Annotated in this window: 52 protein-coding genes and 3 tRNA genes (2 of these 55 only partly in view); 35 read left to right on the forward strand and 20 right to left on the reverse strand. The window is 73.0% G+C overall.

Features of this window, described 5'->3' with window-relative positions:
- Positions 1 to 565 carry the 3' portion of a phosphotransferase gene (locus tag ABZ881_RS03320; RefSeq protein WP_358481439.1) on the forward strand. It extends 368 nt beyond the left edge of the window, so only the last 565 of its 933 coding nucleotides appear in the window; its start codon lies beyond the left edge, outside the window; its stop codon occupies positions 563 to 565.
- Between the two features lie 9 nt (positions 566 to 574).
- On the opposite strand, the gene ABZ881_RS03325 is transcribed toward ABZ881_RS03320, so the two are convergent.
- From ABZ881_RS03325 to ABZ881_RS03340, 4 genes are all read right to left on the reverse strand, one after another.
- Positions 575 to 1,558, reverse strand: a complete 984-nt coding sequence (locus ABZ881_RS03325) for an aldo/keto reductase (protein WP_358481441.1) — start codon at positions 1,556 to 1,558, stop codon at positions 575 to 577.
- 8 nt (positions 1,559 to 1,566) lie between these two features.
- Positions 1,567 to 3,408, reverse strand: a complete 1,842-nt coding sequence (gene ilvD / locus ABZ881_RS03330; RefSeq protein ID WP_358481442.1) for a dihydroxy-acid dehydratase — start codon at positions 3,406 to 3,408, stop codon at positions 1,567 to 1,569.
- Positions 3,409 to 3,606: 198 nt separating this feature from the next.
- Positions 3,607 to 3,927: a hypothetical protein gene (locus ABZ881_RS03335; RefSeq protein ID WP_358481444.1), complete on the reverse strand. Its 321-nt coding sequence runs from the start codon at positions 3,925 to 3,927 to the stop codon at positions 3,607 to 3,609.
- A gap of 55 nt (positions 3,928 to 3,982) precedes the next feature.
- Positions 3,983 to 4,501, reverse strand: coding sequence for a PH domain-containing protein (locus ABZ881_RS03340; RefSeq protein WP_358481445.1), 519 nt, complete (start codon positions 4,499 to 4,501; stop codon positions 3,983 to 3,985).
- Between the two features lie 264 nt (positions 4,502 to 4,765).
- Here ABZ881_RS03340 and ABZ881_RS03345 point away from each other — a divergent pair, with 264 nt between their 5' ends.
- The 5 genes from ABZ881_RS03345 (at position 4,766) to ABZ881_RS03365 (ending at position 10,597) form a co-directional block, all read left to right on the forward strand.
- Positions 4,766 to 6,760 carry an acetolactate synthase large subunit gene (locus ABZ881_RS03345; RefSeq protein ID WP_358481446.1) on the forward strand — a complete coding sequence of 665 codons (1,995 nt, stop codon included), beginning with the start codon at positions 4,766 to 4,768 and terminating at the stop codon, positions 6,758 to 6,760.
- Positions 6,757 to 7,266, forward strand: coding sequence for an acetolactate synthase small subunit (gene ilvN, locus ABZ881_RS03350; RefSeq protein WP_344027366.1), 510 nt, complete (start codon positions 6,757 to 6,759; stop codon positions 7,264 to 7,266). The genes ABZ881_RS03345 and ilvN overlap by 4 nt, the downstream gene beginning before the upstream one ends.
- A gap of 42 nt (positions 7,267 to 7,308) precedes the next feature.
- Complete coding sequence (gene ilvC, locus ABZ881_RS03355; protein WP_358481448.1) at positions 7,309 to 8,313, forward strand: ketol-acid reductoisomerase; 1,005 nt, start codon at positions 7,309 to 7,311, stop codon at positions 8,311 to 8,313.
- Positions 8,314 to 8,603: 290 nt separating this feature from the next.
- Entirely contained in the window at positions 8,604 to 10,214 is a 1,611-nt protein-coding gene (serA, locus tag ABZ881_RS03360) for a phosphoglycerate dehydrogenase (RefSeq protein ID WP_358481450.1), read from the forward strand.
- A gap of 95 nt (positions 10,215 to 10,309) precedes the next feature.
- Positions 10,310 to 10,597 (forward strand): hypothetical protein, encoded by a 288-nt coding sequence (locus ABZ881_RS03365; protein ID WP_358481452.1) that lies wholly within the window; start codon positions 10,310 to 10,312, stop codon positions 10,595 to 10,597.
- A gap of 16 nt (positions 10,598 to 10,613) precedes the next feature.
- Here the strand turns inward: ABZ881_RS03365 and ABZ881_RS03370 are convergent, their stop codons facing one another.
- Genes ABZ881_RS03370 through ABZ881_RS03380 form a run of 3 tightly spaced genes read right to left on the reverse strand, consistent with a single transcriptional unit; the run spans position 10,614 to position 13,475 of the window.
- Positions 10,614 to 11,630 carry an LLM class flavin-dependent oxidoreductase gene (locus tag ABZ881_RS03370; RefSeq protein WP_358481453.1) on the reverse strand — a complete coding sequence of 339 codons (1,017 nt, stop codon included), beginning with the start codon at positions 11,628 to 11,630 and terminating at the stop codon, positions 10,614 to 10,616.
- 16 nt (positions 11,631 to 11,646) lie between these two features.
- Complete coding sequence (locus ABZ881_RS03375; protein ID WP_358481583.1) at positions 11,647 to 12,249, reverse strand: response regulator transcription factor; 603 nt, start codon at positions 12,247 to 12,249, stop codon at positions 11,647 to 11,649.
- 14 nt (positions 12,250 to 12,263) lie between these two features.
- Positions 12,264 to 13,475, reverse strand: coding sequence for a histidine kinase (locus tag ABZ881_RS03380; RefSeq protein WP_358481455.1), 1,212 nt, complete (start codon positions 13,473 to 13,475; stop codon positions 12,264 to 12,266).
- A gap of 210 nt (positions 13,476 to 13,685) precedes the next feature.
- On the opposite strand from ABZ881_RS03380, the gene ABZ881_RS03385 reads away from it, so the two are divergent.
- The 3 genes from ABZ881_RS03385 (at position 13,686) to ABZ881_RS03395 (ending at position 16,676) form a co-directional block, all read left to right on the forward strand.
- Complete coding sequence (locus tag ABZ881_RS03385) at positions 13,686 to 14,636, forward strand: ABC transporter ATP-binding protein (RefSeq protein ID WP_358481456.1); 951 nt, start codon at positions 13,686 to 13,688, stop codon at positions 14,634 to 14,636.
- Positions 14,633 to 15,397, forward strand: a complete 765-nt coding sequence (locus tag ABZ881_RS03390) for an ABC transporter permease (RefSeq protein ID WP_358481457.1) — start codon at positions 14,633 to 14,635, stop codon at positions 15,395 to 15,397. The genes ABZ881_RS03385 and ABZ881_RS03390 overlap by 4 nt, the downstream gene beginning before the upstream one ends.
- A gap of 238 nt (positions 15,398 to 15,635) precedes the next feature.
- The gene (locus ABZ881_RS03395; protein WP_344027378.1) at positions 15,636 to 16,676 is read left to right on the forward strand and encodes a 3-isopropylmalate dehydrogenase; all 1,041 of its coding nucleotides are present in this window, start codon (positions 15,636 to 15,638) and stop codon (positions 16,674 to 16,676) included.
- 41 nt (positions 16,677 to 16,717) lie between these two features.
- Here the strand turns inward: ABZ881_RS03395 and ABZ881_RS03400 are convergent, their stop codons facing one another.
- Entirely contained in the window at positions 16,718 to 17,026 is a 309-nt protein-coding gene (locus tag ABZ881_RS03400) for an EthD family reductase (protein ID WP_344027380.1), read from the reverse strand.
- Between the two features lie 157 nt (positions 17,027 to 17,183).
- On the opposite strand from ABZ881_RS03400, the gene ABZ881_RS03405 reads away from it, so the two are divergent.
- Entirely contained in the window at positions 17,184 to 18,170 is a 987-nt protein-coding gene (locus ABZ881_RS03405) for an ABC transporter substrate-binding protein (protein WP_358481459.1), read from the forward strand.
- Here the strand turns inward: ABZ881_RS03405 and ABZ881_RS03410 are convergent.
- Positions 18,122 to 19,147, reverse strand: coding sequence for a LacI family DNA-binding transcriptional regulator (locus ABZ881_RS03410; protein WP_358481460.1), 1,026 nt, complete (start codon positions 19,145 to 19,147; stop codon positions 18,122 to 18,124). The two genes, ABZ881_RS03405 and ABZ881_RS03410, sit on opposite strands and share 49 nt — an antisense overlap.
- A 94-nt stretch (positions 19,148 to 19,241) precedes the next feature.
- Between ABZ881_RS03410 and gltX the strand changes: the two genes are divergently transcribed.
- The 4 genes from gltX to ABZ881_RS03430 all read left to right on the forward strand — a co-directional run bounded on the left by gltX (position 19,242) and on the right by ABZ881_RS03430 (position 21,141).
- Positions 19,242 to 20,726, forward strand: a complete 1,485-nt coding sequence (gltX, locus tag ABZ881_RS03415) for a glutamate--tRNA ligase (RefSeq protein WP_358481461.1) — start codon at positions 19,242 to 19,244, stop codon at positions 20,724 to 20,726.
- Between the two features lie 54 nt (positions 20,727 to 20,780).
- Positions 20,781 to 20,852: transfer RNA gene (locus tag ABZ881_RS03420), tRNA-Gln, on the forward strand.
- A gap of 66 nt (positions 20,853 to 20,918) precedes the next feature.
- A tRNA-Glu gene (locus ABZ881_RS03425) sits at positions 20,919 to 20,994 on the forward strand.
- A 71-nt stretch (positions 20,995 to 21,065) separates the two neighbouring features.
- Positions 21,066 to 21,141: transfer RNA gene (locus ABZ881_RS03430), tRNA-Glu, on the forward strand.
- 374 nt (positions 21,142 to 21,515) lie between these two features.
- On the opposite strand, the gene ABZ881_RS03435 is transcribed toward ABZ881_RS03430, so the two are convergent.
- Positions 21,516 to 23,315: an Hsp70 family protein gene (locus ABZ881_RS03435; RefSeq protein ID WP_358481462.1), complete on the reverse strand. Its 1,800-nt coding sequence runs from the start codon at positions 23,313 to 23,315 to the stop codon at positions 21,516 to 21,518.
- Positions 23,316 to 23,451: 136 nt separating this feature from the next.
- Positions 23,452 to 24,156, reverse strand: a complete 705-nt coding sequence (locus ABZ881_RS03440) for an IclR family transcriptional regulator (protein ID WP_344027386.1) — start codon at positions 24,154 to 24,156, stop codon at positions 23,452 to 23,454.
- A gap of 66 nt (positions 24,157 to 24,222) precedes the next feature.
- Between ABZ881_RS03440 and leuC the strand changes: the two genes are divergently transcribed.
- The 3 genes from leuC (at position 24,223) to ABZ881_RS03455 (ending at position 26,983) form a co-directional block, all read left to right on the forward strand.
- Positions 24,223 to 25,650, forward strand: coding sequence for a 3-isopropylmalate dehydratase large subunit (gene leuC / locus ABZ881_RS03445; RefSeq protein WP_358481465.1), 1,428 nt, complete (start codon positions 24,223 to 24,225; stop codon positions 25,648 to 25,650).
- Entirely contained in the window at positions 25,650 to 26,240 is a 591-nt protein-coding gene (gene leuD, locus ABZ881_RS03450) for a 3-isopropylmalate dehydratase small subunit (protein ID WP_358481467.1), read from the forward strand. Before leuC ends, leuD begins: the two co-directional genes overlap by 1 nt.
- Positions 26,241 to 26,377: 137 nt before the next feature.
- Positions 26,378 to 26,983: an HU family DNA-binding protein gene (locus ABZ881_RS03455; RefSeq protein WP_358481469.1), complete on the forward strand. Its 606-nt coding sequence runs from the start codon at positions 26,378 to 26,380 to the stop codon at positions 26,981 to 26,983.
- A 63-nt stretch (positions 26,984 to 27,046) separates the two neighbouring features.
- Here ABZ881_RS03455 and ABZ881_RS03460 read toward each other — a convergent pair whose 3' ends face one another.
- The 3 genes from ABZ881_RS03460 to cofC all read right to left on the reverse strand — a co-directional run bounded on the left by ABZ881_RS03460 (position 27,047) and on the right by cofC (position 31,203).
- Positions 27,047 to 28,006 carry an NUDIX hydrolase gene (locus ABZ881_RS03460; RefSeq protein ID WP_358481470.1) on the reverse strand — a complete coding sequence of 320 codons (960 nt, stop codon included), beginning with the start codon at positions 28,004 to 28,006 and terminating at the stop codon, positions 27,047 to 27,049.
- A 7-nt stretch (positions 28,007 to 28,013) separates the two neighbouring features.
- Entirely contained in the window at positions 28,014 to 30,269 is a 2,256-nt protein-coding gene (locus ABZ881_RS03465) for an RNA degradosome polyphosphate kinase (protein ID WP_358481585.1), read from the reverse strand.
- Positions 30,270 to 30,474: 205 nt separating this feature from the next.
- Positions 30,475 to 31,203 (reverse strand): 2-phospho-L-lactate guanylyltransferase, encoded by a 729-nt coding sequence (cofC, locus tag ABZ881_RS03470; RefSeq protein ID WP_358481472.1) that lies wholly within the window; start codon positions 31,201 to 31,203, stop codon positions 30,475 to 30,477.
- A gap of 188 nt (positions 31,204 to 31,391) precedes the next feature.
- On the opposite strand from cofC, the gene ABZ881_RS03475 reads away from it, so the two are divergent.
- From ABZ881_RS03475 to ABZ881_RS03485, 3 genes are all read left to right on the forward strand, one after another.
- Complete coding sequence (locus tag ABZ881_RS03475; protein WP_344027398.1) at positions 31,392 to 32,111, forward strand: lysophospholipid acyltransferase family protein; 720 nt, start codon at positions 31,392 to 31,394, stop codon at positions 32,109 to 32,111.
- Positions 32,108 to 33,142 (forward strand): NAD(P)H-dependent glycerol-3-phosphate dehydrogenase, encoded by a 1,035-nt coding sequence (locus ABZ881_RS03480; protein ID WP_344027400.1) that lies wholly within the window; start codon positions 32,108 to 32,110, stop codon positions 33,140 to 33,142. Before ABZ881_RS03475 ends, ABZ881_RS03480 begins: the two co-directional genes overlap by 4 nt.
- Positions 33,143 to 33,324: 182 nt before the next feature.
- Positions 33,325 to 34,437, forward strand: a complete 1,113-nt coding sequence (locus ABZ881_RS03485; RefSeq protein ID WP_358481474.1) for a cystathionine gamma-lyase — start codon at positions 33,325 to 33,327, stop codon at positions 34,435 to 34,437.
- Between the two features lie 9 nt (positions 34,438 to 34,446).
- On the opposite strand, the gene ABZ881_RS03490 is transcribed toward ABZ881_RS03485, so the two are convergent.
- A complete protein-coding gene (locus tag ABZ881_RS03490; RefSeq protein ID WP_344027406.1) occupies positions 34,447 to 34,638 on the reverse strand; it encodes a hypothetical protein in 192 nt (63 codons plus the stop codon).
- 364 nt (positions 34,639 to 35,002) lie between these two features.
- Here ABZ881_RS03490 and ABZ881_RS03495 point away from each other — a divergent pair, with 364 nt between their 5' ends.
- On the forward strand, positions 35,003 to 35,515 hold the full coding sequence (locus ABZ881_RS03495; RefSeq protein ID WP_358481475.1) for an HNH endonuclease: 513 nt from the start codon (positions 35,003 to 35,005) through the stop codon (positions 35,513 to 35,515).
- Positions 35,516 to 35,609: 94 nt separating this feature from the next.
- Here the strand turns inward: ABZ881_RS03495 and ABZ881_RS03500 are convergent, their stop codons facing one another.
- Positions 35,610 to 35,900, reverse strand: a complete 291-nt coding sequence (locus ABZ881_RS03500; RefSeq protein WP_358481476.1) for a hypothetical protein — start codon at positions 35,898 to 35,900, stop codon at positions 35,610 to 35,612.
- A 272-nt stretch (positions 35,901 to 36,172) separates the two neighbouring features.
- Here ABZ881_RS03500 and ABZ881_RS03505 point away from each other — a divergent pair, with 272 nt between their 5' ends.
- On the forward strand, positions 36,173 to 37,210 hold the full coding sequence (locus ABZ881_RS03505; protein ID WP_358481477.1) for an LCP family protein: 1,038 nt from the start codon (positions 36,173 to 36,175) through the stop codon (positions 37,208 to 37,210).
- Between the two features lie 13 nt (positions 37,211 to 37,223).
- Here the strand turns inward: ABZ881_RS03505 and ABZ881_RS03510 are convergent, their stop codons facing one another.
- Both ABZ881_RS03510 and ABZ881_RS03515 read right to left on the reverse strand, forming a co-directional pair.
- On the reverse strand, positions 37,224 to 38,255 hold the full coding sequence (locus ABZ881_RS03510) for a glycosyl hydrolase 53 family protein (RefSeq protein ID WP_358481479.1): 1,032 nt from the start codon (positions 38,253 to 38,255) through the stop codon (positions 37,224 to 37,226).
- Between the two features lie 196 nt (positions 38,256 to 38,451).
- Complete coding sequence (locus tag ABZ881_RS03515) at positions 38,452 to 39,882, reverse strand: glycosyl hydrolase 53 family protein (protein ID WP_358481587.1); 1,431 nt, start codon at positions 39,880 to 39,882, stop codon at positions 38,452 to 38,454.
- Between ABZ881_RS03515 and ABZ881_RS03520 the strand changes: the two genes are divergently transcribed.
- The 4 genes from ABZ881_RS03520 (at position 39,869) to ABZ881_RS03535 (ending at position 45,475) form a co-directional block, all read left to right on the forward strand.
- On the forward strand, positions 39,869 to 40,903 hold the full coding sequence (locus ABZ881_RS03520) for a UDP-glucuronic acid decarboxylase family protein (protein WP_358481481.1): 1,035 nt from the start codon (positions 39,869 to 39,871) through the stop codon (positions 40,901 to 40,903). The genes ABZ881_RS03515 and ABZ881_RS03520 overlap by 14 nt on opposite strands.
- Before the next feature lie 217 nt (positions 40,904 to 41,120).
- Positions 41,121 to 43,070: a glycosyltransferase family 2 protein gene (locus tag ABZ881_RS03525; protein ID WP_358481483.1), complete on the forward strand. Its 1,950-nt coding sequence runs from the start codon at positions 41,121 to 41,123 to the stop codon at positions 43,068 to 43,070.
- Between the two features lie 26 nt (positions 43,071 to 43,096).
- Complete coding sequence (gene galE, locus ABZ881_RS03530; protein ID WP_358481484.1) at positions 43,097 to 44,119, forward strand: UDP-glucose 4-epimerase GalE; 1,023 nt, start codon at positions 43,097 to 43,099, stop codon at positions 44,117 to 44,119.
- Between the two features lie 39 nt (positions 44,120 to 44,158).
- Complete coding sequence (locus ABZ881_RS03535; RefSeq protein WP_358481486.1) at positions 44,159 to 45,475, forward strand: UDP-glucose/GDP-mannose dehydrogenase family protein; 1,317 nt, start codon at positions 44,159 to 44,161, stop codon at positions 45,473 to 45,475.
- Between the two features lie 79 nt (positions 45,476 to 45,554).
- Here the strand turns inward: ABZ881_RS03535 and ABZ881_RS03540 are convergent, their stop codons facing one another.
- Positions 45,555 to 46,352, reverse strand: a complete 798-nt coding sequence (locus ABZ881_RS03540) for a glucose-1-phosphate cytidylyltransferase (protein ID WP_358481487.1) — start codon at positions 46,350 to 46,352, stop codon at positions 45,555 to 45,557.
- 598 nt (positions 46,353 to 46,950) lie between these two features.
- Here ABZ881_RS03540 and ABZ881_RS03545 point away from each other — a divergent pair.
- From ABZ881_RS03545 to ABZ881_RS03560, 4 genes are all read left to right on the forward strand, one after another.
- Positions 46,951 to 47,499, forward strand: coding sequence for a DUF6879 family protein (locus tag ABZ881_RS03545; RefSeq protein ID WP_358481588.1), 549 nt, complete (start codon positions 46,951 to 46,953; stop codon positions 47,497 to 47,499).
- Positions 47,474 to 48,256, forward strand: coding sequence for a DUF5753 domain-containing protein (locus ABZ881_RS03550; protein ID WP_358481489.1), 783 nt, complete (start codon positions 47,474 to 47,476; stop codon positions 48,254 to 48,256). The genes ABZ881_RS03545 and ABZ881_RS03550 overlap by 26 nt, the downstream gene beginning before the upstream one ends.
- Before the next feature lie 406 nt (positions 48,257 to 48,662).
- A complete protein-coding gene (locus ABZ881_RS03555) occupies positions 48,663 to 49,877 on the forward strand; it encodes an extracellular solute-binding protein (RefSeq protein WP_358481490.1) in 1,215 nt (404 codons plus the stop codon).
- 16 nt (positions 49,878 to 49,893) lie between these two features.
- On the forward strand, positions 49,894 to 50,253 hold the full coding sequence (locus ABZ881_RS03560; RefSeq protein ID WP_358481491.1) for a hypothetical protein: 360 nt from the start codon (positions 49,894 to 49,896) through the stop codon (positions 50,251 to 50,253).
- A 134-nt stretch (positions 50,254 to 50,387) separates the two neighbouring features.
- On the opposite strand, the gene ABZ881_RS03565 is transcribed toward ABZ881_RS03560, so the two are convergent.
- A complete protein-coding gene (locus tag ABZ881_RS03565; protein WP_358481493.1) occupies positions 50,388 to 51,062 on the reverse strand; it encodes a YceI family protein in 675 nt (224 codons plus the stop codon).
- 187 nt (positions 51,063 to 51,249) lie between these two features.
- On the opposite strand from ABZ881_RS03565, the gene rfbC reads away from it, so the two are divergent.
- From rfbC to ABZ881_RS03590, 5 genes are all read left to right on the forward strand, one after another.
- Positions 51,250 to 51,816 carry a dTDP-4-dehydrorhamnose 3,5-epimerase gene (gene rfbC, locus ABZ881_RS03570; protein ID WP_358481494.1) on the forward strand — a complete coding sequence of 189 codons (567 nt, stop codon included), beginning with the start codon at positions 51,250 to 51,252 and terminating at the stop codon, positions 51,814 to 51,816.
- A complete protein-coding gene (locus ABZ881_RS03575) occupies positions 51,816 to 53,099 on the forward strand; it encodes an SAF domain-containing protein (protein ID WP_358481496.1) in 1,284 nt (427 codons plus the stop codon). The genes rfbC and ABZ881_RS03575 overlap by 1 nt, the downstream gene beginning before the upstream one ends.
- Before the next feature lie 225 nt (positions 53,100 to 53,324).
- Positions 53,325 to 54,812, forward strand: coding sequence for a HAMP domain-containing sensor histidine kinase (locus ABZ881_RS03580; protein WP_358481498.1), 1,488 nt, complete (start codon positions 53,325 to 53,327; stop codon positions 54,810 to 54,812).
- Complete coding sequence (locus ABZ881_RS03585; protein WP_358481590.1) at positions 54,809 to 55,510, forward strand: response regulator transcription factor; 702 nt, start codon at positions 54,809 to 54,811, stop codon at positions 55,508 to 55,510. Before ABZ881_RS03580 ends, ABZ881_RS03585 begins: the two co-directional genes overlap by 4 nt.
- Positions 55,511 to 55,617: 107 nt before the next feature.
- Positions 55,618 to 56,003, forward strand: the 5' portion of a protein-coding gene (locus ABZ881_RS03590) for a phosphatase PAP2 family protein (RefSeq protein WP_358481500.1). 226 nt of this gene lie beyond the right edge of the window; 386 of the gene's 612 nt are visible here — the first part of the coding sequence; its start codon is at positions 55,618 to 55,620; its stop codon lies beyond the right edge, outside the window.

A 56,003-nucleotide genomic window follows, 5' to 3' on the forward strand; every position in this document is an offset into this window, starting at 1 on the left:
CGTCCCGGTCGTCGACCCGACCTGGTGGGGCCGGCTGTGCGCACTCGCCTCGGTGGGCCTGCAGGCCGCCGCCGCCCGCACCCCGCAGGGGCGGGACGCCTACCTCGACGCGGACGCCGTCGTCCGCACCTGGGCGACCGACGACCGGATCTCCACCGCGCTCGCCGCGCTGGCCCGCACGCTCTGCCACGGCGACGCGCACCGCGGGAACGTCCACACCGGACCGTCCGGGAGCGTGCTGCTGGACTGGGGGAACGCCCGTGTCGCACCCGGGTCGCTGGACGCCGTGGTGCTCGCCGCGCCGCCACCGGACGGGCCCGCGGACGCCCCGGCCGAGCCGGTCCCGCAGCTGTACCGCGACACCCTGCACGCCGCGCTCGGCGCGCCCGACCCGCCCGCGATGGTCGCCGTCGAGTCGGCCTGGGCCCGGTTAGCGGCGCACCTGCAGTACCTGCCCTTCGCCGCCGACCACCAGGGCCCGGAAAGGGTCAGCTCGATGGTCCGGGTCGCGTCCGCGGCGCTCGCCGAGCTCGACGACGCACTGGGTGGGCGACGGCTCCGGTGAACGACCGGATCAGCGACCCACGTTGCGCTGCAGGTGCGCCGGGTAGCGCTCACCGGCCACCGCGTCGGCCGGCGCCGCGCGCTCGATCTCGGCGAGCTCGTCGGCGGTGAGCTCCAGCTCCGTGGCGGCGACGTTCTCCTCCAGGTAGCGGCGCCGCTTCGTTCCCGGGATCGGGACGACGTGCTCGCCGCGGGCCTGCACCCAGGCCAGCGCGAGCTGCCCGGCGGTCGCCCCGCGGCGCTCGGCGACGGCCCGCAGGGCGTCCACGATCGCCAGGTTGGCGGCCAGGTTCTCGTCGGAGAAGCGCGGCATGCCGCGCCGCATGTCACCCTCGCCGAGCTGCCCGGGCGAGGTGATCACGCCGGTCAGGAAGCCGCGCCCGAGCGGGGAGAACGGCACGACACCCACGCCCAGCTCGGCACACGCCGGTGCGACGGTGTCCTCGATCCCGCGGGTCCACAGCGACCACTCGGACTGCACCGCGGCCGGCGGGTGCACGGCGTGCGCACGGCGGACCGTGTCCGCGCTGCACTCGGACAGCCCGTAGTGCCTGATCTTGCCGGCCTCGATCAGCTCGACGAGCGCGCCGACGGTGTCCTCCACCGGGACGTCCGGGTCGATCCGATGCTGGTAGTACAGGTCGACGTGATCGACCCCGAGCCGGCGAAGCGACTCGTCGATGCAGCGGTGCACGTAGACCGGGTCGCCCTGCGCGGCCTGGTTGCCGGCGGCGTCGCGGACGATCCCGAACTTCGTCGCCAGCACCACCTCGTCCCGCCGACCGGCGATCGCCCGGCCGACGAGCTCCTCGTTGGCGCCGCCGCCGTACACGTTCGCGGTGTCCAGCAGGGTGACGCCGAGCTCGAGCGCGCGGTGGATCGTCGCGATCGACTCGGTGTCGTCGCCCGCGCCGTAGCCCTGGCTCATGCCCATGCAGCCCAGGCCCTGCGCTGAGACCGTCAGCGACCCGAGCGTGCGGGTCCCGATGCCCATGCCGGTGCTCAGGGGACCCGGCGGACGGCGCCGGTGTCGGCGCTGGTCGCCATGTGCGCGTACGCCCGCAGCGCCTTGGACACGGTCCGCTGCCGGTCCACCGGCTGCCACGGTCGCTCGGACGCCTCCATCTTGGCCCGCCGGTCGGCGAGCACCTCCGGCTCGATCAGCAGCTCCAGCGAGCGGGCGCGCACGTCGAGCCGGACCCGGTCGCCGTTCTCCACCAGCCCGATCGTCCCGCCGGCGGCGGCCTCGGGGGAGACGTGTCCGACCGAGATGCCCGACGAGCCACCGGAGAACCGGCCGTCGGTGATCAGCGCGCACGCCTTGCCGAGCCCCGCGCCCTTGAGGAACGCGGTCGGGTGCAGCATCTCCTGCATGCCCGGCCCGCCGGACGGGCCCTCGTACCGGATCACCAGCACGTCACCGGGCTTGATGTCCTTGCGCAGGATCGCCGATACCGCGTCCTCCTGGCTCTCCAGGACGACGGCCGGGCCCTCGAACTCCCAGATGTCCTCCGGGATCCCGGCGGTTTTGATCACCGCGCCGTCGAGGGCCAGGTTGCCGCGCAGCACGGCCAGCCCACCGTCGGCGGAGTAGGCGTGCTCGATGTCCCTGATGCAGCCGCCCGCGGCGTCGGTGTCGAGGGACGACCAGCGGTTCTCCGTCGAGAAGGCCTGCGTGGTCCGGACCCCGCCGGGGGCCGCGTGATAGAGCTCGACCGCCCGCTCCGACGGGTTCGACGACCGGACGTCCCACTCGGTGAGCCACTGCTCCAGCGACGGCGAGTGCACGCTGTGCACGCCGGTGTTGAGCAGCCCGGCGCGCCACAGCTCGCCCAGCAGGGCCGGGATGCCGCCGGCCCGGTGGACGTCCTCCATGTGGTAGTCCGAGTTCGGCGCGACCTTGCTCAGGCAGGGCACCCGGCGGGAGACCGCGTCGATCGCGGCGAGATCGAAGTCGATCTCGCCCTCCTGCGCGGCGGCCAGGATGTGCAGCACGGTGTTCGTCGAGCCGCCCATCGCGACGTCGAGCGCCATCGCGTTCTCGAACGCCTCGCGGGTCGCGATGTTGCGCGGCAGCGCGGACGCGTCGTCGTCGCGGTACCAGCGGGTGGCCAGGTCCATCACGGTGCGCCCGGCGTCGAGGAACAGCTCGCGGCGGGCGGCGTGCGTCGCCAGCGTCGATCCGTTGCCCGGCAGCGACAGCCCGAGCGCCTCGGTCAGGCAGTTCATCGAGTTCGCGGTGAACATCCCCGAGCACGACCCGCAGGTCGGGCAGGCCGACCGCTCGACCTCGGCCAGCCCGGCGTCGTCCACCGCGGACGACGCCGACGCGGCGATCGCGGTGATCAGGTCGGTCGGCGCCTGCGCGACCCCGCCGACGACGACCGCCTTGCCGGCCTCCATCGGGCCGCCGGACACGAAAACGGTCGGGATGTTCAGCCGCATCGCGGCGTTCAGCATCCCCGGGGTGATCTTGTCGCAGTTCGAGATGCAGACCAGCGCGTCGGCGGCGTGCCCGTTCACCATGTACTCGACGGCGTCGGCGATGATCTCGCGCGAGGGCAGCGAGTAGAGCATCCCGCCGTGGCCCATCGCGATGCCGTCGTCGACGGCGATCGTGTTGAACTCCTTGGCGACCCCGCCCGCCTCCACGATCGCGCTCGCGACCAGGTCACCCATGTCCTTGAGGTGCACGTGGCCGGGCACGAACTGGGTGTAGGAGTTGGCGATCGCGACGATCGGCTTGCCGAAATCGTCGTCGCCCATGCCGGTGGCGCGCCAGAGCGAGCGCGCTCCGGCGGCGTTGCGGCCGTGGGTGGTGACGCGGGAGCGCAGGGCGGGCATGTCGTGGGTCTCCAGACGTGTTCTGGACGGCGCGGGCGGCCGGGCGGGCGCGCACGTCGCAGTGGTGTCGCGGTGGTGGGGCACACCGGCCCGGGGCGGCGCGCGCGGGCGGGCGGATCGACGCCCGGGGTTCCGTACGTGCCGTTCGTCCCCACGGTACGCCCACGGGCGGGCGCGCTGGCGTACCGGGGAGCGTCCTCAGCGCTCGCGGAGGATCGTGAGGATCGCCTCGAGCTGGCAGTCGATGCCGTCGAGGCGTCGGTCGACCCCGTCGAAGCGTTGGTCCATACCCTCGATGCGTCGGTCGATCCCGTCGAAGCGCTGGTCGATCCCGTCGAAGCGCCGGTCCACGGAGCTGCTGAGCTCCTGCAGCCCGACCTCCACCGAACCGACCCGCCGGTCCACCGAGTCGACCTTGCCCTCGATCCGGGTACTGATCTCGTAGAGGGCGTCGATGTCGGCGCCCTGCCGCCGCACCCGGCGGTCGAGCTCGGAGCGGTCCATCCCGGGCGACGACATGGCGGCGAGGGTAGGGCACCGCCCGCGCCCGCGGGGCCGAACGGCGGATCCGGTCTCAGCCCTCGCCGACCGGGTCGGCGAACCGCCCGCCGGAGGCGACCGACAGCGCGGGCAGGTCCCGCACGTGCACCGCGGGCAGCACGAGCTCGTCGTCGCCGGAGAGCACCGCGCTCACCGACGACCGCTTCCCCAGGCGCAGGCCGCGCACCTCGTCCCAGGCGACCGTGCGCGACCCGGTGAGGGTCCGCACCGCCACCGTCGACGGGTCCACCGTGGTGCGGATCCGCAGCACCCACACCGTCACCGCGACCGGCACCAGCAGGAACAGCCAGAAGTACGGCACGCTGAAGTACAGCGGCAGGCCACCGACGGCGGCGAACAGCGCCACCACGATGGTCAGCCGGGACGGTTTCAGCACCAGCCGGCGGGTGCCCTCCCGGACCTTGCGGCCCTCGTCGCGGACCCGGGGTGTGTAGGCGACGCCGACGTCCACATGCTGGACGGGCCCGGCGGTGGGGGTCGGCTCCCCGGCCGGGGCGGTCTCGGCGGCCTCGCGGTCGTCGGTGCTGCTCACGACTCCAGTGTGACACCGCCGGACGGACGCCCGCGGCCCCGCTCGGGTGGGGCCGTTTGACGCCGCGCGTGGGACACGTGCTAGCGTCGGACCATGTTCGACGTTCGAATCATCGTACTTCCCGGGCGCGTCGCCGCCTGAGTTCGACTCCTTCGAACGGCACGACGACGCGCTCACCCTCGCAGGAGCCCGGACCTCCGGGCGGCGGGGGTTTTTTCATGTCCGGCATCTGATCGACAACGATCTCCAGCGAGGCAGACCCAGATGACCACCGCCCACTCCAGGTCCGGCGCGCCCGGCCCGAAACCCGGCCCGCCGCCGGGCCGGCCCACCGTGCCGCGCACCGATCCGGCCCCCCGCAGCCACGGCGCGGTGACCCCGGACACCACGGTGCCCGGCCCGCGGATCGTCGACGAGCCGATGAGCGGGGCCCAGTCCCTGGTGCGCTCGCTCGAGGAGATCGGCTGCGAGGTGGTCTTCGGGCTGCCGGGCGGCACCATCCTCCCGGCCTACGATCCGCTGCTCGACTCGACGAAGGTGCGGCACATCCTGGTCCGGCACGAGCAGGGCGCCGGGCACGCCGCCACCGGCTACGCCCAGGCCACCGGCAAGGTCGGGGTCTGCATGGCGACCTCGGGCCCGGGCGCGACGAACCTGGTCACGCCGATCGCGGACGCGCACATGGACTCGGTGCCGCTGGTCGCGATCACCGGTCAGCAGACCCGGCCGCTGATCGGCACCGACGCCTTCCAGGAGGCCGACATCACCGGCATCACCCTGCCGGTGACCAAGCACAACATGCTGGTGACCGACGCCGCGGAGATCCCGCGCGCGATCGCCGAGGCCTTCCACCTGGCGTCCACCGGCCGGCCCGGGCCGGTCCTGGTGGACATCCCGAAGGACGTGCTGCAGGAGCAGACCACGTTCTCCTGGCCCCCGGAGCTGCAGCTGCCCGGCTACCGGCCGACGACCCGGCCGCACGGCAAGCAGATCCGCGAGGCCGCCCGGCTGATCCGGGAGTCCCGCAAGCCGGTGCTCTACGTCGGCGGCGGCGTGCTCAAGGCGGAGGCGTCGGCGGAGCTGAAGGAGCTGGCGGAGCTGACCGGTGCGCCGGTCGTCACCACCCTGATGGCCCGCGGCGTCTTCCCGGACAGCCACCCGCAGCACCTGGGCATGCCGGGCATGCACGGCACCGTCGCCGCGGTCGCCTCGATGCAGCGGTCCGACCTGCTGGTCGCGCTCGGGGCCCGGTTCGACGACCGGGTCACCGGCAAGCTGGAGAGCTTCGCCCCGGACGCGAAGGTCGTGCACGCCGACATCGACCCGGCCGAGATCTCCAAGAACCGGCGGGCCGACGTGCCGATCGTCGGGGACTGCAAGGAGGTCCTGACCGAGCTGATCGAGGCGGTCCGGGCCGACCGCGCCCAGCACGGCGAGCCGGACCTGACCGCCTGGTGGCGGCAGGTCGGCGGGCTGCGCGACCGGTACCCGCTCGGCTGGACCGAGCCGGCCGACGGTGCGCTCTCGCCGGAGTTCGTGATCGAGCGGATCGGCGCCATCGCCGGCCCGGACGCGATCTACACCGCCGGCGTCGGCCAGCACCAGATGTGGGCCGCCCAGTTCGTCCGCTACGAGAAGCCGCGCACCTGGCTCAACTCGGGCGGGCTCGGCACCATGGGCTACGCGGTCCCGGCCGCGATGGGCGCCAAGGTCGGCGAGCCGGACACCGTCGTGTGGTGCATCGACGGCGACGGCTGCTTCCAGATGACCAACCAGGAGCTCGCCACCTGCGCCATCGAGGGCATCCCGATCAAGGTCGCCGTGATCAACAACGGCAACCTGGGCATGGTCCGCCAGTGGCAGAACCTGTTCTACGGCGAGCGCTACTCCAACACCGATCTCAACACGCACAAGCTGCGCATCCCGGACTTCCCGATGCTGGCCGAGGCGATGGGCTGCGTGGGGCTGCGGGTCGAGTCGAAGGAGGACGTCGACCGGGTCATCCACCAGGCGATGGAGATCGACGACCGGCCGGTCGTCGTCGAGTTCGTGGTCGGCGCCGACGCGCAGGTCTGGCCGATGGTCGCCGCGGGCACCAGCAACGATGAGATCAAGGTCGCCCGCGACATCCGGCCCGAGTTCGACAACGACGAGCTGGCGGCGTCGGTCGACGAGGTCGCGGATGTGACCTCGCGCAGCGCAGGCGGAGCGAGCATCGACACCGAGAAGGCCCTGTCCGAGGCGGAGAACGACCGATGAGCGAGCTGCACACCCTGTCGGTCCTCGTCGAGGACAAGCCCGGTGTCCTGGCCCGGGTCTCCGGCCTGTTCTCCCGCCGCGGCTTCAACATCAACTCGCTGGCGGTCGGCCCGACCGAGCACCCGGACATCTCCCGGATGACGATCGTGGTCGAGGTCGACGAGCTCCCGATGGAGCAGGTCACCAAGCAGCTGAACAAGCTCGTGCACGTCATCAAGATCGTCGAGCTGGAGCCGGACGCCTCGGTGCAGCGCGAGCTGCTGCTGGTCAAGGTCAGGGCCGACGCGACCGTGCGCAGCCAGGTGCTCGAGACCGTCCAGCTGTTCCGGGCGAAGGTCGTCGACGTGTCCCCGGAGGCCGTCACGGTCGAGGCCACCGGCACCGCCGACAAGCTCGGCGCCCTGCTCCGGATGCTGGAGCCCTACGGAATCCGCGAGATGGTCAAGTCCGGGATGGTCGCGGTGGGCCGCGGCCCCCGCTCCATCACCGCGGCCTCCGTCCGCTAGACAGACGTCACACACCCCTCCGAGAGGAACCGTCCCAGAGTCATGAGTGTCAACATCTACTACGACGCCGACGCCGACCTGTCGATCATCCAGGGCCGGAAGGTCGCCGTGATCGGCTACGGCTCCCAGGGACACGCCCACTCGCTGTCCCTGCGTGACTCCGGGGTCGAGGTGAAGATCGGTCTGCCGGAGGGCTCGAAGTCCCGGCAGAAGGCCGCCGACGAGGGCCTCGAGGTCGGCACCCCGGCCGAGGTGTCCGCCTGGGCCGACCTGATCATGGTGCTGGCGCCGGACACCAAGCAGCGCACCATCTACACCCAGGACATCGAGCCCAACCTGAACGACGGCGACGCGCTGTTCTTCGGGCACGGCTTCAACATCCGCTACGAGCTGATCAGGCCCCCGGCGAACGTGGACGTCGCGATGGTCGCCCCGAAGGGTCCCGGCCACCTGGTCCGCCGCCAGTTCGTCGACGGCAAGGGCGTCCCCGCCCTGATCGCCGTCGAGCAGGACCCGACCGGCAACGCCAAGGCGCTCGCGCTCTCCTACGCGGCCGGGATCGGCGGCGCCCGCGCGGGCGTCATCGAGACCACCTTCAAGGAGGAGACCGAGACCGACCTGTTCGGCGAGCAGGCCGTGCTCTGCGGCGGTGCCGCCGCCCTGGTGCAGACCGGGTTCGAGGTGCTCACCGAGGCCGGTTACGCCCCGGAGATCGCCTACTTCGAGTGCCTGCACGAGCTCAAGCTGATCGTCGACCTCATGTACGAGGGCGGCATCGCCAACGAGCGCTTCTCCATCTCCGACACCGCGGAGTACGGCGACCTCACCCGCGGCCCGCGGGTGATCACACCCGAGGTGAAGAAGAACATGGAGGCGATCCTCAAGGAGGTCCAGGACGGGACCTTCGCGCGGGAGTGGGTGGCCGAGGACGAGAACGGCCGTCCGAACTTCACCAAGCTGCAGCAGCAGGGCCAGGAGCACCCGATCGAGCAGGTCGGCGAGAAGCTGCGCGGCCTCATGAGCTGGGTCGGCGAGAAGGCCAAGTGACGCCCGGCCCGGTGCACCGGGCCGGATGATCACCGCCGGGGGCGACCCGGCAGGATGAGGCCCGCGGACCGCACGGTCCGCGCCCGCCTGGGGCCCGGGCGCACCCACTCGGGATCAGGCATGCGGAACCCCCGCCCGTCACCATCGGGCGGGGGTTCCGTGCATTCCGGCCCTCGGTGTGGATCACCCCTACGACCCCGCTCACGTCGTTCCGCCGGGACGGCGGACCCGGCCTAGGATGGGCCGCGGCCAGGCACCGCACGACCCGACCCGGGGAGCACCGTCACACCGTGAGCACCGTCGCCACCCAGAACCGTCCCGTCGTCCTGCTCGCCGAGAAGCTCGCGCCCTCCGCGGTCGAGCTGCTGGGCGAGGACGTCGAGATCCGCCACGTCGACGGCACCGACCGGCCGGCGTTGCTGAAGGAGATCGCCGACGCCGACGCGCTGCTGGTCCGGTCCGCCACCCAGGTGGACGCCGAGGCGCTCGCCGCCTCGACGCGGCTGAAGGTCGTCGCCCGGGCCGGGGTCGGCCTCGACAACGTCGACGTCCCGGCGGCGACCGCGCGCGGCGTCCTCGTCGTGAACGCGCCGACCTCGAACATCGTCTCCGCCGCCGAGCACGCGGTCGCGCTGATGCTCGCCGCCGCCCGGCACATCCCGGCCGCCGACGCCGCGCTGCGCAAGGGCCAGTGGAAGCGCTCGGCCTACGGCGGGGTGGAGCTCAACGGCAAGGTCGCCGGCATCGTCGGGCTCGGCAAGATCGGGCAGCTGGTCGCGCAGCGGCTGGCCGCGTTCGGCACCCGGCTGGTCGCCTACGACCCCTACATCGCGCCGTCCCGCGCCGCGCAGCTCGGTATCGAGCTGCTGGAGCTCGACGAGCTGCTGCGCACCGCCGATCTCATCTCGATCCATCTGCCGAAGACCCCGGAGACCCAGGGCCTGATCGGCAAGGACCAGCTGGCGATCACCAAGCCGGGCGTGATCGTCGTGAACGCCGCCCGCGGCGGCCTGGTCGACGAGGACGCGCTCGCCGAGGCGGTCCGGTCCGGGCACGTCGGCGGCGCCGGCGTCGACGTCTACGTCAGCGAGCCGACCACCTCCAGCCCGCTGTTCGAGCTGGAGAACGTCGTCGCCACCCCGCACCTGGGCGCCTCGACCGCCGAGGCGCAGGACCGGGCCGGCACCGACGTCGCCCGCTCGGTGCAGCTCGCGCTGGCCGGCGAGTTCGTACCGGACGCGGTGAACGTGCAGGTCCACGGCACCGTCGGTGAGGAGGTCCGGCCGTGGCTGCCGCTGGTGCAGAAGCTGGGCACCACGCTGCACGCCGTCGCCGGGCGGACGCCGACCTCGGTCACCGTCGACGTCGCGGGCGAGCTGGCCGGCGAGGACGTCTCGGTGCTCGCGCTGGCCGCGCTGCGCGGCGTGTTCACCCACGTCGTGGAGGACCAGGTCACCTTCGTCAACGTGCCGCAGCTGGCCGAGGCCCGCGGCGTCTCGGTCGAGGTCACCACCACCCCGGAGAGCGCGAACCACCGCTCCGTCGTGCAGTTGCGCGGCGCCATGCCCGACGGCGAGTCGATCACCGTCTCCGGCACCCTCACCGGGCGGGCCGAGGTGCAGAAGCTGGTCGAGATCAACGGGCGGCACTTCGACCTGCGCGCCGAGGGCGAGGTCGTGCTGCTGGAGTACGCCGACCGGCCGGGCGTGATGGGCCGGGTCGGCTCGCTGCTCGGGGAGGCCGCGGTGAACATCGAGGCGGCGCAGATCTCGCAGACCACCGAGGGCACCGACGCGGTCATGCTGCTGCGGGTGGACCGGCACATCGACCCGGCGGTGCTGGAGCCGATCGGCGCCTCGGTCGGGGCCCGCACCATCCGGCTCATCTCCTTCGACGGCTGAGCCGGGGGCCCGCGGCGGTGCCCGCCGTTCGGCGGTGCACACGCCGCTCCGGTGTGGGATCGTGTCGGCCCGCGCACGGGATGGGGGGATGCGCGATGTGGCTGGTGAGAACGGTGCTGCTGTCCGCGACGGGGGTCGCGGTCGCACTGGTGCTGATGTTCCTGATCGCCTTCGTGACCGGCATCACGCTGACGGTGCCGGGGGTGGTCGCCGTCGAGTCGGTGATCACCGGGCCGCCGTCGGCGACGATGACCATCGGCCCCGGCCTCGCCCTGGTCGTCGCCGGGCTGGCCGTCCTGATCGAGGTCCCGGGCCGGCTGCGGGCGCGCCGGGCGCTCGCCGCCCGGCAGGCCACCCCGGAGCCGTGCGGGGCCGGGCGGTAGCGGCCCGGCCGGTCGTTCAGCCGCGCGGCGCCCAGCCCAGCGCCGGGCCCAGCTTCGTCGCCATGTCGGTGAGGATCTGCAGGTAGTCCTCCGGCGGGAAGCCGAACGGCAGCGCGAACACCACCTCGTCGACCTCCCGGAACCCGGCGTCCGCGTGGAGCGCCGCGGCGATCTCGTCCGAGGCGCCGACCAGGTCCCTGGCGAACAGCATGCCCGCCGGGCCCTGCGGCGTCCCGACCCGGACGTCCCGGGCCATGGCGTACTCGGTGTAGCGGGCCCGCTGCGCGGCCGTCGCCGAGTCGGTCGGCACCACCACCAGGCCCTGCGAGACGCGCCCGGCCGGGTTCGCCGCGCGGTAGGCGAGGATCTGCTGCCGCTGGATCGTCGCGAAGTCGGTCTCCCCGCACGCCGGGGCCCGCACGACGCTGCTGGTCAGCAGGTTCAGCCCCTGCTCACCGGCCCACACCGCGGAGCTGTCGCTGCCCGCGCCGTACCACATCCGGTCGATCAGGCCGGGGGAGTGCGGCTGCACACGCTCGGAGAACGTCTCGATCCCGACCGTCCCGGAGAACGTGCTCGCCGGCTCGCCGCGGACCAGCCGCAGCAGCCGGGACACCCGCTCCCGGCCGAAGTCCTCGACGTCGGCGGTGTCCGGGTACAGCGCTTCCCGCACGTGTTCCCACTGCATCGGCGGACCGACGCTGACACCGGGCTGCAGCCGGCCGCCGGAGAGCACGTCCACCGTCGCCAGGTCCTCGGCCAGCCGCAGCGGGTTCTCCCAGCCCAGCGGGATGACCGCGGTGCCGAGCTCGATCCGCGACGTCCGCTGGGTGGCCGCGGCGAGCACCGCGACCGGCGAGGAGATGCCGTGCTGCAGGTGCCGGTGCCGGACGAACGCGCTGTCGAACCCCAGCCGCTCGCCGAGCGCGATCACCTCGAGGGTGGCCTCGTGGCCGGGACCCGGGTCGTCGGCGTCGAAGGAACCGATCGTCAGGAAACCGAGCCGGCGCAGCGGCTCCGGGGATGTGGGCACACCGGTGCCAACGCGGTCAGATCCAGCCCTCTTCCCAGGCCCGCCGGGCGGCTTCGTGCCGGGTCCGGGCGTCGAGCGTGGTCATCGCCGCGGACAGGTAGTTGCGCACGGTGCCCTGCGCCAGGTGCAGCTCGGCGGCGATGTCGGCGACCGTGCCGCCGGACCGCGCGGCGCGCAGCACGTCCAGCTCGCGGGTGGTCAGCGGGCAGTCGGCCTCGGTCAGCGCCATCGCCGCGATGTCCGGGTCGACGAACCGGCGCCCGGCGTGCACCCGGCGCACCACGTCGGCGACCTGCTGGGCGGGCGTCGACTTGGGCAGGAACCCGGACGCGCCGGCGGCCAGTGCCCGGCGCAGCACGCCCGGCCTGGCGTGCCGGGTGACCACGATCGTCCGGGTCGGGGAGCCGGCGAGCCGCTCGCACACCTCCACCCCGTCGCGCACCGGCATCTCCAGGTCGAGCAGCGCGACGTCCGGTCGTTCCCGGGCCGCGGCGTCCACCGCGGTGCCGCCGTCGGGGCACTCGGCAACCACCCGGATGTCGTCCTCCAGGTCGAGCAGCGCGACCAGCGCGGTGCGGGTCAGCTCCTCGTCGTCGGCCACCAGCAGCCGGATCGGCATCCGTTCCGCTGCACTCACGCGTCCACCCCCGCCGTGTCGCCGGTCTGTTCGCCGGTCCGGTCCCCCGGGCCGTCGGGTCCGTCCTCGGAGCCGCTGAGCAGCACCACCCGCAGCCGGAACCCGCCCGCGGCGTCCGGACCGGCCTCGACGTCCCCGCCCCGCTTGCCGATCCGGTCCCGGACCCCGGCCAGCCCGGTGCCGCCGTGCGGGTCGGCGGCGGCCGGCTCGTCCGGGACACCGTCGTTGTACACGTCCAGCTCGGTGCGGTCACCGGCCCGCCGCACGGTGAACCGCACCCGGGACGGGTCGCTGTGCCGGAGCACGTTGGTCGCGGCCTCCCGGACCACCGGGCCGAGCAGCACCGCGTGCACCGCGGGGACCACGGACGCGTCGCCGATCACCTCGGCGTCGGCACCGGCGGCGCGCAGCAGACCGGCCGCGTTGCGCAGCTCGCCCGCGAGATCGGCGTCCCGGTAGCCGCGGACCAGCGCGCGGGTCTCGGCGAGCGCGTCGGCGGCCAGGGTCCGGACGGTGCGGGCGTGCCGCGCCGCCGCCTCCGGGTCGGCGCCGACGAGCCGCTCGGTGAGCTCGGCGTGCATGGCGATCGCGTGCAGCGAGTGTCCCTGCACGTCGTGCAGCTCGGCCGCGATCCGGACCCGCTCCCGGGTGGTCGCCAGCTCCTCGGCCAACCGCCGCGCCTCCTCCAGCCGGTCGAACACCCGGAGCATCCAGATCTGGCCGAGATCGGTCGCCGCCGGGAACGCGAGGAAGAACAGGGCGACCAGCGGGCGCAGCCACGGCGTCGCGTACTGCGGCAGGCCGGCCGCCGTCGCCGCGGCGGCCGCCGCGACGGCCAGCAGCCCGGCGGCGACCAGGTCGGCGCGCCGCCAGCCGCGCACCGCCAGCAGCACCGACAGCGCCACCCCGGGCACCAGCAGCCACAGGGCGGCGGCCCGCGGCGCCTGGTGGGCCACCACCAGCAGGCCGGCGGTCCCGGCCAGCAGCGCGGCGACGGCGATCCCCTGGCGGAGCACGGTGGGCGGCGCGCCGTCCGGCCGGACGAGCGTCAGGTGGGCGCCGGCCACCCCGGCGAGCACCAGCACCAGCAGCAGCGACGGCGGGCTGGTCAGCGGGTGCGGCCAGACGCCGTCGGCCAGCACGAGCGCCGCCATGCCGGTGAACAGCACCGCCGTCACGACGAGGCCGGAACGCAGGTAGACGCGCACCGCCCGGATCCCGCCGGCGGTCGGGCCTGCGCCGTGCCCGTCCGACCGCCTGACAGATGTCATCCCACGCCCCCGCCGAAGTCATCCCCGCCCGTGCGGTTCCGACCCTACTGACCGGACCGCCCGGTGGAGATGCTCGACGGGCACCGCCGGACCGGGGGAGGACCCGATGCAGCTGCTGATCGACATCGTGTCCGCCGGGGTGTCCCGGTGAGGGGGCGGGACACCCCGGGCGGCCCGGCGATCGAGGTGCGCGGCCTCGGCTTCCGGTACGGCGGCACGATCGCGGTCGACGGCGTCGACCTGGTCGTGCACCCCGGCGAGGTCTTCGGGCTGCTGGGCACCAACGGCGCGGGCAAGACGACGACGCTGGAGCTGGTCCAAGGGTTCCGCGCGCCGCACGCCGGCACCGTCCGGCTGTTCGGGCTCGATCCGGTCACCGCGGGGCGCACCGTCCGCCGCCGGACCGGCGCCGTCCTGCAGCAGGCCGGGTTCCTGGCCGAGCTGACCGTCGCCGAGACGATCCGGATGACGGCCGCGCTCTCCAGCCGCACCGACGACGTCGACGGCTGCATCGACCGGGTCGATCTCGGGCACCGGCGGGACGTGCCGGTCGGACGGCTCTCCGGCGGGGAGCGGCGCCGGCTCGACATCGCCACCGCCACCTGGGGCGGGCCCGACCTGGTGATCATGGACGAGCCCACCACCGGCCTGGACCCGGAGTCGCGCCGGGTGCTCTGGGCGATGGTCCGGCGGCTGCGGGCCGGCGGCGCCGCGATCGTCCTGACCACGCACCACCTGGAGGAGGCGGAGGCGCTCGCCGACCGGCTGGCGATCATGCACGCCGGCCGGGTCGCGGTCGCCGGGACCCTGGCCGAGGTGCTGGCCAGCCGGCCCGCCGCCGTCACCGCGGAGCTGGACGCCGGGATCGGCCCGCCGCGGATGCCGGGGCTGAGCAGCGCGTCGGCCGGGCACGGCCGCACCGCGCTGCGGCTGGAGTCGGCCGACCTGACCCGCGCGACGCACGCGCTGACCGGCTGGGCGCTGGACGCCGGCGTCGCGCTGCACCGGCTGCGGGTCACCGGGGCCGGGCTGGACGAGGTGTTCCATGCCGTCAGCAGGGGGACCGACCCGGCGGACCCGGCGGGGCGGGCCCGGTGAGCGCGCCGGCCGGGCGGCGCGGCGGCCGGTGGTGGCGGCTGGCGCCGGTGGAGACGCGGATGCTGCTGCGCCGCCGCACCGTGGCGCTGAGCCTGCTCGCCGGGCCGCTGATGATGGTGTTCTTCGCGGTCGTGGTGGCACCGGAGGACCCGGCGGGCTGGGGGATGCTGGCCGGCATCGCCGGGCTGGTCGGGATGCTGCTGTCGGTCTACGCGACCAGCTCGACGGTGTTCACGCTGCGCCGCGAGTCGGGCGCACTGGCCCGGTTGCGGACGACCGAGCTGTCCGGGCCGGGGATCGTCGCGGCGACCGGGACACCGCTGTTCGCGGTCGGGGTGCTGCAGACGCTGCTGGTGCTCGTGGTGTTCACCGCGCTCGGCGCCCCGCCGCCGGCACAACCGCTGCTACTGGTCGTCCCGATCGTGCTCGGCGCCGCGTTCTGCGTCGTCGCCGGGGCGCTGACCAGCACGTTCAGCGCGGGCGCCGAGAGCGTCCAGTTCACCGTGCTGCCGCTGGTGATCGCCACCTCGGTCGCCGCGAACCTGCTGGCCACCGGGATCGACGGGCCGCTGCGCGCGATCCTGCTGCTGGTCCCCGGCACCCCGGTCGCCGACCTGGTCGTGACCGCGTGGACCGGGGTGCCCGGAGCCGACGTCGGCGGCCTCGCCCCGGCCGTCCTCGGCCCGCTGCTGCTGCTGGCCTGGAGCGCGGTCGCGGTGCTCGGCGCCGCCGCCCGGTGGCGGTGGACGCCGCGCGGGTGACCGGGTCGCGAGTCACCCGGACGGGCGGTCCCGCGCGGTCCGGGCCCGGCCCGCGGACGTCCTGTGATGGGCTGCACGAACCACCGGAGGTGGCCGTGTGCCGCCCCGTGTGGGTTCCTGCCGACCGCGAACGGCGCACGGTTCACTCTCCGGGTCACCCTCCTCCGGGTGGCCAGGCGATGACCCTGCGTCGGCAGGCGGTAGCGTGCGGCCAGCAGTACGACGAGAGGACGAGGTCATGCGCCTTGCGGTCATCCCCGGTGACGGCATCGGCCCGGAAGTGATCAACGAGGCACTCAAGGTCCTCGGCGAGGTCGCCCGCGACGTGGAGACGGTCGAGTACGACCTCGGTGCGGCGCGCTGGCACTCCACCGGCGAGCTGCTCCCGGAGACCGTGCTGACCGAGATCAAGCAGCACGACGCGATCCTGCTGGGCGCGGTCGGTGACCCGTCGGTGCCGAGCGGCATCCTGGAGCGCGGGCTGCTGCTGCGCCTGCGTTTCGAGCTGGACCACCACGTGAACCTCCGCCCGGCCCGGCTCTACCCGGGTGTGCGCGGGCCGCTGTCGGGCAACGCCGAGATCGACATGGTGGTCGTCCGCGAGGGCACCGAGGGCCCGTACGTGGGCACCGGCGGGCTGCTCCGCAAGGACACCCCGCACGAGATCGCGACCGAGGTCAGCCAGAACACCGCGTTCGGCATCGAGCGGGTCGTGCGGGACGCGTTCGCGCGCGCCCAGCGCCGCCCGCGCAAGCACCTGACCCTGGTGCACAAGACCAACGTGCTGACCTACGCGGGCGCCCTGTGGTCGCGGATCGTGGAGGAGGTGTCGCTGGAGTACCCGGAGGTCTCGGTCGCCTACCAGCACATCGACTCGACCACGATCCACATGGTCACCGATCCCGGCCGCTACGACGTGATCGTCACCGACAACCTGTTCGGCGACATCCTCACCGACCTCGCGGCCGCCGTCACCGGCGGCATCGGGCTGGCGGCCAGCGGCAACCTCGACGCCAGCCGCACCAACCCGTCGATGTTCGAGCCGGTGCACGGCTCGGCGCCGGACATCGCCGGGCAGGGCATCGCCGACCCGACGGCCGCGGTGCTGTCGGTGGCGCTGCTGCTCGACCACCTGGGCCACGGCGACTCGGCCCGCCGGATCGAGGCGGCGGTCGCGTTCGACCTCGCCACCCGGGACCACTCGGCGACCGGCAACACCTCGTCGATCGGCGACCGGCTCGCCGCGCTGGTGTCCAGCCGCGAGGTCACCACACCCTGATCCGCGGGACGGCCGCCGGGAACCCGGCGGCCGTCCGTCGGTCACACCTCGTCGGCGGGCCCGGTCAGCAGGCTGACCCCGGCACCGGCGAAGTTCTCCAGGTCGGCGACGGCGGCCTGACCCTCCTCGCTGCCCATCCCGGCCTGGAACGCGGCCGCGTCGGCGAACTCCAGGATCGCGACCAGGTGGTAGTCGGGCTTCGCCCCGTCCGGACCGGGCGCCGGGCGGGAGACCACGTAGCGCTGCAGCCCGGGCAGCTTCTTCGCCAGCGGCGCGTGCACCCCGTCGTAGTGCCGGTCGAACGCGGCCGGGTCCTCGGGGTGGTTGTAGAGGGCGGTCAACTGGAACACGTGTCGGTTCCTTCCGGTGTCGGTACGGCGGCGCCTCGCTGCGCGCGCCACCGTCGACACTGCTGCATCGGCCGGTCCCGCACCACCGCCGGTTAGGCCGGTCACTCGTTGCCGAAACGTTCTGGCAGGTTAGGCTCATCTCCGCTATACCATCGGGGTGCATCGAATCCGTCTGCTCGTGGCCCTCGCCGTCGCGAGCGCCCTCGTCACCGGCTGCGCCGGCGCAGCCGACCCGGAAGGCCAACCCGCCCCGTCCGAAGGTGGGGCCGCCTTCCCCGTCACCGTGGACCACCGGTTCGGCGCCGTCACCATTCCCGAGGAGCCGGAGCGGGTCGTCGCCCTCGGCTTCACCGAGCAGGACGCGATTCTCGCGTTCGGCGTCGTCCCGGTGGGGGTCCGGTACGCCTTCGGTCCGGAGGACGACGCCTTCTTCCCCTGGGCCGACGAGATCGCGGGTGACGCGTCGCCCGCGATCCTGCCCCGCGAGGACGTCGACCCGGAGGCCGTCGCCGCCCTGCGACCGGACCTGATCATGGCGGTCACGGCGGGCCTCGACCGGGCCCAGTACGACGTGCTGAGCCGGATCGCGCCGGTCGTCGTACCGCCGCAGGGCCACATCGACTTCGGCGTCCCGTGGCAGGAGCAGACCCGGATCACCGGGCGGGCGCTCGGGCAGCCGGAGCGGGCCGAGGAGATCGTCGCCGAGGTCGAGGGGGAGTTCGCCCGGGTGCGGTCGGAGCACCCGCAGCTCGCCGGGCGGAGCGTCGTGCTGTCCGGGCCGGCCTACGACGGGCAGTACCCCGTCCACGCGGGCGCCGACACCCGCACCCGCTTCTTCGGCGAGCTCGGGATGGTCGTGCCGCCGGCGATCGACGCCGCGGCGGGCGACCAGTTCTACGCCTATCTCTCCCGCGAGCAGGCCGGGATGCTCGACGGGGACGTCGTGGCGTTCCAGGTCGGCTCACCTGCCGAGCGGGCCGGCATCGAGAGCGATCCGGTGCTCGCCGCGGTGCCCGCCGTCGCCGAGGGCCGGACGCTGTGGATCGAGGGCTCGGACTACGACGCGCTCCAGTTCGCGAGCCCGCTGTCGCTGCCCTACCTGCTCGACGGGTTCGTGCCGAAGCTCGCGGCGTCGCTGGGCTGATCCCGGACGCGGAGCCGCGCGGGTACCACGACCGGTCCGGGGGCCGCCCCGGCGAGGCGGCGGACCAGCAGCGCGACCGCCGCCTCGCCGAGCTCGGTGGGGCGCAGGTCGAGTGCGGTGATCCCGGCGGTGGCCACCGCCGTGGTGTCCACGCCGGACACCACGGCGAGCCCGGGAGCCGCCCGCCGGACACCGAGGGCGGCGTCGGTGGGCAGGGCCAGCACGGCGTCGACGTCGGCCGGCAGGGTGCGGGCCGCGTCCGCCGCGTCGACGATCGTGCGGTCCATGCCCAAGGTCCGGACGACGGGAGCGGTCCCCCGGTCGGCGCACCAGCCGTCGTAGGCGCGGCGGGTGTCCTCCAGCCACGCCCACGGCTCGGCGCCGGAGAACAGGGCCACCCGGCGGGCCCCCCGCCGGTCGAGGTGGTCCAGCGCCAGCAGGGTCGCGGCGGAGTGGTCGTTGCCCGCCCACCAACCGTCCTCACGGCCGGGTTCGCGGTCCACCGTGACCAGGGCGAGCCCGGCCGCCGTACACGCGGCGGCGACCGGGTCGTCGCGGAACGGGTCGAGCAGCAGCATCCCGTCGACGTCCAGCCGGGCCAGCTCGTCCGCACCGGACGGGCGCGGCGCCAGCAGCATGAGCAGACCGGCCTCGATCGCGCTCGCCGCGCAGGCGACCGTCAGCTGCTGCAGATAGTCCGAGTCGCGCATCCAGCGGGCCCAGTGCGCGCGATCGGGCGGGATGCACAGCGCGACGGTGCCGGTCCGGCCCGACCGCAGGGCCTGGGCGGCGCGGCGCGGTCGCCAGCCGAGCTCCGCAGCCGTCGCGCGCACCCGCTCCCGGGTCGCCGGGTCGACCCGGCCGGTGCCGTTCATCGCCGACGACACGGTTGACACCGACACCCCGGCCGCCGCCGCGACGTCGGTGATCGTGGGGCGCCGCCGGACGTACGGCGGGGGACCTGTCTCGCGCGACATCCGCCGCCTTCCCAAGGATCTCACCGGTGTCGGAGCCGGCCGGTGCGGAGATGGTAGGAGCCGTCGCGGACGGCCGGACTACCCTGACCCCACCATGAGTACTCCAGCCCAGGTCCGGGTGCGGTTCTCGCCGTCCCCGACCGGTATCCCGCACGTCGGTCTCATCCGCACCGCCCTGTTCAACTGGGCGCACGCCCGCCACCACGGCGGCACCCTGGTGTTCCGGATCGAGGACACCGACGCCAGCCGGGACTCCGCCGAGTCCTACCAGGCCCTGCTCGACGCGCTGAACTGGCTCGGCCTCGACTGGGACGAGGGGGTCGAGAAGGGCGGCCCGCACGGCCCGTACCGGCAGAGCGAGCGCGGCGAGATCTACGCCGACGCGCTGCGCAGGCTGATCGAGGGCGGCGAGGTCTACGAGTCGTTCTCCTCGGGCGAGGAGATCGAGGCCCGGCACCGGGCCGCCGGGCGGGACCCGAAGCTCGGTTACGACAACGCCGACCGGGACCTCACCGACGAGCAGAAGGCCGCCTTCCGCGCCGAGGGTCGCTCCCCGGTCTACCGGCTGCGGATGCCCGACTCCGACATCACCTTCACCGACCGGGTCCGCGGCGAGATCACCTTCCGGGCCGGCCAGGTACCCGACTTCGTGCTGGCCCGCGGCGACGGCACGCCGCTGTACCCGCTGACCAACCCGGTCGACGACGCGCTGATGGAGATCACCCACGTGCTGCGCGGCGAGGACCTGCTCGCCTCGACGCCGCGCCAGATCGCGCTGCTGCAGGCGCTGCAGCGGGTCGGGATCGGCAACGGGCCCTTCGTCTACGCGCACCTGCCGCTGGTCACCGGCGAGGGCAACCGCAAGCTGTCCAAGCGCGATCCGGAGTCCAACCTGTTCCACCACCGGGACCGCGGTTTCGTCCCGGAGGGGCTGCTCAACTACCTGGCGCTGCTCGGCTGGTCGATCGCCGACGACCGGGACGTGTTCGGCCTGGACGAGATGGTCGCCGCCTTCGACGTCTCCCGGGTGTCCGGCAACGCCGCCCGGTTCGACGTGAAGAAGGCCGAGGCGATCAACGCGGCGCACCTGCGGCTGCTCGCCCCGGACGACTTCGCCGCGCGGGTGGTGCCCTACCTCGCGGCCGAGGGGATCGAGCTCACCGCGGACCAGCGGGACCTGCTGGCCGCCGCTGCGCCGCTGGTGCAGGAACGCAGCCAGGTGCTGTCCGACGCGGCCCGGATGCTCGCCTTCCTGTTCCGGGACGAGGAGAGCTTCACCCCCGACGCGGACGCGGCCGGGAAGAACCTGAACGCCGACGCCGAGCCGGTGCTCGACGCCGCAGTGGCCGGCCTGACCGAGCTCCCCGAGTGGACCGCGCAGGCCATCGAGGAGTCGCTCAAGAGCTCGCTGGTGGACGGCCTGGGCCTCAAGCCGCGGAAGGCGTTCGCCCCGGTGCGGGTCGCCATCAGCGGCCGGACGGTGTCGCCGCCGCTCTACGAGAGCATGGAGCTGCTGGGCCGCGAGCGGTCGCTGGCCCGCCTGGGGGCCGGTGTCCGGCACTCCCGGGGCATGGGTTAGAGTACCTGCAGCACGGAGATCGGGGCCCGGTCGAAATGGGGCCCCGATTTTCGATGGGGTATGGTGTAATTGGCAGCACGACTGATTCTGGTTCAGTTAGTCTAGGTTCGAGTCCTGGTACCCCAGCGGAAATCGCCTCCTGGTTCATCCAGTTCCAGGCCCGGATTTCTGACATCGGCATCATCTCGTCTCGGCCCCGTCGTCTAGCGGCCCAGGACGCCGCCCTCTCAAGGCGGTAGCGCGGGTTCAAATCCCGTCGGGGCTACCACGCGAGATGCCTGTCGCGTCCGGTTCACGGTTCGTCCGTGGTCCGGTTCAGAGATGAATACCGATGTTCCTGGTCCCGTCGTCTAGCGGCCTAGGACGCCGCCCTCTCAAGGCGGTAGCGCGGGTTCAAATCCCGTCGGGACTACCACAGCGAACGGCCCCTGCTCCATGCGGAGCGGGGGCCTTTCGTTCGTGCCGGGTGCCCGGTCGGGGAGCCCGCGCCGCAACGGAGTCCGCCGGGCTCCGGGAGCAGTGCGGCCTCCGCGCGCGCCGTCGAAGGTCGGCGCCGCCGGCCGCGGCTCGGGCGTAACACGACGCGTGCGAACCCCCGACACCCGCACGACCAGTCTGGCGGGCAGATCCGGGAGAACTGCGTCGAGCAGGTCCGTTGCGGAGTCGGACCGAGGTACAGGCCGCAGCTACCGGATCACGGCTGGCCGCTTGCGATGGGTTGCTCCACCGGCGTGGTGTCGGTCGGCGGCGAACTCGGCGGATCGTCCGTCGTCGGCTGGTCGACCGGTCCTACTCGACCGGTGGGTCCACGGGCGGCGGCGGACTGCTCGGCGTCGTCGTGGGCGGAGGGTCGTCCGTGGTCGGGTCGACCGGGTCGGTCGTCGGCGGGTCGTCGGGTGTCGTCACCGGCGGGGGCGGCGGCGGGGGCGGCGGCGCTTCCTCCGATGTCGTCCGCACGGTGGTCCGCTCCCGGGTCGGCTCCGGGTCCTGCCGCTGCGGCGGCGGTGCGGGTTCCTCGCTGGTCGGCGGCGGCGCCTCACTGGTCGTCGGCAGCGCGGGCAGCTCGGGCGTGGCATTGCTCACCGAGCGGTCCTGCGGCCAGAAGAACACCGCGCCCAGCACGGCGAGCGCGGCCACGACCCCGCCCGCCCCGATGAGCACCGCCGGGGAGCGCCGCGCCATCGCCGACGGCGGCGGCGAGACGGTGGTGCCGTCGTCGTAGCCGTAGCTCGCGGTGGCCGGATCGTCGCCGGGGTACCCGCCGTAGGGCGGCGGCACGACCGGGATCCGGTCGGTCGGCGGATCGGCGTTCGCGCCGTCGAGGTAGGCGGTCTGCCCGGCGGGGAGCTGGGTGGTCGGCGGCGGACCGGCCGGGATCCGGCCGGTGACCGGGTCCGGGCCCTCCCAGGGCAGCGGGCCAGGATCGTCGGCCAGCGCAGCCCCACCGGCAGCACCCGCAGCGGCAGCGCCGGCGGCGGGGCCGGCCCCCGGCGGGGTCGCGGTGGCCGGATCGACCGGGCCCAGCGCGAGCACCGCGCCCTTCGCGATCGCGTTCTTCGGGTCGGCGTCGACCTGCACCGGCCGCCCGAGCTCGGACGAGACCAGCTGTGCGACCAGCGGCACCCGGGACGAGCCACCGACCAGCAGCACCACCGACGGACCGGACGCGGCCAGCCCGGCGGACTCGATCGCCCGCTGCAGCGCCTCCACCGACTCGTCGAGCCGGGGCCGGATGCGCTCCTCGAAGTCGCTGCGGTGCAACCGCACCGTCGTCCGGATCTCGCCCAGCCAGACCGGGATCGAGACCTCGGTGTCGGCGGACAGCGCCTCCTTGGCCTCGCGGCAGTCGCGGCGCAGCCGGGCCATCTGCGACCAGCTGTCCGGATCGGCCTCGTCGAGCGCCTCGAACGCCTGCGGCACGGCCTCCCGGACGTGGTCGACGACGGCCTGGTCGAAGTCCGCGCCACCCAGCTGCTCGACGCCCTCCGGCCGGCCGAGCAGCGTGAACAGCGTCCCACCGATGACGGTGCCACCCGTATCGGTGGTCCCGGCCGCCTCCTTGCGGACGACGGCGGCGTCGAACGTCCCCCCGCCCAGGTCGTAGACGGCGACGGTGGCGCCGCCCTCGACCCGCTCGTTGGCGGCGTAGTGCAGGGCGGCCGACTGCGGCTCGGTGAGGAAGGTGACGGCCAGTCCGCGCTCGGCGAGCGCGCCGGCGAACAGCTCCCGCTTGTGCCCGCCCCAGGACGCCGGGTGGGACACCGCGATCCGGTCCGGCGGGCCGCCCTCGATCCGGGACACGATGTCGACGACGTGCCCGGCCAGCAGCGCGGACAGCTGCTCGGGGGTGAAGGCGTGCTCGCCCAGCGGGATCGGGGTGGGGTCGCCGATGCGGCGCTTGAACTCGCGCGCGACCCGGTCGGGCTCGGTCAGCGCGCGGCGCTCGGCGGCGTCGCCGAACAGCAGCGCGCCGTCCGGCGCGCAGTGGACCACGGACGGGATGTCGACCGAGTGGTCACCGAGGGTGACCATCTCCGGGCCGGGGCTGCCGGAGCGGATGACCGCGGCCGCCGTCCTGGTCGTGCCCACGTCGACACCCAGGAGGTAGCCCGCCGATTTGCTGGTAAGCACAGTCTCCCCGGAAGCACTCCACCGTCGTCACGGGACCGGCCCGGTGCCGGACCCCCACACGGTAGTGGGACGGGGGATGTGCCGGGGCCCGGGGTCAGGCCAGCCGGTGCTGCAGCGCGTCGGCCGCCGCGAGCAGGTCGGCCGCCCAGCGCACGCCGGGCCGCCTGCCGATCCGGTCGACCGGCCCGGACACCGAGACCGCGGCGACGACCTGGCCCGCGGCGTCGCGGACCGGGGCGGAGACCGACGCGACGCCGGCCTCCCGCTCGGCCACGCTCTGCGCCCAGCCGCGGCGGCGGACGTCGACCAGTACCCGGTCGGAGAAGGTGGCGTCGGCGAGCACCTGCCGCTGGGTCTGCGGATCGGACCAGGCGGCCAGCACCTTGGCGCCGGATCCGGCGGTCATCGGCAGCCGGGAGCCGACCGGCACGGTGTCGCGCAGCCCGGACGGCGGCTCGGCGTGAGCGATGCAGATCCGGTGCACCCCGTCGCGGCGGTAGAGCTGCACGCTCTCGCCGGTGATGTCGCGCAGCCGGGGGAGCACCGCGGCCGCCGCGTCGAGCAGCGGATCGGGCCGCCCGCCGGCCAGCTGGCCGAGCGTCGGGCCCGGGTGCCAGCGCCCGTCCGGCGTGCGCAGCAGCATGCCGTGTGCCTCCAGTCCGACGGCCAGCCGGTGCGCGGTCGCCCGGGGCAGGCCGGTGCGCTCACAGAGCTCGGCCAGCCCACAGGGCCCCTCCGCCGTCGCGCGGAGAACCCCCACCGCCTTGTCGAGCACGCCGATCCCGCTAGACTGTCCCACGTTCCGATACTAACGTCCCAGATCGTGGGAAGTCCACCCGCGATCAGATCACAGAGGGAGGCGAGCGTGAGCCCTGCAGAGACGCCGCGCACGCTGGCCGAGAAAGTCTGGGACCGGCATCTCGTCCGGGCGGGCGAGGGTGACGAGCCGGACCTGCTCTACATCGACCTGCACCTGGTGCACGAGGTCACCAGCCCGCAGGCCTTCGACGGGCTCCGGCTCGCAGGCCGGCCGGTGCGGCGCACCGACCTGACACTCGCCACCGAGGACCACAACGTACCGACCCTCGACGTCCTCGCGCCGATCGCCGACGAGGTGTCCCGCACGCAGGTCGAGACGCTGCGCCGCAACTGCGCCGAGTTCGGCGTGCGGCTCTACCCGATGAACCACGCCGAGCAGGGCATCGTGCACGTCGTCGGGCCGCAGCTGGGTCTCACCCAGCCCGGCACCACCGTCGTCTGCGGCGACTCGCACACCTCCACGCACGGCGCGTTCGGGGCGATGGCCTTCGGCATCGGCACCTCCGAGGTCGAGCACGTGCTCGCGACGCAGACCCTGCCGCTCAAGCGGTTCCGCACGATGGCGATCAACGTCAACTCCTCCGACGGGACGCTGCGGCCCGGGGTCACCAGCAAGGACGTCATCCTCGCGGTGATCGCCCGGATCGGCACCGGCGGCGGACAGGGCTACGTGCTCGAGTACCGCGGCAACGTCATCGAGAACCTCTCGATGGAGGCCCGGATGACGATCTGCAACATGTCGATCGAGGCGGGCGCGCGGGCCGGGATGATCGCCCCGGACGAGACGACGTTCGCCTACCTGAAGGGCCGCGAGCACGCGCCCTCGGGCGAGGACTGGGACGCCGCCGTCGCCGACTGGCGGTCGCTGCGGACCGACGAGGGTGCCACCTTCGACGCCGTCGTCGACATCGACGCCGACGAGCTCACCCCGTTCGTCACCTGGGGCACCAACCCGGGGCAGGGGCTGCCGCTGGCCGAGTCCGTCCCGGACCCGGAGCGGATCACCGACGAGGCCGAGCGCGCGGCCGTCGAGAAGGCGCTGACCTACATGGGTCTGACCGGCGGGACCCCGCTGCGCGAGGTCGGGGTGGACGCGGTGTTCGTCGGCTCCTGCACCAACGGGCGGATCGAGGACCTGCGGTCGGTCGCCGGGATCCTGGACGGGCGCAAGGTCGCCGACGGCATGCGGATGCTCGTCGTCCCGGGCTCGATGCGGGTGCGCAAACAGGCCGAGGAGGAGGGCCTGCACGAGATCTTCACCAGCGCCGGCGCCGAGTGGCGCTCCGCGGGGTGCTCGATGTGCCTGGGCATGAACCCGGACCAGCTCGCCCCGGGCGAGCGCTGCGCGTCGACGTCGAACCGGAACTTCGAGGGGCGGCAGGGCAAGGGCGGCCGCACCCACCTCGTCTCGCCCCTGGTCGCCGCGGCCACCGCGATCCGCGGCACCCTGTCGAGCCCGGAGGACCTGGACTGATGGAGAAGTTCGACACCCACACCGGGATCGGCGTCCCGCTGCGCTGGTCCAACGTGGACACCGACCAGATCATCCCGGCGGTCTACCTGAAGCGGGTCACCCGCACCGGCTTCGACGACGGCCTGTTCTCCGCCTGGCGGCAGGACCCGTCGTTCATCCTGAACAACGAGCCCTACGACCGCGGTTCGGTGCTCGTCGCCGGCCCGGACTTCGGCACCGGATCGTCCCGCGAGCACGCCGTCTGGGCGCTGATGGACTACGGGTTCCGGGTCGTCATCGCGTCCCGGTTCGCCGACATCTTCCGCGGCAACTCGGCCAAGGCCGGACTGGTCGCGGCTCAGGTGGAGCAGCCCGACGTGGAGCTGCTCTGGAAGAAGCTGGAGAACGAGCCGGGCACCGAGGTGACCGTCGACCTCCGGGAGCGGTCGGTGCAGGCGGGCGACCTGACCGTCGCCTTCACGATCGACGACTACGCCCGGTGGCGGCTGCTGGAGGGACTGGACGACATCGGCCTCACCCTCCGTCACGAGGACGCGATCACCGCGTTCGAGGGAACCCGCCCCGATCGGATGCCACGCACCACGGTGTGAGATCGCACCGGGTGGTCGCGGGCCGTCACCGGTCGGCCCGCGACCACCCGTACGGCCCTGCCCGACCGGTGGGTATGCGACCTCGACTCGCCGCCAGATCTGGTGCGTTGCAGGGCCTACCCCTACCGTTCGTGACCATGAACAAGGCTCAGCTCGTCGATGCGCTGACCACCCGGCTCGGTGACCGTCGGGCCGCCACCGCCGCTGTGGACGCGATGGTCGACGTCATCGTGGAGACCGTGGGTGCGGGCGGCTCGGTCACGCTGACCGGCTTCGGCGTGTTCGAGCCACGCCGGCGCGCGCCCCGCACCGCTCGCAACCCGCGGACCGGCGAGACCGTGCCGGTGGGGGAGACGATCGTGCCGTCGTTCCGGCCGGGCGCCGCCTTCAAGGACCGGGTGGCCGGGAGCGAGGCCGCCGCCGCGGGTGCGACGAGCGCGCCGAAGCGCGCCCCGCGCGAACGCGCGGCCGCCGGTGCAGCCGTGGGGCGGGCCGCGTCCGCGGCGCCCGGGGCACGCAGGCCCGCGGCGCGCAAGCCGGCCGCCGCCAAGCCCGCCGCTGCCCGTACCGGGCCCGCCGCCGGCGCGAAGTCCGCTGCTGCCGGAAAGCCCGCTGCCGGCGCGAAGTCCGCTGCCGCGAAGAAGCCCGCCGCCGCGGCGAAGAAGCCCGCAACGGCCGCGTCGAAGAAGCCCGCAACGGCCGCGTCGAGGAAGCCCGCGGCGAAGAAGCCCCCCGCCACCTGATCCTCCGTCCCCGGCACGACCGGTGAGGGGCACCCCTCGGCACCGGTGTACCGCTCGGCGGGATCAGGGGGAGGGGCGGCGGTAGTAGTCGGCGAACAGGAGGGCGCCCGCCGGGTCCAGGCCGAGGAGCCAGGTGCTCGCCTTGTGGGAAGGGGCCTCGGCGGCGGCGCCCGCCTCGTCGAGCAGGTCCTCCACGACGTCCGGGATCACCCCGCCCTGGCTGCTGATCAGTGTCACCCCGGGCTGGGCGGCGAGCTCGCGGAACCGGGCCCGCCCGGCGTCCGGATCGACCCAGTAGCCGTTCTCGCCGAGCAGCGGCTCCACCGGGAGGTCCTCGACCCGCCCGGAACCCAGCCCGCTCTTCCCGGCGAACGGCGCGATCGTCTGCCCGCAGCGCAGCGGCGGCGCCGTGCAGAGCCGGTCCGGGCCGAACCGGGGCAGGAACCCGGCGAGCCGGTCGGCCTGGGTGTGCCCGGTGCCGGACAGCGGCCGCAGGTCGTCGTCGCCCTCCCAGGCGGTGCGGCTGCCTGCCTTCGCGTGCCGGACCAGCACCACCGTCGACGACGGCACGCCGGTCCTGGCGAGCCGGGTGACCAGCCGCGTGTCGTGTCCGTGGGTGAGCAGTGACGCCGCCTCGGCCGGGGAGACCCAGCGCAGCGCGTCGGTCTCGTCGTTCGGGGTGAAGCCGTGGTCGCCGATCGCCTCGGCCGCCCAGTAGTGCACGACCTTCCGGCCGCGGCCGGGCACCCGGTAGGTGGTGTGGCCGAGCCGCGCACCGAGCCGGCAGTCCAGCCGGGCCTCCTCGGTGGTCTCGCGCAGCGCGGTCAGGGTCAGTGACTCGCCAGGGTCCTGGTGGCCTTTGGGCAGCGTCCAGTCGTCGTAGCGCGGCCGGTGCACCAGTGCGATCTGCAGCCCGCCGCCGGGGGATCGCCGGTAGGGTACCGTCCCGGCGGCCACCACGTCGGCCAGGCCCGCCGGATCGACCTCGGCACCGTCGGTGCGCACCGGGGAGAGGAACGTCATCGGCCGGTCAGTCCTCGACCGACCCGCGGCGCGAGTTCATCATCTCCACCTGGTGGTCGCGCACCCGGATGTTCGACGACCCGGGCGCGGGCGAGGGCGACCAGATCCCGTCCGGCCCGAGCGTCCAGCAGCGGGTCGCCGGATCGAGGCAGGAGTCGAACATGTCGCCGAGCTGGTCGGCGAGCTTCGGATCGGTCACCCGCAGCATCACCTCGACGCGGCGGTCGAGGTTGCGGTGCATCATGTCCGCCGAGCCGATCCAGTACTCGTCGGCGGCGCCGAAGTGCAGCACCCGGGAGTGCTCCAGGAACGGCCCGAGCAGCGAGCGGATCGTCACGTTCTCCGACAGCCCCGGGCGCCCCGGGATCATCGCGCAGATCCCGCGGACCACGATGTCGACCGGCACCCCGGCCTGCGACGCCCGGTAGCAGGCGTCGATCACGGCCTCGTCGACCAGCGAGTTCACCTTGATCCGGACGCGCGCGCCGGGCTCCCCGGTGCGGTGCGCCTCGATCTCGTCGTCGATCCGGCGGACGATGCCGCGGCGCACCCCGTACGGCGCGACCAGCAGGCTGCGGTACGACGTCTGCCGGGAGTAGCCGGTCAGCGAGTTGAACAGGTCGGTGAGGTCGGCGCCGATCGTCGGATCGGCGGTGAGGACGCCGATGTCCTCGTAGAGCCGCGCCGTCTTCGGGTTGTAGTTGCCGGTGCCGATGTGGCAGTACCGGCGGATCTCCGAGCCCTCCTGTCGGACGACCAGCGCCGTCTTGCAGTGCGTCTTCAGGCCGACCAGGCCGTAGACGACGTGCACGCCCGCCTTCTCCAACTGGCGGGCCCAGCGGATGTTGGCCTGCTCGTCGAACCGGGCCTTGATCTCGACCAGCGCGACCACCTGCTTGCCGGCCTCGGCGGCGTCGATCAGGGCGTTCACGATCGGCGAGTCGCCGGAGGTCCGGTACAGCGTCTGCTTGATCGCCAGCACGTTCGGATCGGCGGCGGCCTGCTCGATGAACCGCTGCACGCTGGTGGAGAACGAGTCGTAGGGGTGGTGCACCAGCACGTCGCCCTCGCGCAGCGTCGCGAACACGCTGCGCGGGGTCTCCCGCTCGGCGAACGCCGGATGGGTGGCCGGGCGGAACGGCTCGTCCTTCAGGTCGGGGCGGTTCACCCCGTGCACCTGCCACAACCCGGTCAGGTCGAGCAGCCCGGGCACCGTGACGACGTCGTTCGGGTCCACGTCGAGCTCGCGCAGCAGCAGTTCCAGGACGTGCTCGGACATCGTGTCGAGCACTTCGAGCCGCACCGGCGGGCCGAACCGGCGCCGGGCCAGCTCGCGCTCCAGCGCCTGCAGGAGGTCCTCGTCGCGGTCCTCCTCGACCTCCAGGTCGGCGTTGCGGGTGACCCGGAACGGATGCACCTCGGCGACGTCCATCCCGGTGAACAGGTCGCCGAGGTGCGCGGCGATCAGGTCCTCGATCGGCAGGAACGTGACGGTCCGGTTGCCGGAGCGGGTGTCGGTGTCCGGCGGGTCGACGGTCACCAGGCGCGGCACGTTGTTCGGCACCTTCACCCGGGCGAAGCGCTCGGTCCGCCCCTCCGGGTCACGCACCGTGACCGCCAGGTTGAGCGACAGCCCGGAGATGTAGGGGAACGGATGCGCCGGGTCCACGGCGAGCGGGGTGAGCACCGGGAAGACCGACTCGGAGAAGTAGTCGGACAGCCGCAGCCGCTCGGCGTCGGTCAGGTCGTCCCAGGCCCGGATGTAGACGCCCGCCGCGTCCAGCTCCGGGCGCAACTCGTCCATGAACACCTCGGCGTGCGCCCGGGACAACGCCCGGGACCGCTCGGTGATGCGGGCCAGCTGCTGGCGCGGGGTGAGGCCGTCGGCGCTGCGCACGCTCAGGCCGGTCTCGTCGCGGCGCTTCAGGCCGGCCACCCGGACCATGTAGAACTCGTCCAGGTTGGACGCGAAGATGGCGAGGAACTTGGCCCGCTCCAGCAGCGGCTGGCTGGCGTCCTCGGCCAGGGCGAGCACCCGGGCGTTGAAGTCGAGCCAGGACAGCTCGCGGTTGAGGTAGCGGTCCTCGGGCAGCACGTCCGGCACCGCCGACGCCGGCGTGGTCGCCCCGGCCGGCGGCGCGATCGGGGCCGCACCCGGCGGCGGGGGCGGCGCGGTGGGCGGCGCCTGCTGGGCCGGGATCTCCGCGGGCACCGGCTGGTCCGGGCTGACCTGGTCGGCGACGGCCCGGCTCGCGGTGTGCATCCGGCGGGAGGCGGGGCGCGGGGCGCGGCGCCCGCCCGGGCGCGCCCCGGAGTGGGCGGGGCCACCGCGCTGGGACGAGCCGTTCCGCCCGTTCGGTGCTGCCGCGTCGTCACTCACCCGGCGATTGTTTCGCACCTCGCGCGGGTCGGCCAAGGGTGACACCGCGGGAGGTCGGTGAATTCCCGGTGCCTCGGGCGGAGATGTGTCACACCTTCGGGCAGCGGAGCGCCCCGGGCGGGGGACTGCCCGCCGGTCCGGCCTGCGGTAGGGCGTCCCGCGCGTCGATCACCGCGCGGGTCCAGGCGCCGACCCCGAGCCGCACCGCCTCGTCGAGATCGGTGACGGTGTCGACGTCGCGGCGCAGCCCGGGCCGCACCCCGGGCAGCACGACCGCCCCGGACTCCCGGTGCGCCGCCGCCGAGGCGCCGCCGAAGTGCGGATCGAGCCGCCGGCCGGGGGCGGCGAGCAGCAGCGTGGTGCCCTCGCCGGGTGCGTCGGGCTGGAAGGCGCGGTGCACCCCGGAGCCGAACAGCCGGGCCGCGATGGTGACGGCGTCGTCCAGCTCGGCCGGGCGCAGCGCCGGCAGGTCGGCCTGCAGGGCACCGATGATCACGTCGTCGTCGGCCGAGCGCAGCAGCGCGGCGCCGTGCCGCAGCGCCCCGTTCAGGCCGCGGCCGGGATCGGTGACGACCTCGACGCCGAGCGCGCCGACCTCCATCGCGACCGCCGGGTCGGACGAGATCACCAGCACCCGGCGGACCGTGGCCGCCGCGACGGCCGCGGCGACCGTGTCCCGGGCCAGCGCCAGCGCCAGCCGCTGGTGCGCGCCGAGCTCGCCGACGCCGCCGTCTGCGGCGCCGCGCAGCCGGGTCTTGGCCTTGGGCAGCGGTTTCACCGGCACGACCAGGTCCGCCCGCAGGGTCACACCGACCATCGTCGCACCTCGGAGGCCGTTCCCGTGTCACGGAGGCGTCACGGGACCGGGTCGGGCGGGCGGGCGGCACCGGGGGTGGGTTTACCGGGACGGTCCGTTGTGGGGAGACTCCACCCGGACGATCCGGATCACTCGCGGTCCGGGACCGCTGACGACCCCGCCTCGACGCGGGTGTGAGGAGGCCGCCGGTGGCCCGCGAGAAGGGCGGATTCTGGGTCGGGCTCGCCGCGACCGTGTTCTACCCGCTGGGCTGGCTGACCGGCCGGCAACGCTACGAGGGCCGCGAGCACCTGCCCGCGACCGGCGGCGCGCTGCTCGTCGGGAACCACATCTCGTACCTGGACCCGATCCACACCGCGCTGTTCGTGCACACCGCGCGCCGGGTGCCGCGGTTCATGGCGAAGAACAGCCTGTGGGACGTCCCGGTGCTCGGGTCGATCCTGCGCGGCAGCGGGCAGATCCCGGTCTTCCGGGACACCGCCGACGCCCAGCAGAGCCTCGCCGCCGGCACCCAGGCGCTCGCCGACGGCAAGATCGTCATCATCTACCCGGAGGGCACCATCACCCGGGACCCGGACGGCTGGCCGATGCGCTCGCGGACCGGGGTCGCCCGGATGGCGCTGGCCTCCGACGTCCCGGTCGTGCCGATGGTCCACTGGGGCACCCGGGAGGTCTACGACCACTACGGCAAGCGGTTCCGGCCGCTGCCGCGCACCGAGCTGGTGCTGCGGGCCGGGGAGCCGGTGGACCTGTCCGGCCACCGCGGCCGCCCGGTCGACGCCGTGGTGCTGCGCGAGGTCACCGACCTGATCATGGCCGCGGTGCGGGACCTGCTGGCCCAGGTGCGCGACGAGCCGGCCCCCGCCGAGTTCTTCCGGCGCGGGCCGGAGCGGGAGGCCGGGCGATGAGCGCGCGTCCGGTGAACGAACCGGTGCACGACATCGCCCGGGTCGCCGTGCTCGGTGCCGGGAGCTGGGGCACCTCCTTCGCGAAGGTGCTCGGCGACGCCGGCCGCGAGGTGCGGCTGTGGGCCCGTCGCGGAGAGGTGGCCGACGCCGTCAACGGGACCCGGCAGAACCCGGACTACCTGCCCGGCGTCGAGTTGCCGGACCGGCTGCGCGCCACCTCGGACCCGGCGGAGGCGCTGGACGGGGTGGACGCGGTGGTGCTGGCGGTGCCGTCCCAGTCGCTGCGCGCCAACCTGGAGCACTGGCGCGACCTGATCCCGGACGGGGTCACCCTGACCAGCCTCGCCAAGGGCGTCGAGCTGGGCACGCTGAAGCGGATGACCGAGGTGATCGACGACGTCACCGGGGTCGGCGTGAACCGGCTCGCCGTGGTCTCCGGGCCGAACCTGGCCGCCGAGATCGCGCACGAGCAGCCGACCGCCACCGTGATCGCCTGCACCGACCACGGCCGCGCCGTCGCGTTGCAGACGGCGTGCGCGACCGGCTACTTCCGCGCCTACACCAACACCGACGTGATCGGCGCCGAGCTGGGCGGCGCCGGCAAGAACGTGATCGCGCTGGCCGTCGGCGTGGCGTCCGGGATGGGGCTGGGCGACAACTCGCGGGCGTCGCTGATCACCCGCGGGCTGGCCGAGATGTCCCGGCTCGGGATGGCGCTCGGCGCCTCGCCGCTGACCTTCGCCGGGCTCGCCGGGATGGGCGACCTGGTGGCGACGTGCTCGTCGCCGCTGTCGCGCAACCGCACCTTCGGCGAGCAGATCGGCCGCGGCGCGACCCTCGCCGAGGCCGAGCGGGCCAACCACGGGCAGGTCGCCGAGGGCGTCAAGTCCTGCCTGTCGATCTGCGAGCTCGGTGAGCGGCACGGCGTGGAGCTGCCGATCGCGGACGCGGTGCGCCGGGTCTGCCACGAGGGGATGACAGCGCCGCAGATGGCGAAGGAGCTGATCTCGCGGGCGCCGAAGCCCGAGTAGCGCGCCGCGGTCGCTCAGGGTCGCGGCTCGGGGCCTGCCGTGTCGGACCCGGTCGTCGACCGTCATCGGATACCGCCCTCCGTCCCGCACCTCGGGACTTAGCGGATAGCATGTCCGTTTCACCGGTGGGGCGGCGGAGGAGCCGATCGCGGGCCGCCGGGGCCCGGGTAGCGTGTCGCCCGATGAGCGGCGACGGGACCAGATGCGTTCGGGGCGGCGGCGGGCACGGTGCGCCGGAGATCGGCGCCCCGGCGCACCACGGCCCGGTGCTGACCAGCACCTTCCATCTCGGCCGGCCCGAGCAGGCGGAGCCGGGTGCGGACTTCTACGCCCGCGCGGACAACCCGACGTGGCGTGATTTCGAGGTCGCCGTCGGCGAGCTCGACGGCGGGCCGTGCGTCGCCTTCCCCAGCGGGATGGCGGCGATCGCGGCGGTGCTGCGCGGTTTCACCGGGCCGGACCGCGGCGTGCTGCTGCCCTCGGACGGCTACTACGTGGCCCGGCTGCTGGCCGACGAGGAGCTGGCTCCGCTGGGCGTCGGCGTCGGGTACTGCGCGACGGCCGGTGACTGGGCCGCGGCGATCGAGGAGACGCGGCCGGGGCTGGTGCTGCTGGAGACGCCGTCGAACCCGGGTCTGGAGGTGTGCGACATCGCCGCGATCGCCGCCGCCGCGCACCGGACCGGCGCGGTCGTCGCCGTCGACAACACCACCTGCACGCCGCTCGGCCAGCGCCCCCTGGAGCTCGGCGCGGACCTGGTGGTCGCCTCGGACACCAAGGCGCTGTCCGGGCACGGGGACCTGCTGCTCGGGCACGTCAGCGCGGCCGATCCGGTGCACGCCGAGCGGATCCGGGCCGCCCGCACCCGGGGCGGGGCGATCCCCGGCCCGATGGAGACGTGGCTGGCGCTGCGCGGCCTCGGCACTCTGGACCTGCGGCTGGCCCGGCAGGCGGAGAACGCCCGGGCGCTCGCGGTGGCGCTGCGCGGGCACGGCGCGGTGCGCGACGTCCGCTGGCCCGGGCTGGCCGACGATCCGGCGCACGCGCTCGCCCGCACCCAGATGCGCCGCTGGAACGGCATCCTCCGGTTCACCCTGCCCGACGTGCACGCCGTCTCGGACTTCCTCGCCCGCACCACCCTGGTCGACTCGACGACGAGCTTCGGCGGCCTGCGCACCGCAGCGGACCGGCGGGCCCGCTGGGGCGACGCGGTGCCCGAGGGGCTGGTGCGGCTGTCCTGCGGCGTGGAGGACACCGCCGACCTGGTGGCCGACGTGATCGGCGCGCTGGGGTAGCGGCCGGGATCAGTCCCGGGCGATCTCGCCCAGCCAGCCCTGGATCTCCGCCGGTTGCAGGTCGCAGTACGGGCAGACGGCGACGAACGTCGGCGCACCCGGACCGGAGACCTGGAACCGTTCGCGCGCCCCGCGGCGACCGCAGCAGGTGCAGGTGGAGTCCCGCACCTCCGGGTCGGCGTGCTCGCTGTTCTCGTCCATGGCCCGTGTATAGCCGCCCGGGGCGGGCCCGGCACCGGGCTGTGGCCGACCGCACGCCGGGTGTGAAGCAGACGTTTCCGCTGGTTACACCGGGATGGCCGGTGGGCGGCCGGGGCGGTCGGCGGCGCCGGACGGGCACCGCGTACACCGGTCGTCGGTACTGCTATCACACTCGCGTAACCCGGCTTCCGTATGGTCGACTACATCACGGACCTCGAGCGTTCGCGGAGGTGGTCGCGTGCCGTACCGACAACCCGTCCCCAGTGGTGCCGGGACCGTCGTCACCCCCGACCTGAGAGCGGTCGATCCGCTCCCCGACGATCACCCTCCCGCACCGGGTACCGAGCCGCCGACGGCGGTGCCGGTGCCGACTGGGGCCCGGGTACTGCTCCTCAACGCCAGCTTCGAACCGCTGGCCGTCGTCACCTCGAAGCGGGCGATCCGCCTGCTGCTCTCCGGCAAGGCCGAGTGTCTCCAGGAGGCGCTGGAGGGCACGGCGTTCCGGTCCGAGAACCTCTCGCTCCCCGCGCCGTCGGTGCTGCGGCTGTCCCGCTACGTGCGCGTCCCGTACCGCCGCGCGGTCCCGATGACTCGCGCCGGCGTGCTGCGCCGGGACGGCCGTCGCTGCGCCTACTGCGGCAAACGGGCGGACACCATCGACCACGTGGTCCCGCGCAGCCGCGGCGGTGCGCACAGCTGGGAGAACTGCGTCGCCGCCTGCCGGGCGTGCAACTCGCGCAAGGCGGACCGGCTCGTCGAGGAGCTCGGCTGGACGCTGGCGACCGTTCCCGGGCCGCCGTCGCGCAGCGGGGCCGGCGTGCTGGTGCTGGCGGTCGAGCCGCTGCCGGCCTGGGAGCCCTGGCTGTCGGCGGCGTAGCGCTGTACGGATGCCGGCCCGCGCCGCACGGGCGCCGGAGCGCGCCGCACGGGCGCGGATCGGCGCCGGATCAGGGGCCGGATCAGGGGCCGGATCAGGGGCGGAGCAGCCGGGAGGCCAGCCGCACCCGGCGCCGGACCGGGCGGGCGTCGCGGGCCCGGAACGCGCTGCAGCCGGTGCCGCAGGCGCCGCAGTCGGTGCCCGGGCGGTAGTGCTCGTGCGCGTCGCGCCCGTGCCCGCACCGGCACGGGTCGACGACCGCCGGGGCCTGCGGCGCGACCGGGGGGGCTGCGGGGTTCGCGGCGGCGTCGTCCGCGGCGGACCGCGGGGCCGGGATCGCACCGGCCGGGGAGACGGCGGTCGGGGTGTCCGGGGTGACGCTCATCGGGGCTCCTGTCGGGTCCGCTACGACCGGGTGGCCGTTCTGCCCGGTACTTCGCCTACTCCGGGTGGCCCATTAGCGACTCCCCCGTTGGTTCCCCAGAACTGATGACGGCTTTTCCAGAACGTTCACGATGGGTACTCGCCAGGCCCTGACCTGCAACTATGCGTAACGGTGATCTCGATCGCGAACGCCGGGCGTCAACCTTTCGGTAACGCCGGACGTCCTACTACGACGAGACAACCGGACCATCGAGCGGTCCCGGAAGGATTCCGATGCGCAACGCCGTCCCCCCGCCCCCCGTGACGCGGCGCCGTACCGGCCGCCGGTTCCTGGTCACCTTCCTGACGCTGCTGCTGGTGCTGCTGCTCGTCGTGGCGGGCGCGGTCGCCTACCTGGTGTCGAGCGTCGGCAACGACGTGCCGCGGATCCCGGACGCCTTCCGCGGCCTGGAGGCGACCGACCGGCCGGCGACCTTCGGCGGGACCACGTTCCTGCTCGTCGGCACCGACTCACGGGCCGACGAGCCGATCACCGGTGCCGGTGCCGCGCCGGACGCCGACGGCGGCTCCGAGCGCAGCGACGTGATCATGCTGGGCACGCTCGCCCCGGACGGCCGGCGCGCGTCGGTGGTGTCGGTCCCGCGCGACTCCTGGGTGGAGATCCCCGGCCGCGGCATGGACAAGGCCAACGCCGCGTACGCCTACGGCGGGGCGCCGCTGCTGATCGAGACCGTCGAACAGCTCACCGGGGTCCGGGTCGACCACTTCGGCGTGATCGACTTCGCCGGGTTCACCTCGCTGGTCGACTCGGTCGGCGGGATCGACGTGACGGTCGCGCGGGCCACCAGCAACGCCGGCGTCGACTTCACGGCGGGCGAGAACCACCTCGACGGCACCCAGGCGCTCGCCTACGTCCGGCAGCGCTACGACCTCCCGGGCGGCGACCTGGACCGGGCGGCCCGCCAGCAGAACGCGATCAAGGCGCTGCTGGAGAAGGTGCAGGCGGCGGCGACCACCGACCCGTCGACGCTGTACTCGTTCGCGACGAGCGTCGGCGACGCGGTCAGCATCGACGACTCGCTGACGAACACCGGGCTCGTCACGCTGGCCCTGGAGAACCGGAACCTGCGCGGATCGGACGTGGCGTTCGTGACCGCGCCGGTCGCCGGGCTGGGCCGGGAGGGGGCGCAGTCGGTCGTCTACCTGGACGAGGCCCGCGGGCAGGAGCTGTGGGGGGCGGTGCGGAACGGGTCGGTGCAGCAGTACGCGGACCTGAACCCGGGGGAGGCACTGAGCGGGACGCCGTCCTAACCGGCCCGGGCGGTCACCTGTTCCCGAACACCTCGACCGACGGCAGGGCAGTGCCCTCCCAGTCGAACATCGTCAGGTTGGCGAACCGGTTCTGCTGGCCGCCGCCGGCCGCGATCTCGGGCAGCCAGGCCGGCTCCCAGACAGCGAATCCGAGCCCGGCCGGTCCGAGGGACGCCACGGTCTCCCGTACCGTGCGCAGGAACGCCAGCTGGCCGTCCGGCGTCGGCGGGAAACGGTCGGCCTCCGGGAGATCCTCCAGCCGTTCGACGTGCAGCTCTGCCGCACCGGGCCGTTCGAGGGTCCACGGGTAGGAGGTCTCGGCGATCATCACCTGGCAGTCGAAGCGCCGGGCGAGCATCTCGAGGTTCTCCCGCACGTCGGCGATCGTGCCGTGCCACCACGGGAAGTACGACACGGCCGCCACGTCGAATCGGATCCCGCGCTGTGTCAGCTCGGAGAACATCCGGTGGCTGTCGGCCGGGTTGCCGCCGGCATCGGTGTGCAGCACGGTGCGGGCCGTGGTTCCCACGTCACGCACGCCGTACAGTCCGGCCTGCACCAAGCGCGCGACCCGGTCCCATTCGTCCGGGCCGCTGCGGCCGGTCACCTCGCCGGTCGGCCACAGCAGGCCACGGGATATCTCGTTACCGACCTGGACCAGCGCCGGCACGGTTCCCTGGGCGGCGAACGCGCGCAGCACATCCCGGGTGTAGTCGTGCACGGTGGCCGCCAGCGCGCCGAGGTCCTGGTCCACCCACGCGCCTGGGGTCGGTTGGTGGGTCGGGTCGGCCCAGAAGTCGGAGTAGTGCAGGTTGAGCAGCACGTGGCAGCCGGCGGCGTTCGCACGGCGGGCAAGTGCGAGGGTGGACTCCAGATCACTGTGCCCCGGCTCCGGATCGACCCAGAGCCGCAGCCGCACGAGGTTGGCGCCGCGGGCGGCGAGCAGCTGCTCGACGGTGTCCTCCCGCACGCCGTCCCGGAAGGTCAGGCCGATCGCCTCGAGCTCGGGGGTGAAGGACAGGTCGGCGCCCCGGATCGACGTCAAGGGTGAGAGGACGCGTGGTGGCTCGGGCGCGTGTACGGGTGCCACCTGGTCTGCGGTGCAGCTGCCCAGCAGCCGGGAGGCCATCAGCGTGGCGGCCGCGCCGCCCAGAAACCGCCGTCGTGAAACGTGCACACCGCTCCGATCCGGGGCCGCCGCGCCACCCTCCTGCCCTACATCGAACCGAAGGGCCGGTGCGTTAGTTCGTCCTCTCCGGGCGGAATGCGGAGAGCGCCGGAAGGCCCCGTCCGGACTCGTCGAACATCGAGAGGTTGGCGTAGGGGTTTCCGCCACCCTCCGGAAGCACGTCGACGAACTGACCGGTCCAGCCCGGCTCCCAGGCGACGAAGCCGATCCCGCGGTCGTCGGGGACGGATCGCAGCACGTCGCGGAGCGCGTCGAAGTAGTCGGCCTGGCCGGCCGGGGTGGCCGGGAGGCGGGCCACGTCCGGGAGCTGATCGGGGTCGGTGACCATGAACTCGACCGTTCCGGCCGTCGTCGGCGCAGCGGGACCCGGCAGGTACCACGGGTAGGCGGTCTCGACGACCAGTACGTCGCAGCCGAACCTGGAGGAAAGCTCGGTGACGTTGTGGCGCAGTCCTTCCAGCGAGCCGTGCCAGAACGGGTAGTAGGAGAGGGCCGCAACGTCGAACGCGACGTCGTGCTCCTCCATCCGGTCGAAGAAGTGGCGGCACACGTCGGTGTTCCCGCCCTGGTCCACGTGGATGAGGACCGGCAGATCGGGGGCGGCTTCCCGCGCGCCGGCGATCCCGGCCCGTAGCAGCCGGGTGAACGGGCCCCAGCCCTCGGCGGATCCGTGCCGCACCGCTCCGACCGGCCAGAGCATTCCGCGGGTCACCTCGTTGCCGATCTGGACCGCCCTGAGCGGCGTGCCCTGGGCCGCGAACGCGCCGACACAATCTCGGGTGTAGGCCTGCACCGTGTTCGCGAGGGTGGCCAGATCCTGCCCCGCCCAGGAGCGCGGGATCGTCTGGTTGTCCGGATCGGCCCAGGTGTCCGAGTAGTGCAATGAGAGCAGGACGGCGCAGCCGACGTCCGCCGCTCGCCGGGCGAGAACGAGCGCCGTGTGGAGGTCGCTGCCGCCTGCATCCGGCCCGACCCAGACCCGGAGCCGGACGAGATCAGCGCCTCGGTCCGCGAGCAGCTGCTCGACCGGAGCGGTGCGACGGCCGTCGGAATACGAGACCCCCGCGGACTCCATGCGGAGGGTGAAGGACAGATCCGCTCCGCGGACGCCGCCGAGCCGCCGTCGGGACGCGGTTCGGTTACTACCTGTGCACGCGAGTACTGCCGCGCCGACGATCGGCAGCGTCAGAACGGTGCGTCGAGGAATCATGGAACCTCCGGCCAATTGCTGTGCAACACGGGTTCCGGCTGCATTTGCGCATTCTCCCGTCGCCTCTGAGCACGGCCCGGAACACGTCCGTGTCGGCATTGTGATGTACCTCTCGGCGGCCCACCCTGCGTAACGTTCGGTCACAACCTCCCGAGTTGCCAACCATCTCCGTGGCCATCCCCCGCGGCCAGTGTCGGTCCGGCGGCCTATCGGCCGTGCCCCCGCGGATCGTCCAGTCCGACCCCTCTGGAGGTTCCCTGTGCGTGTCCTCATCACCGGCGGCGCCGGATTTCTCGGCTCCCACCTCTGTGATCGTTTCCTCGACCGCGGGGCTGAGGTGCTTTGCGTCGACGACCTGTCGACCGGCCGGCTCCGCAACGTCGAGCACCGGATCACCGATCCACGGTTCAGTTTCGTCGAGGCCGACGTGTCGGTGCGCATCCCGGTCGACGGGCCGGTGGACGTGGTGGCCCACCTGGCTAGTCCGGCATCGCCCCCCGACTACCACCGGCGCCCGCTGGAGACCTTGGTCGTCGGTAGCCGCGGTACCGAGAACGCTCTGCAGTTCGCCGCGGCGCACGGCGCCCGCTTCCTGCTCGCCTCGACCAGCGAGGTCTACGGCGACCCACAGGTGCACCCACAGGAGGAGAGCTACTGGGGCAACGTCAACCCGATCGGCCCGCGCAGCGTCTACGACGAGGCCAAGCGCTACGCCGAGGCCCTGACCAGCGCCTACCGCCGGACCGAAGGGGTCGACACGGGCATCGTCCGGATCTTCAACACCTACGGTCCGCGGATGCGGCCGCACGACGGCCGGGTGGTCACGAGCTTCATCGCGCAGGCGCTGAACGGCGATCCACTGACGATCTACGGCGACGGCGCGCAGACCCGTAGCTTCTGCTACGTCGACGACCTGGTCCGCGGACTCGTCGCCATGGCCGACTCCGACGACCCGGGGCCGACCAACCTCGGCAATCCGGACGAGCACACGATGATCGAGCTCGCCGAGTTCGTGCTGCGGCTGACCGGCTCGTCGTCACCCGTCGAGTTCCACCCGTTGCCGCAGGACGACCCGACCCGCCGCCGGCCCTCGATCGAGCGGGCCCGGCGGACGCTCGGCTGGGCACCCGAGATCGGCACCGAGGAGGGGCTGCGCCGGTGCGTCGAGTACTTCCGTACCCGCGCCGCGGACGAGGTCGCGGCGGCCCGGGTCGCCTTGGTAGGGGGACAGCTCGACGGTGGCCAGGTCCCGGTGATGCGCGAGACGTCCGAGTCGGCGTCCGCGGTCGCCTGAGTCCGAGCGGAGAGCCGTGACCCGGTTCGGTGACGGTCTGCACGCGCACGCACGGCATGCGCCCTCCTCAGGGAGGCTGCGATCCGGGCACCGGCAGATCGGCACGCACGAGGGCTTCCCGGCGGCCGGCCGCGGGCTCGCCCCGGGGGCCCCGCGGATGGAGCAACTGGCCCCACCAGGCCGTGATCCACTCGATCCCGACCGTCACCCGCACCCGATGGAGGCACCGACCGTCCGCCTGTACAGGCCGATGGAGGAGCCGACCGCCGTCCTGCCCTCGATGGGCGCGACCGTGCTGCTGGAGCCGGTACGTGCTGCGTTCCCGGCGGCCGAGGGTGCGGTGCTCACCGAGCAGATACACGATCTGTCCGGCGGGATGGTCACCGACGTCCGGGCCTCGGGGCCTGCGTTCGACCGGCGGCTCCGTCGGCGTCGCCGGTTGCGTCGCAGTTCCTTCGCGCCGGCACTCCGGACCGGAGCACGGATCACCGTCGCAGTGCTCTCGCTCGGCTGGGTCGTGGCGCTGGTGCTGTTCTGGATCTGGTTGCTCCAGCCGCAGCATCGGGTCAGCTGGAGCGCACTCGCCCTCAACGGCTTGCTCCTGCTCTACCTGTCCCTGATGCCGTGCTATTTCGTGGTCGCGGTGAACCGGCTCCGTCGGGTCTCCCGGAAGGTTCGGATCCCCACCGATCTTCGGGTCGCGTTCGTCGTCACGCGGGCGCCGTCCGAGCCCTGGGATGTCGCCCGCACGACGCTCGAGGCGATGCTGGCCCAGGACTTCCCGGCCCCCTATGACGTGTGGATCTGCGACGAGCGGACGACGGACGAGATCCGTGCCTGGTGTGCCGGAAACGGCGTCCGGATCTCCACCCGCGAGGACGTTGACGGCTACCACCGCCTCACCTGGCCCCGGCGGACCAAGTGCAAGGAGGGCAACCTCGCTTACTTCTACGACCGGTGGGGGTACGCCGACTACGACGTGGTCGCACAGCTCGACTGCGATCACGTTCCAGCGCCGACCTACCTGTCCGAGGTCGTGCGCCCTTTCGCGGACCCTGCCGTCGGCTACGTCGCCGCGCCAAGCGTCTGCGATGCGAACGCGGACGTCTCGTGGGCCGTGCGCGGCAGGTTGCACCGGGAGGGCACCTTCCACGGACCGAATCAGCTCGGGCACAGCGCGGGTCTCGCGCCGGTGTGCATCGGCTCGCACTATGCGGTGCGAGCCCAGGCGTTGCGGGAGGCCGGCGGGGTCGGCCCCGAGCTGGCCGAGGACTTCTCGACCAGCTTCCTGATCACCTCGGCGGGGTGGGAGGGCGCGTTCGCGATCGATGCGGAGGCGCACGGTGACGGACCGCCGACGTTCGCAGCGATGCTGGTCCAGGAGTTCCAGTGGGCTCGCAGCCTGGTCGTGGTAATGCTCGGCCTGGTGCCGCGACACCTGGGGCGCTTCCCCCGGCGGGTGCGGTTCCGGTTCCTGTTCGCGCTGTCCTACTACCCGCTGCTTGCGGTCACCACCGTGACCGGACTCCTCCTGGCGCCGATCGCGGCGGTCACCGGCTCGCCGTGGCTCGACGTCAAGTACGGGGAGTTCCTGCTGCGCTGGTGGGCGGTATCGATCTGGCTGATAGCCATCGTGGTGCTGCTGCGCCGGCAGGGCCTCTTGCGGCCGCCGGGCGCACCGGTCGTGTCGTGGGAGGGGGTGCTCTACACACTGACACGCTGGCCCCTCAACGCCTGGGGGGTGTGCTCGGCCTTCATGCAGATGATCCGGCCGCGGCCGGTCACCTTCAAGGTCACGCCGAAGGGTGGCGGCGGGATGGAGGAGTTCCCGACCCGACTGCTGATCCCGTTCGCCACGATCGTGCTCGTCCTGTCCGTGGCGGCGAACTACGCCGAGTCCTTCACCGTCTCACCCGGCTACACGTTCCTGTGCCTACTCGGCGCATCGACCTACGCGATCGTCCTGCTCGCGCTGCCGCTGCTGCACGCACGCGACGCCGGCCGGGCGAACCGCGTGCCGTTCGTGGCTGCCGTCGTCCGGACCGCCGTCCCGGCGCTGACGCTCGCCGTGGTCTGTGCGCTCCCGGTCGTCGTCGCGGTGGCCCGGTTCCCCGCGTACTTCGTCCGGACCTTCGGGACGACCTCGGTCCTAGACGTCCTGATCTGACCCCTCGACCACCGGGAGACCACTCCATGCCCCACACCGTCCTCGTCACTGGCGGAGCCGGCTTCATCGGCAGCCACACGGTGGTCGAGCTGCTCGACCACGGCCACGAGGTGATCGTGCTCGACGACCACTCGAACAGCTCCCCGTACGCCCTCGACGCCGTCACGAAGCTCGCCGGACGGCCGCTGGCCGCCGTGTACCGGGCCGACCTGCGCGACCGCGGGGCACTGGACGCGGTATTCACCGCGCACGACATCGACTCGGTGATCCACTTCGCGGCGAAGAAGGCGGTCGGTGAGTCGAGCCGGATCCCGCTGGAGTACTACGACATCAACGTGGGCGGCACCATCACCCTGTTGCGCGCGATGTACGACCACGGCGTGCACCGGCTGGTGTTCTCGTCGTCCTGCTCGATCTATGGCGACACCACCACGGTGCCGTTGGCGGAGGACGAACCGGCCGGGCCGACGAACCCGTACGCGCGCACGAAACACCTGTGCGAGCAGCTCCTCGCCGACACCTGTGCCCGTCACGGGGAGCTGTCGGTGATCGCGCTGCGGTACTTCAACCCGATCGGCGCACACCCGAGCGGTCTGCTGGGGGAGGACCCGACCGGGGTGCCCAACAACGTCCTGCCCTACATGGCACAGGTCGCCGTCGGACGGCTCACGGAGCTGCCGGTGTTCGGCACCGACTACGCCACCCCGGACGGGACGTGCGTCCGCGACTACATCCACGTCGTCGATGTCGCCGACGGTCACCGGGTCGCGCTCGACCACCTCGACGAACCCGGCCTGAGCGTGTTCAACCTGGGGACCGGCAGCGGCGCGTCGGTACGTGAGCTGCTCGCCGAGTTCTCCCGGGCTGTCGGCCGGGAGATCCCACACCGCGTCGAGGGCCGTCGTGCCGGCGACGTGCCGGTGCTGATCGCGGACCCGTCGAGGGTCGCCACCGCGTGGGGCTGGCGCACCACCCGTGATCTTCGACAGATGTGCGCCGACGCCTGGCGCTTCCAGCAGTCCCACCCGCGGGGCTACCAGTCCCTCTGACCGCTCCCCCCCTCGGCAGTATCGGAGAAGGAGTCCACAGTGCGCATCACCGTCATCGGCACCGGCTACCTCGGTGCCGTGCACGCCGCCTGTATGGCCGACCTCGGGCACGAGGTGCTCGGCGTCGACGTCGACCGGACGAAGATCGACGCGCTGTCGGCCGGGCGTCCGCCGTTCCACGAGCCCGGCCTGGATCAGGTCCTGGCCAGGACCATCGAGTCGGGACGGCTGCGGTTCGGCACGTCTCTCCAGGAGGCGGCCGAGTTCGGCGACGTGCACTTCGTGTGCGTCGGCACCCCGCAGAAGGCCGGGTCCAACGCGGCCGACCTGCGCCACGTCGAAGCCGCCGTCGGTGGGCTGGCCCCGCACCTGAAGCGGCCCGCACTCGTCGTCGGGAAGTCGACCGTCCCGGTGGGCACGGCGGCCGGGCTCGCGGCGGTGCTGCGCGACGCAGGATCGCCGGCCGAGCTGGCGTGGAACCCGGAGTTCCTGCGCGAGGGTTTCGCGGTGAACGACACGCTGCATCCGGACCGCCTGGTCGTCGGGGTGACGTCGACCGGGGCCGAGGAGATCCTGCGCGAGGTGTATGCACCGATTCTGGACTCGGGCGACACCCCGTGGATCAGTACCGACCTGGCCACGGCCGAGCTGGTCAAGGTGTCGGCGAACGCGTTCCTCGCCACGAAGATCTCGTTCATCAACGCGATCGCCGACGTCTGTGACGCCGCAGGCGCGGACGTCACCACGCTGGCGACGGCGATCGGACACGACGCCCGCATCGGATCGCGCTTCCTGTCCGCCGGGCTCGGTTTCGGCGGCGGCTGCCTGCCCAAGGACATCCGGGCCTTCATGGCCAGGGCGGGCGAGCTCGGCGTGCCCGACGCGCTGGCCTTCCTGCGCGAGGTCGACGAGATCAACATGGGGCGTCGACGGCGGACCGTGGAGCTGGCCCGCGGACTGGTCGGCGGGTCGTTCCTCGGGCGGTCGGTGGCGGTGCTGGGCGCGGCGTTCAAGCCGGACAGCGACGACGTACGGGACTCGCCGGCGCTGAACGTCGCGGCGACCATCCAGCTGCAGGGCGGTCAGGTCCGGGTACACGACCCGGTGGCGATGGACAACGCGCGCGCCCAGTTCCCGACCCTGGACTACGCCCCTGACATCAGGAAGGCGTGCGAGCACGCGGACGTTGTGCTGCACCTCACCGAGTGGCGCGACTACGTGGAGCTGGACCCGGCGTGGCTCGGTTCGCTCGTCGGTGCCCGCCGGATGGTCGACGGGCGCAACGTGCTGCCGCTGCCCGCATGGCGGGCGGCCGGGTGGGATGTCCGGTCCTTGGGTCGCTCGGCCCCGGCCTGATCGGGCCGTGGCCGGACCGACGCCGCTGCGGTGCGGGCGCGTGCCCGACGATCGTCCGCCGCGGCGGCGGCCCGGTCGGTCAGGCCCAGGTCTTCCAGGGCGCCTCGCCGGCCGACCACAGGCCGTTGAGGAACTCGTAGTCCTTGAAGGTGTCCATCGCGCACCAGAAGTCCTCGTGCTGGTGGACGCCGAGCTGGCCGTCGCGGGCGAGCCGCTGCAGCGGGGCGTGCTCGAGCCACACGTCGTCGTCGCCGGGCTCGCCGAGGTAGGTGTCGAGGAACTCGCGCTTGAAGGCGAAGAAGCCGCCGGAGACGAACCCGGTGACCTGGGTGGGCTTCTCGTTGAACTCGACGACCTGGTTGCCGTCGACGTGCATCTCGCCGAACTTCGAGGTCGGGTGCACACCGGTGACGGTGCCGATCCGGCCGGACTCCTCGTGCTCCTTGGCCAGGGCGTTGATGTCGACGGTGGCGACGCCGTCGCCGTAGGTCAGGAAGAAGTTGTCGGTGTCGACGTACTGCGCGATCTTCCGGATCCGGGAGCCGGTCGCGGCCTCCAGGCCGGTCTCGGCGAAGGTGATCTCCCAGTCCTCGTCGACGCCGTTGTGGAAGTCGATCCGGTGCTTCTCGGACATGGAGAGCGTGAAGTCCGCGGACCGGGCGCGGTAGTCGAGGAAGTACTCCTTGATCGCCCAGCTCTTGTAACCCAGGCACAGGATGAAGCGGCGGTAGCCGGCCTCCCGGTAGATCTTCATGATGTGCCAGACGATCGGGCGACCACCGATCTCGACCATCGCCTTCGGGAGGCTCTCGCTCGCCTCCCGGATGCGCGTGCCCTTGCCTCCGCAGAGGATGACGACGGGGGTCTCGGGGTTCATGCGGTCCTCTCGATCTACGGGGAGCGTGGTGGGGCGGCTACGTCGCTAGTGGTTCAACCGCTCACCACTACCGCATTGTTATCCCACACCGACCGAGAAACAGGTCACAGCGGACCCTTCCGGGCACGGTTTGCGCAGGGATGATCACGAAGCGTCATGTCTGTCGGGGTCGTCCGGTTCGGCGGTGCTCCCGGTGCCACGGCGGGCCGCGCGCTCGACGTGCCGGCGGTGGTCGAGCACGAGGAACCGCATCGCGGCCGCGGTCCACGGCTGTGCGGCGGCTTCGCAGCTCGCGCACGCCGTGGCGCAGAGCGGGCCGGCCGGGGTCTGGCGAAGGACGGCGGACCGTGGCCGGTCGCCGTCGCCGCAGAACTCGCACCACTGCCCGACGGCCGGGCAGGCCGGCGTGAGGCGGTCGGGCGCCGCGCCTCCGATGGGCATGTGCCAAATCGTGTCACGACATGCCAGGTGTCAGGCAGCATGCTGTTGAAATGCTCGGACGTGTGGGAAGCTGGCGTGTCGTTTCATGTCGATAAGTGCGGGTGGCTATGCGGAAGGTTCTTGCGCAAGGCGGATGCGTCGGCGGTGACTGTCCGGCATTCCGGATCGACGCTCCCGGCGCAGCGCGTTCCGGCTGGAGACCCGGCAGTCCTACGCCGTCGACGCCGAGGACGCGTCGCCGGCCGCGTTCCGCGCCGGGACCGCGCGTCCGGAACGGAGCGTGCGGACATCGCCGTGGCTGGCCAGGATCGCCACGGACACCGTGTCGGGCAAGGACTGGTCCAGGGTCCGGCTGGTGGAGCGGCCGCTGACCGAGTACACCCGCTGGGAACTGCTCAGCTATGTGGAGTCGCAGGCGGCGGGGGGCGGATCCTGCTCGCCGCGGCCGGCGCGGTCCGGGGGGGGGGGGGGCGGTGGCGACTTCTGGCTGTTCGACGCCGACACCGCCGAGCCCAGTGGGTTCCGCACGCACTACGACGCCGGCGGGCGTGTCGCCGTCCGCGAACCCGTCGACGATCCGGACGAGCTACGTATGCTGCGTCGGATCCGGGACCGCGCGGTGGCCGCGGCCGTCCCGCTGAACGAGTTCCTGGCCGGTGAGGATGAGGTGACCCGCCCGCGTGGTCGACGAGAGCCCGACCCGTAGCCGGCTCCGCAGCGAGCTGATCCGGGTCCGCGACCTGGCCGGCATCTCGGCGCGCGGGATGGCGCGGACACTCGGCCTGAACCGCGGCATCGTCCAGCGTTTCGACACCGGCCGCGGGATGCTCCCGCTCGACCGGGTCGAGGCGTGGCTCGACGCCTGCACGGTCGGCGGTGCGGAGCGGGAGCGCATTCTCGGCCTCGCCGAGCGCGCGACCGGCGAGACACGCCCGTGGCGCGAGCTGCTGGAACGGACCGGGCACCTGCAGGCGGACGTCCGCGAGCGGGAGGCCGAGGCACTCGCCGTCGTATCGTTCCAGCCCACCGTGTGGCCCGGCCTGCTGCAGACACCGGAGTACGCGCGGCTGGTGCTCTCCGCCGGGCACACCATCGACGTCGACGGCGCGGTCGCCGCCCGGATCGCCCGCCAGCAGGTGCTCTTCGAGGGCACGACACGCTTCAGCTGGGTGCTGACCGAGCACGTGCTGCGTGCCGACCTGGGGCGACCGGACGTACTGGCCGCGCAGCTCGACCGGGCCCGGTCGCTTGCCCGCCTCGACACCGTCTCGATCGCCGTGCTGCCGGAGGAGGTCCCGCTGCTGCCCTGGCACAACTTCCTGATCTGGACGCCGGTGGACGGCGCCCCGTACGTCACCGCCGAGCTGGTGCACGGGACGCAGGAGGTGTACGCCCGGGAGGACGTCGCCGAGTACCGGGCGCTGTGGGAGAAGCTGGAGCGGCACGCGCGGCCGTTCGTCTGAGGCGGTCGGCGGTGTCCAGACGGGCGCATGCCGGGCGGGCGTCCGTCGGGTGGCTGGATCGTGCCGGCTGCCGATCGTTCTCCGGTGCTGTGGTGGGAGGGCGTTCCTGTCCGGCGGTTCCGTCGTCACCGCGTGTGAGCCGCGCCCGGTCGGGACGGTTCGGGCGATCTGTTGCGCCGGATGCAGGGCCGGACCAGGCCGTGTGCGGGGTCTTCGCAGCGCACACGAGCAAGCCGGGCTCGGTGAGCGCGGTGCAGGTCGTGTTCCGAGGCGATCGGGAGTCCCGACTCCGTCGCCGCTCGCCGCAACCGGCTTCGCGATCGGACTAGCGCCGGGTCGATGCACAGTGGAACGATCGCCGGTGCGGGCCCGGGCCCGGACCTACGACGGGGTGGTGGGCGAACCCGTGCGATTCTCGAGGCGAGACTTCCTGGCCGGTGTACTGATCACCGGAACACTGTCCGCTGCGGCCACCTACTACGCGCCCGGCGGCAGGCCGCGCACCTCGGTCACGCTGAACTTCGTGACCGGAGAGGATCCGACCGGAGCCCGGAACCTCCTGGTGGCCATGTGGAACCAGGCCAACCCGGAGACCCGGATCCAGGTGGACCAGGTCGGCGGGTCCACCGCGGACCAGCGGACCCAGATGCTCAGCCGGGTCGCCGACGGTGCCGCGGACGTCCTCAACCTCGACATCATCAACATCCCGTTGTTCCGGCAGCAGGGCCACATCCGGCCGTTGCCGCTGCGGCCCGACGACTTCCTCCCCAGAACGCTGGTCCCCAGCACCGACGACGGGGAGTTCTGGGCCGCGCCGTTCACCGCCGACGTCGGCATGCTCTTCGCCCGGGGAGCAGCCGGGTCGGCGACCGTGTCGGCCCCCGCGGTGCCGCTCCGGACGGTCATCGACAGGTCCGTGCCCCCCGGGTCCGGCCAGTTCGCCGGGCAACTGGGGCCACTGTCCACCAGCACCCTGGAGGCGTTCGTGGTGAACGTCCTCGAGCACGTCCTGTCCCGGAACCCGGCCGTGGTCGAGGAGGAGCGGAACGGGTGGCCGGCCGAGCTGGAGGTGTGGCTGGAGGCGGTCGAGCCGTTGCAGGCCGCGTGCTCCGACGGTCGCATCGTGCGGTGCGACGGCGAGGACGACAGCCGGGACCGGTTCAGGAAGGGCGCACTGCGGTTCATGCGGAACTGGCCGGTCAAGTACCGGGAGCTGCAGGTCGCCGAAGATCCGGGGATCGACTCGTCGAGCGTCCTGGTCCGTGCCCTGCCCACCGGGATCCTCGGCGGGCAGAGCCTGGCGGTCAGCCGCGACTGCGTGGCCCCGGAGCGGGCCGAGGCCTTCATCGCATACCTCACCGGCGAGCCGTCGCAGAAGATCCTCGCCTCCCACGGGCTCCCCTCGACGTCCCCGGCCGTCTACGCCGACCGGAACCTGGAGGCGTTCATCCCGCACCTGCGCAACGTGCGCGGCGCCGTCGAGACGGCCAGGCTCCGGCCGGTGCATCCCCGCTATCCGGCGTACTCGGAGGTCCTCGACCGCCACATGCGAGCGCTGCTGGACCAGGGCAGCGGTCTGACCACGCAGTTCGTCGACGAGCTCCGCGCCACACTGAGCTGACCGTAGGGAGGGCCGCATGATCGAACCGTGGCAGGTGCCGCTGGTCGTCACGGGTGTGCTGACGGGGGGACTCTCCCTGGTGTGGCTGGTCTCCCGGTCCCGGCTGCCCTCCGGGCTCCCGGGCTGGATGGGCCGCGCGGTCGCGGCCGCGGCCGACTACGTCCGCACCTCGCTGCTCGTATTGCCCACCATCGCGCTGGCGCTGCTCGCGTTCGGCCTGCTCGGGGACGAGACGCTGAGCAGGATGCTGCAGCTGCTCACGGCCGTCACCGCCGTGATCGCCGCGGTGGTGACCGTGCGGACGTTCCAGGAGGAACGCGCGGCGCGCAGCCGGGCGGGTGCGCACCGGGCCGAGGACGACGGAGGTCCGAGGTAGCCGGGTCTGGGGTGCTCGTCAGCCGGCCGCTGCGGACGGACCTCTGCCCGCCCGCCTGCAGCGCCGGACCCGTCGAGCCGCGGGGCACCGAGCGGCTCGTCCCGAGGTCACGCTGCCGGTGCTCCGGCCCGGCCTCAGCCCGCGGGCGTCAGCGCGAGCAGGAACTCGACCTCGCCGGTGTCGTCGACCGTCACGACGTCGCCGAAGGCGGGCGGCTCGATGCCGAAGTCGGTGAAGGTGATCGGGATCGCGCCGGAGGCGTTGACGGTGTCGCCGTCGCGCGCGGCGGTGAGCGGGAAAGTGACCTCGCGGGTCACGTCCTTCACGGTGAGCGTGCCGGTGGCGGTGACCTCGGCCGGGGTGCCGTCGGCGAACTCCGGGCCGAGATCCAGCGGACCGGTCAGGGTGAACACCGCCGTCGGGTACCGGCCGGTCTCCATGAGGTCGCCGAGGAAGTACTCGTCGCGACGGCCGTCGTCGCTGGTCACGGTGCTCATGTCGACGGTGACCTCGCCGGAGGTGACCTCGGTCCCGGACAGCTCGACCGGGCCGGAGACCCCGGAGGTGCGGCCGACCGCCTCGACGCGCTGACCGAACAGCAGCTCACCGACGCGGTAGCCGGCCTCGGACCCCGGTCCGACGGTGTAGCTGCCCGCCAGCTCGCCGGCCGCGGTACCGGAGCCCGGGGTGATCGCGAGGGGGGCCGCCGCGTCCGGGGCGATCCAGCGGGCGTAGACGAACGGGACGGCGACGACCAGCAGCGCGAGCAGCACCCCGGCCCCGACGAGGTAACGGACCTTCCGGCTCATGCTGCTCCTGCGGTGCGTTCTGTCCGGTTTCGGCCGACCGTAGCCGGGGCCCCGTGAGATCGGTGCGTGGTGCGGCCGGCGACGTTCCGTGTCGCAGCGACCACGCTGAGCCGACAGGCAGCGTTGCACCCGTCACGATGGGGAGGCCGGACGCAACCCCGGGACCCCGATGGGCGACGCTGAAGGTATGGACATCCACCCGACCCCGCTCGCCGGATCGGCCCTGATCGACCTCAAGAAGCTCTCCGACGACCGCGGCTTCTTCGCCCGCTCCTTCTGCGAGCAGGAGTTCGTCGACGCCGGGCTGGACCCGACGATCAGCCAGTGCAACCTCTCGTACAACCACGAGGCGGGCACCCTGCGCGGCTTCCACTACCAGCTGGAGCCGAACGCGGAGGTCAAGGTCATCCGCTGCGTGCGCGGCGCGGTCTACGACGTGATCGTCGACCTGCGGCCCGAGTCCGGGACCTACCTGCAGTGGTTCGGGGCGGAGCTGTCCCAGGACAACTACCGGGCCATGTACGTGCCGCGGAACTTCGCGCACGCCTACCTGACCCTCACCCCGGACGCGACCACCATCTACCAGGTCTCCACCCCCTACACCCCGGGTGCGGAGCGCGGGCTGCGCTGGAACGACCCGGCGCTGGACGTCGACTGGCCGGTCGAGATCGCGCACATCTCGGACAAGGACGCGAACTGGCCGCTGCTGGCCGACAACGCCGACTTCCCGGCCGTGACGAGCGGGGCCCGCTGATGCTGATCCTGGACACCGCGCTCGCCAAGCGCGCCGCGGAGAACCGCCCGATCCGGGTCGGCCTGGTTGGCGCCGGGTTCATGGGCCGCGGCCTGGTCAACCAGATCGTCAACTCGACGCCCGGGATGGACGTCGTCGCGATCGCCAACCGGACCGTGCCGACCGCGGTCCGCGCCTACACCGAGGCCGGGCTCACCCCGGTCGAGGTGTCCACCACCGGCGAGGTCGAGGCCGCGATCGCCCAGGGCACCCCGGCCGTCCTCGGGGACGCGTTCGCGCTGCTCGCCGCCGAGAACATCGACGTGCTCGTCGACGTCACCGGCGCGGTCGAGTTCGGCGCCCGGGTCACCGTCGCCGCGATCGAGCGCGGCCTGCCCGTCGTCACCATGAACGCCGAGCTGGACGGCACCGTCGGCCCGCTGCTCGCCGAGAAGGCGCGGCAGGCGGGCGTCGTCCTGACCGGCGCGGACGGCGACCAGCCGGGCGTCCAGGCGAACCTGCTGCGGTTCGTCAAGGGCATCGGCATCACGCCGCTGGTCGCCGGCAACATCAAGGGCCTGCAGGACGAGTACCGCAACCCGACCACGCAGCAGGGCTTCGCCGAGAAGTGGGGGCAGGACCCCTACATGGTCACCAGCTTCGCCGACGGCACCAAGGTGTCGTTCGAGCAGGCGATCGTGGCGAACGCGTTCGGCTTCACCGTCGGCGAGCGCGGGATGTACGGCCGCGACCACGCCGGCCACGTCGACGAGCTGACGGGCGTCTACGACGTCGAGGAGCTGCGCGAGCTGGGCGGCGTCGTCGACTACGTGGTCGGCGCGAAGCCCGGCCCCGGCATCTACGTGCTCGGCACCCACGACGACCCGAAGCAGCGGCACTACCTGAACCTGTACAAGCTCGGCGAGGGCCCGCTGTACAGCTTCTACACCCCGTACCACCTGTGCCACTTCGAGGTCCCGAACACCATCGTGCGGGCCGTCGACTTCGCCGACGCCGCGCTGACCCCGCCGGGGGCGCAGCGGGTCGACGTCGTCGCCACCGCCAAGCGGGACCTGAAGGCCGGGCACACCCTGGACGGGCTGGGCGGCTACGACAGCTACGGCGTCGCCGAGGCGTCGCCGGTGACCCGGTCGGAGCGGCTGCTGCCGATGGGCGTCGCCGAGGGCGGGGTGCTCACCCGGGACGTCGCGAAGGACGAGGTACTCACCTACGACGACGTGACGCTGCCGCCGGGGCGGTTGATCGACGTGCTGCGGGAGGAGCAGGAGAAGCTGTTCGCGTGACCGGATCGCATCGACGACGGGGCGTGACCGGTCGCAGGCGCGGCGCGTGCCGACTGTCACGCTTCGTGTTCAGTGGATCGACCAGACGAGACCTCTGCTCTGCTCGGCGTCATCACAATTGATGATTGTCGGTTAGTGATCAGAATCCGGTGGTAGCCGGGCTAACGATGCTTGTGTGAGCACCGAGACCCAGGACGTATATACCGACGTCGGGGGGTGGCGCGCATGCAGACAGACGATCGCGGCGGGCCGTTCGGTCGCCTCGATCCGGCATTCGTCCGTACCCTCCGTGATCTGGGGTGTACTGCGATCGTGGTCGGGCTGCCCGCACTGCTCGGGTTGCTGCTCACCGACCGGGCCCCGGCTCCGGTACTCACCGTTCTCTTGGCGCTGCTCGCCGCGTCGGCGTGCGCTGCCGCCGCACTACTCATCGTGACAGCCGGCGACGCACGTCTCGCCTGGATCGGATGGGCCCTGGCCTGTTACGGCCTCGTCGCCGTCCCGACCGGTCTGGTCGGCGCAATCGACTTCGTTCCGGGCCCGACGGTCAGCGGGGTGGTCCTGCTCGCACTGACCGTGGGCGTGGGTGCACTCGCGGCGGCCACGACCTCCGTGCCGCCGCCGGCCGGAGCGTCGGTGATCGCCGCGGCCGCGGTCGCCGCCGTTCTCGTCGCCCTCGTGGTCCGCCTCGGCGTCATGTTCCCGATGGCCGTGCAGGCGGTCACTGCCTTCCGTCCGCTCGTCTTCGTCGTCGCGGTCGCGCTGGCGGGTATCGGCGTCCTCGTCGCATCGCGCGCGAGGGACCGATTCGGGTGGATGATCGGAGCGGGACTCGCGACCGTCGGTGCGGCGCACGTGGTGATGGCCGCCGGACAGGGTGTCCCGTTGCTCGGAGGCGGCCTGATCTTCTCCCTGTTGCGTACCGCGGGGGCCGTCGTCATCGCCGTCGGAGCAGCCCTCCTGGTGTGGGGGGCAGTGCGGGGGCTCGACGACCAGCGCGCGGAGCGTGAGGAGGAGCTGCGGCTCGCCGAGATCCGGCTCGCCCGGGCCGCGGAGCGGGACCACGAGCTGCGCAACGGGATCGCCGGGCTGGCCGGAGCAGCCGACCTCCTGGGAACGCAGCAGGATCCACAGTCGGCCCTGCTCGAGACGGTCGTGGTCTCCGAGCTCCGGCGACTCGACGACCTGCTCCGCTCGCCGATCGATGTCCCGCGTCGTCCCGGGCCCGCAGCCTATGCCGTCACTCCGGTGCTCAGAGGCCTCGCCGCGCTGCGCAGGACGTCGGGAATGGACATCGACACCGACGTCGCGCCGGACCTCCGGGCGATCGGCTCGCCGAGCCTGCTCGCCCAGGTGATCACCAATCTGCTGGCGAACGCGGCCCGCCACGCTCCGGGCAGTCCGGTCCTGGTCCGCGGTCTGGTCCGGGAGGGCACGGTGATCATCGAGGTGAGCGACTCGGGGCCGGGTCTGCCGCCGGGAGCGGAGTCGGAGGTGTTCGACCGGGGAGTGCGTGCGAACAGCGGCACCGGCCTCGGTCTCGGTCTGCACATCTGCCGGGAGCTGCTCGCGGATCAGGGGGGCACGATCTCGATCGGTCCGGCCGACGGGCGTCGTCCCGGCTGCACGGTCACGGTGATGCTGCCTGCTGCGCCGACCACGGTCGCATCGAAGGTTCCGGACTCGGTTGCGGTGGGGAGGTGTATCGCATGACCCTGTCGCCACGGACCGGCCGGCCCGTCGTGGTGATCGACGATCACGAGCTCTTCAGCACGTCGCTCACCTTCACGCTCTGTGCACGCGGGATCGAGGCCGTCGCGCTGCCCCTCGCGGGGGTGTGGGACGTGTTGCCCACCCTGCCGATCGGCGATATCGGGCTCGTCGTGCTCGATCTCGATCTCGGGGAGGACGCCGACGGGAACCGGATCAACGGAGCGGACCTGGTCGAAGGGCTCCGGCAGCGTGGCTGGACCGTCCTCGTGGTGACCGGCTCCACCGATCCGACGGCGATCGCGGCGGCGATCGCAGCCGGAGCGGTCGGGTCGGTGGCGAAGGCCGGATCGCTCGACGAGCTCGTCCGGACGGTGTCCGCGGTGCTCCGCGGCGAGCAGGTGATGACCGAGCCGGAGCGGCACGAGTGGCTCGAACTGCATCGCCGCCGTGCGGTGCAGGATCACGATCTGGTCACCCGGCTGTCCCGGCTCAGCCCGCGCGAGCAGGAGGTGCTCGCGCTGCTGACCGAAGGAATGCGGGCGTCCGCGATCGCGATGCACTTCGTTGTGAGCATGCCCACGGTACGGTCTCAGATCAGGTCGATCCTGGTGAAATTGCAGGTGAATTCCCAGTTAGAAGCGGTAGCAATGTTCCACCGCTTTTCCGGAATGTCCCAGAACTCGGTCGAGCGTGTATGACGTGAATAACTTTCCGACGAATGGGGGCGCTGTCCGTGCCGGGCGTGTCACCGAGTTCACGAGTGTCTCCGACGGTGCTCGGCAGAGTTGGCCGGATACCGGCGACGGTGGCCGTCCTGATCGCCGGTACCGGCTTGGTCGCGCTTGCCGTCCACTACCGGGGAGTTGTCGGACCCGGACCGTTCGAGGCAGTTCTCGCGGTCGCACTGCGGGAGTCCCTGGGCGGCTGGACGGGAGCTCTGCGGGCGCTCGTCGTGCTCGGCCGTCCGAGCACGGTGATCCTCGCCGCGCTGCTGATGGCGGTGGTCGCGCTGATCGCCGGGCAGTCCAGGATGGCCCTCGTCGCGGCGATCGCACCACCCCTGACCGGCGGACTCGTCCTCATCCTCCAGCCTCTGATCGGCCGGACACTGGACGGTCACGTCGCGCTCCCCAGTGGTCACACGGCCGGAGCCACCTCGGTCGCGCTGGTGGCGGCCCTCCTCGCGGTGAG

This window comes from Pseudonocardia sp. NPDC046786, from assembly GCF_040645415.1.
Classification (GTDB): domain Bacteria; phylum Actinomycetota; class Actinomycetes; order Mycobacteriales; family Pseudonocardiaceae; genus Pseudonocardia; species Pseudonocardia kongjuensis.

Bases quoted from the DNA above. Each gene is read 5' to 3' on its own strand.
- ABZ881_RS03325 (WP_358481441.1), bottom strand. From the start codon at position 1,558: ATGGGCATCGGGACCCGCACGCTCGGGTCGCTGACGGTCTCAGCGCAG.
- ilvD (WP_358481442.1), bottom strand. From the start codon at position 3,408: ATGCCCGCCCTGCGCTCCCGCGTCACCACCCACGGCCGCAACGCCGCC.
- ABZ881_RS03335 (WP_358481444.1), bottom strand. From the start codon at position 3,927: ATGTCGTCGCCCGGGATGGACCGCTCCGAGCTCGACCGCCGGGTGCGG.
- ABZ881_RS03345 (WP_358481446.1), top strand. From the start codon at position 4,766: ATGACCACCGCCCACTCCAGGTCCGGCGCGCCCGGCCCGAAACCCGGC.
- ilvN (WP_344027366.1), top strand. From the start codon at position 6,757: ATGAGCGAGCTGCACACCCTGTCGGTCCTCGTCGAGGACAAGCCCGGT.
- ilvC (WP_358481448.1), top strand. From the start codon at position 7,309: ATGAGTGTCAACATCTACTACGACGCCGACGCCGACCTGTCGATCATC.
- ABZ881_RS03365 (WP_358481452.1), top strand. From the start codon at position 10,310: ATGTGGCTGGTGAGAACGGTGCTGCTGTCCGCGACGGGGGTCGCGGTC.
- ABZ881_RS03375 (WP_358481583.1), bottom strand. From the start codon at position 12,249: ATGCCGATCCGGCTGCTGGTGGCCGACGACGAGGAGCTGACCCGCACC.
- ABZ881_RS03395 (WP_344027378.1), top strand. From the start codon at position 15,636: ATGCGCCTTGCGGTCATCCCCGGTGACGGCATCGGCCCGGAAGTGATC.
- ABZ881_RS03410 (WP_358481460.1), bottom strand. From the start codon at position 19,147: ATGTCGCGCGAGACAGGTCCCCCGCCGTACGTCCGGCGGCGCCCCACG.
- gltX (WP_358481461.1), top strand. From the start codon at position 19,242: ATGAGTACTCCAGCCCAGGTCCGGGTGCGGTTCTCGCCGTCCCCGACC.
- leuD (WP_358481467.1), top strand. From the start codon at position 25,650: ATGGAGAAGTTCGACACCCACACCGGGATCGGCGTCCCGCTGCGCTGG.
- ABZ881_RS03455 (WP_358481469.1), top strand. From the start codon at position 26,378: ATGAACAAGGCTCAGCTCGTCGATGCGCTGACCACCCGGCTCGGTGAC.
- ABZ881_RS03460 (WP_358481470.1), bottom strand. From the start codon at position 28,006: ATGACGTTCCTCTCCCCGGTGCGCACCGACGGTGCCGAGGTCGATCCG.
- ABZ881_RS03465 (WP_358481585.1), bottom strand. From the start codon at position 30,269: ATGCACACCGCGAGCCGGGCCGTCGCCGACCAGGTCAGCCCGGACCAG.
- cofC (WP_358481472.1), bottom strand. From the start codon at position 31,203: ATGGTCGGTGTGACCCTGCGGGCGGACCTGGTCGTGCCGGTGAAACCG.
- ABZ881_RS03480 (WP_344027400.1), top strand. From the start codon at position 32,108: ATGAGCGCGCGTCCGGTGAACGAACCGGTGCACGACATCGCCCGGGTC.
- ABZ881_RS03485 (WP_358481474.1), top strand. From the start codon at position 33,325: ATGAGCGGCGACGGGACCAGATGCGTTCGGGGCGGCGGCGGGCACGGT.
- ABZ881_RS03490 (WP_344027406.1), bottom strand. From the start codon at position 34,638: ATGGACGAGAACAGCGAGCACGCCGACCCGGAGGTGCGGGACTCCACC.
- ABZ881_RS03500 (WP_358481476.1), bottom strand. From the start codon at position 35,900: ATGAGCGTCACCCCGGACACCCCGACCGCCGTCTCCCCGGCCGGTGCG.
- ABZ881_RS03505 (WP_358481477.1), top strand. From the start codon at position 36,173: ATGCGCAACGCCGTCCCCCCGCCCCCCGTGACGCGGCGCCGTACCGGC.
- ABZ881_RS03515 (WP_358481587.1), bottom strand. From the start codon at position 39,882: ATGAGGACACGCACAGGGAACCTCCAGAGGGGTCGGACTGGACGATCC.
- ABZ881_RS03525 (WP_358481483.1), top strand. From the start codon at position 41,121: ATGGAGGCACCGACCGTCCGCCTGTACAGGCCGATGGAGGAGCCGACC.
- galE (WP_358481484.1), top strand. From the start codon at position 43,097: ATGCCCCACACCGTCCTCGTCACTGGCGGAGCCGGCTTCATCGGCAGC.
- ABZ881_RS03540 (WP_358481487.1), bottom strand. From the start codon at position 46,352: ATGAACCCCGAGACCCCCGTCGTCATCCTCTGCGGAGGCAAGGGCACG.
- ABZ881_RS03560 (WP_358481491.1), top strand. From the start codon at position 49,894: ATGATCGAACCGTGGCAGGTGCCGCTGGTCGTCACGGGTGTGCTGACG.
- ABZ881_RS03565 (WP_358481493.1), bottom strand. From the start codon at position 51,062: ATGAGCCGGAAGGTCCGTTACCTCGTCGGGGCCGGGGTGCTGCTCGCG.
- rfbC (WP_358481494.1), top strand. From the start codon at position 51,250: ATGGACATCCACCCGACCCCGCTCGCCGGATCGGCCCTGATCGACCTC.
- ABZ881_RS03575 (WP_358481496.1), top strand. From the start codon at position 51,816: ATGCTGATCCTGGACACCGCGCTCGCCAAGCGCGCCGCGGAGAACCGC.
- ABZ881_RS03580 (WP_358481498.1), top strand. From the start codon at position 53,325: ATGCAGACAGACGATCGCGGCGGGCCGTTCGGTCGCCTCGATCCGGCA.
- ABZ881_RS03585 (WP_358481590.1), top strand. From the start codon at position 54,809: ATGACCCTGTCGCCACGGACCGGCCGGCCCGTCGTGGTGATCGACGAT.